Origin of the sequence: Pseudomonas boreofloridensis (genome assembly GCF_030580795.1) — a bacterium.
Classification (GTDB): Bacteria; Pseudomonadota; Gammaproteobacteria; order Pseudomonadales; family Pseudomonadaceae; genus Aquipseudomonas; species Aquipseudomonas boreofloridensis.
In genome coordinates this window covers 112,013-168,668 of the sequence record NZ_JAUQOQ010000011.1, presented here as the reverse complement: position 1 = coordinate 168,668, position 56,656 = coordinate 112,013, and the positions used below count along the sequence as shown (strand labels likewise).

The 56,656-nt window shown below is 64.0% G+C and carries 49 protein-coding genes and 3 pseudogenes (1 of these 52 only partly in view); 27 read left to right on the top strand and 25 right to left on the bottom strand.

Annotated features, from left to right (window positions below; genetic code table 11):
- Positions 1-569: 569 nt before the first annotated feature.
- Positions 570-881, bottom strand: a pseudogene (locus Q6A47_RS23020) (PAS domain-containing protein); the annotation flags it as partial.
- A 159-nt stretch (positions 882-1,040) separates the two neighbouring features.
- Positions 1,041-1,934 (bottom strand): LysR family transcriptional regulator, encoded by an 894-nt coding sequence (locus tag Q6A47_RS15210; protein WP_029615208.1) that lies wholly within the window; start codon positions 1,932-1,934, stop codon positions 1,041-1,043.
- A 224-nt stretch (positions 1,935-2,158) separates the two neighbouring features.
- Between Q6A47_RS15210 and speB the strand changes: the two genes are divergently transcribed.
- Together speB and Q6A47_RS15200 are read left to right on the top strand one after the other, a co-directional pair.
- Positions 2,159-3,109: an agmatinase gene (gene speB / locus Q6A47_RS15205; protein ID WP_029615209.1), complete on the top strand. Its 951-nt coding sequence runs from the start codon at positions 2,159-2,161 to the stop codon at positions 3,107-3,109.
- 135 nt (positions 3,110-3,244) lie between these two features.
- Positions 3,245-4,624, top strand: coding sequence for a sodium:solute symporter family protein (locus tag Q6A47_RS15200; RefSeq protein ID WP_039576230.1), 1,380 nt, complete (start codon positions 3,245-3,247; stop codon positions 4,622-4,624).
- Positions 4,625-4,705: 81 nt separating this feature from the next.
- Here Q6A47_RS15200 and Q6A47_RS15195 read toward each other — a convergent pair whose 3' ends face one another.
- A complete protein-coding gene (locus tag Q6A47_RS15195; protein WP_295484792.1) occupies positions 4,706-4,834 on the bottom strand; it encodes a PA1414 family protein in 129 nt (42 codons plus the stop codon).
- 188 nt (positions 4,835-5,022) lie between these two features.
- The gene (locus Q6A47_RS15190) at positions 5,023-5,433 is read right to left on the bottom strand and encodes a transcriptional regulator (protein WP_304484698.1); all 411 of its coding nucleotides are present in this window, start codon (positions 5,431-5,433) and stop codon (positions 5,023-5,025) included.
- A 245-nt stretch (positions 5,434-5,678) separates the two neighbouring features.
- Between Q6A47_RS15190 and Q6A47_RS15185 the strand changes: the two genes are divergently transcribed.
- A complete protein-coding gene (locus Q6A47_RS15185) occupies positions 5,679-6,239 on the top strand; it encodes an RNA 2'-phosphotransferase (RefSeq protein WP_304484697.1) in 561 nt (186 codons plus the stop codon).
- Positions 6,240-6,427: 188 nt separating this feature from the next.
- Here the strand turns inward: Q6A47_RS15185 and Q6A47_RS15180 are convergent, their stop codons facing one another.
- Positions 6,428-8,137, bottom strand: a complete 1,710-nt coding sequence (locus Q6A47_RS15180; protein ID WP_304484696.1) for a ShlB/FhaC/HecB family hemolysin secretion/activation protein — start codon at positions 8,135-8,137, stop codon at positions 6,428-6,430.
- 163 nt (positions 8,138-8,300) lie between these two features.
- On the opposite strand from Q6A47_RS15180, the gene Q6A47_RS15175 reads away from it, so the two are divergent.
- Positions 8,301-8,573 carry a hypothetical protein gene (locus tag Q6A47_RS15175; protein ID WP_029615212.1) on the top strand — a complete coding sequence of 91 codons (273 nt, stop codon included), beginning with the start codon at positions 8,301-8,303 and terminating at the stop codon, positions 8,571-8,573.
- Between the two features lie 56 nt (positions 8,574-8,629).
- On the opposite strand, the gene Q6A47_RS15170 is transcribed toward Q6A47_RS15175, so the two are convergent.
- Positions 8,630-9,952: a DEAD/DEAH box helicase gene (locus tag Q6A47_RS15170; protein ID WP_039576222.1), complete on the bottom strand. Its 1,323-nt coding sequence runs from the start codon at positions 9,950-9,952 to the stop codon at positions 8,630-8,632.
- Positions 9,953-10,093: 141 nt separating this feature from the next.
- Between Q6A47_RS15170 and Q6A47_RS15165 the strand changes: the two genes are divergently transcribed.
- Positions 10,094-11,368: a mechanosensitive ion channel family protein gene (locus Q6A47_RS15165; RefSeq protein WP_304484695.1), complete on the top strand. Its 1,275-nt coding sequence runs from the start codon at positions 10,094-10,096 to the stop codon at positions 11,366-11,368.
- A gap of 77 nt (positions 11,369-11,445) precedes the next feature.
- Here the strand turns inward: Q6A47_RS15165 and Q6A47_RS15160 are convergent, their stop codons facing one another.
- From Q6A47_RS15160 to Q6A47_RS15150, 3 genes and pseudogenes are all read right to left on the bottom strand, one after another.
- Complete coding sequence (locus tag Q6A47_RS15160; RefSeq protein ID WP_304484694.1) at positions 11,446-12,753, bottom strand: MFS transporter; 1,308 nt, start codon at positions 12,751-12,753, stop codon at positions 11,446-11,448.
- 288 nt (positions 12,754-13,041) lie between these two features.
- Positions 13,042-13,200: pseudogene (locus tag Q6A47_RS15155) on the bottom strand (IS5/IS1182 family transposase); the annotation flags it as partial.
- A 145-nt stretch (positions 13,201-13,345) separates the two neighbouring features.
- On the bottom strand, positions 13,346-14,071 hold the full coding sequence (locus tag Q6A47_RS15150) for a hypothetical protein (protein ID WP_304484693.1): 726 nt from the start codon (positions 14,069-14,071) through the stop codon (positions 13,346-13,348).
- A 461-nt stretch (positions 14,072-14,532) separates the two neighbouring features.
- On the opposite strand from Q6A47_RS15150, the gene Q6A47_RS23200 reads away from it, so the two are divergent.
- Positions 14,533-16,584, top strand: a complete 2,052-nt coding sequence (locus Q6A47_RS23200) for a hypothetical protein (RefSeq protein ID WP_440137889.1) — start codon at positions 14,533-14,535, stop codon at positions 16,582-16,584.
- Between the two features lie 108 nt (positions 16,585-16,692).
- Here Q6A47_RS23200 and Q6A47_RS15135 read toward each other — a convergent pair whose 3' ends face one another.
- Positions 16,693-17,148, bottom strand: coding sequence for a winged helix-turn-helix transcriptional regulator (locus Q6A47_RS15135; RefSeq protein ID WP_304484692.1), 456 nt, complete (start codon positions 17,146-17,148; stop codon positions 16,693-16,695).
- Positions 17,149-17,285: 137 nt separating this feature from the next.
- On the opposite strand from Q6A47_RS15135, the gene Q6A47_RS15130 reads away from it, so the two are divergent.
- Together Q6A47_RS15130 and Q6A47_RS15125 are read left to right on the top strand one after the other, a co-directional pair.
- Positions 17,286-18,566, top strand: a complete 1,281-nt coding sequence (locus Q6A47_RS15130; protein WP_304484691.1) for an MFS transporter — start codon at positions 17,286-17,288, stop codon at positions 18,564-18,566.
- Positions 18,563-19,435 (top strand): EamA family transporter, encoded by an 873-nt coding sequence (locus Q6A47_RS15125; RefSeq protein ID WP_304484690.1) that lies wholly within the window; start codon positions 18,563-18,565, stop codon positions 19,433-19,435. The genes Q6A47_RS15130 and Q6A47_RS15125 overlap by 4 nt, the downstream gene beginning before the upstream one ends.
- 79 nt (positions 19,436-19,514) lie before the next feature.
- On the opposite strand, the gene Q6A47_RS15120 is transcribed toward Q6A47_RS15125, so the two are convergent.
- The gene (locus Q6A47_RS15120) at positions 19,515-19,874 is read right to left on the bottom strand and encodes a cupin domain-containing protein (protein ID WP_029612351.1); all 360 of its coding nucleotides are present in this window, start codon (positions 19,872-19,874) and stop codon (positions 19,515-19,517) included.
- Positions 19,871-20,464, bottom strand: coding sequence for a GNAT family N-acetyltransferase (locus tag Q6A47_RS15115; protein ID WP_039576211.1), 594 nt, complete (start codon positions 20,462-20,464; stop codon positions 19,871-19,873). Before Q6A47_RS15115 ends, Q6A47_RS15120 begins: the two co-directional genes overlap by 4 nt.
- Before the next feature lie 356 nt (positions 20,465-20,820).
- Between Q6A47_RS15115 and Q6A47_RS15110 the strand changes: the two genes are divergently transcribed.
- Entirely contained in the window at positions 20,821-21,063 is a 243-nt protein-coding gene (locus tag Q6A47_RS15110; protein WP_029612354.1) for a DUF7660 family protein, read from the top strand.
- Between the two features lie 104 nt (positions 21,064-21,167).
- Positions 21,168-21,443 (top strand): hypothetical protein, encoded by a 276-nt coding sequence (locus Q6A47_RS15105; protein WP_304484689.1) that lies wholly within the window; start codon positions 21,168-21,170, stop codon positions 21,441-21,443.
- A gap of 168 nt (positions 21,444-21,611) precedes the next feature.
- On the opposite strand, the gene Q6A47_RS15100 is transcribed toward Q6A47_RS15105, so the two are convergent.
- Positions 21,612-22,526: a DMT family transporter gene (locus tag Q6A47_RS15100; RefSeq protein WP_039576199.1), complete on the bottom strand. Its 915-nt coding sequence runs from the start codon at positions 22,524-22,526 to the stop codon at positions 21,612-21,614.
- A 156-nt stretch (positions 22,527-22,682) separates the two neighbouring features.
- On the opposite strand from Q6A47_RS15100, the gene Q6A47_RS15095 reads away from it, so the two are divergent.
- Positions 22,683-23,264, top strand: coding sequence for a helix-turn-helix domain-containing protein (locus Q6A47_RS15095; RefSeq protein WP_304484688.1), 582 nt, complete (start codon positions 22,683-22,685; stop codon positions 23,262-23,264).
- Between the two features lie 106 nt (positions 23,265-23,370).
- Positions 23,371-24,384 (top strand): annotated as a pseudogene (locus tag Q6A47_RS15090) (IS1182 family transposase); the annotation flags it as partial.
- Between the two features lie 478 nt (positions 24,385-24,862).
- Here the strand turns inward: Q6A47_RS15090 and Q6A47_RS15085 are convergent.
- The 10 genes from Q6A47_RS15085 to Q6A47_RS15040 all read right to left on the bottom strand — a co-directional run bounded on the left by Q6A47_RS15085 (position 24,863) and on the right by Q6A47_RS15040 (position 33,382).
- On the bottom strand, positions 24,863-24,994 hold the full coding sequence (locus Q6A47_RS15085; RefSeq protein WP_304484687.1) for a hypothetical protein: 132 nt from the start codon (positions 24,992-24,994) through the stop codon (positions 24,863-24,865).
- Positions 24,994-25,140 carry a hypothetical protein gene (locus Q6A47_RS15080; RefSeq protein ID WP_304484686.1) on the bottom strand — a complete coding sequence of 49 codons (147 nt, stop codon included), beginning with the start codon at positions 25,138-25,140 and terminating at the stop codon, positions 24,994-24,996. The genes Q6A47_RS15085 and Q6A47_RS15080 overlap by 1 nt, the downstream gene beginning before the upstream one ends.
- 133 nt (positions 25,141-25,273) lie before the next feature.
- On the bottom strand, positions 25,274-26,230 hold the full coding sequence (locus Q6A47_RS15075) for a tetratricopeptide repeat protein (RefSeq protein WP_304484685.1): 957 nt from the start codon (positions 26,228-26,230) through the stop codon (positions 25,274-25,276).
- A gap of 151 nt (positions 26,231-26,381) precedes the next feature.
- Positions 26,382-26,831 (bottom strand): VOC family protein, encoded by a 450-nt coding sequence (locus Q6A47_RS15070; protein ID WP_304484684.1) that lies wholly within the window; start codon positions 26,829-26,831, stop codon positions 26,382-26,384.
- 16 nt (positions 26,832-26,847) lie between these two features.
- Positions 26,848-27,954, bottom strand: a complete 1,107-nt coding sequence (ribD, locus tag Q6A47_RS15065; protein WP_304484683.1) for a bifunctional diaminohydroxyphosphoribosylaminopyrimidine deaminase/5-amino-6-(5-phosphoribosylamino)uracil reductase RibD — start codon at positions 27,952-27,954, stop codon at positions 26,848-26,850.
- A 54-nt stretch (positions 27,955-28,008) separates the two neighbouring features.
- Positions 28,009-29,694: a WD40 repeat domain-containing protein gene (locus tag Q6A47_RS15060; RefSeq protein ID WP_304484682.1), complete on the bottom strand. Its 1,686-nt coding sequence runs from the start codon at positions 29,692-29,694 to the stop codon at positions 28,009-28,011.
- Positions 29,695-29,706: 12 nt separating this feature from the next.
- The gene (locus Q6A47_RS15055; RefSeq protein WP_304484681.1) at positions 29,707-30,318 is read right to left on the bottom strand and encodes a GTP cyclohydrolase II; all 612 of its coding nucleotides are present in this window, start codon (positions 30,316-30,318) and stop codon (positions 29,707-29,709) included.
- A 45-nt stretch (positions 30,319-30,363) separates the two neighbouring features.
- A complete protein-coding gene (locus Q6A47_RS15050; protein ID WP_116887785.1) occupies positions 30,364-31,368 on the bottom strand; it encodes a formylglycine-generating enzyme family protein in 1,005 nt (334 codons plus the stop codon).
- A gap of 32 nt (positions 31,369-31,400) precedes the next feature.
- Entirely contained in the window at positions 31,401-32,141 is a 741-nt protein-coding gene (locus tag Q6A47_RS15045; protein ID WP_039576187.1) for a class I SAM-dependent DNA methyltransferase, read from the bottom strand.
- Positions 32,142-32,473: 332 nt separating this feature from the next.
- On the bottom strand, positions 32,474-33,382 hold the full coding sequence (locus tag Q6A47_RS15040; protein WP_304484680.1) for a LysR family transcriptional regulator: 909 nt from the start codon (positions 33,380-33,382) through the stop codon (positions 32,474-32,476).
- Positions 33,383-33,477: 95 nt separating this feature from the next.
- On the opposite strand from Q6A47_RS15040, the gene Q6A47_RS15035 reads away from it, so the two are divergent.
- The 3 genes from Q6A47_RS15035 to Q6A47_RS15025 are packed head-to-tail and all read left to right on the top strand — an operon-like array spanning position 33,478 to position 38,165.
- Entirely contained in the window at positions 33,478-33,963 is a 486-nt protein-coding gene (locus Q6A47_RS15035; protein ID WP_029612364.1) for a DMT family transporter, read from the top strand.
- A gap of 7 nt (positions 33,964-33,970) precedes the next feature.
- On the top strand, positions 33,971-35,077 hold the full coding sequence (locus tag Q6A47_RS15030; RefSeq protein ID WP_304484679.1) for an efflux RND transporter periplasmic adaptor subunit: 1,107 nt from the start codon (positions 33,971-33,973) through the stop codon (positions 35,075-35,077).
- On the top strand, positions 35,064-38,165 hold the full coding sequence (locus Q6A47_RS15025) for an efflux RND transporter permease subunit (RefSeq protein WP_304484678.1): 3,102 nt from the start codon (positions 35,064-35,066) through the stop codon (positions 38,163-38,165). The genes Q6A47_RS15030 and Q6A47_RS15025 overlap by 14 nt, the downstream gene beginning before the upstream one ends.
- Here Q6A47_RS15025 and Q6A47_RS15020 read toward each other — a convergent pair.
- Complete coding sequence (locus tag Q6A47_RS15020) at positions 38,110-38,991, bottom strand: carboxylate/amino acid/amine transporter (RefSeq protein WP_304484677.1); 882 nt, start codon at positions 38,989-38,991, stop codon at positions 38,110-38,112. The genes Q6A47_RS15025 and Q6A47_RS15020 overlap by 56 nt on opposite strands.
- Positions 38,992-39,186: 195 nt before the next feature.
- On the opposite strand from Q6A47_RS15020, the gene Q6A47_RS15015 reads away from it, so the two are divergent.
- On the top strand, positions 39,187-41,175 hold the full coding sequence (locus tag Q6A47_RS15015) for a TonB-dependent receptor (protein ID WP_304484676.1): 1,989 nt from the start codon (positions 39,187-39,189) through the stop codon (positions 41,173-41,175).
- A 189-nt stretch (positions 41,176-41,364) separates the two neighbouring features.
- On the opposite strand, the gene Q6A47_RS15010 is transcribed toward Q6A47_RS15015, so the two are convergent.
- Positions 41,365-42,327, bottom strand: coding sequence for a helix-turn-helix domain-containing protein (locus tag Q6A47_RS15010; protein WP_052191974.1), 963 nt, complete (start codon positions 42,325-42,327; stop codon positions 41,365-41,367).
- 182 nt (positions 42,328-42,509) lie between these two features.
- Here Q6A47_RS15010 and Q6A47_RS15005 point away from each other — a divergent pair, with 182 nt between their 5' ends.
- The 11 genes from Q6A47_RS15005 to Q6A47_RS14955 form a co-directional block, all read left to right on the top strand.
- Complete coding sequence (locus Q6A47_RS15005) at positions 42,510-43,574, top strand: methyltransferase domain-containing protein (protein ID WP_080754707.1); 1,065 nt, start codon at positions 42,510-42,512, stop codon at positions 43,572-43,574.
- Between the two features lie 4 nt (positions 43,575-43,578).
- Positions 43,579-44,859 carry an MFS transporter gene (locus Q6A47_RS15000; RefSeq protein ID WP_304484675.1) on the top strand — a complete coding sequence of 427 codons (1,281 nt, stop codon included), beginning with the start codon at positions 43,579-43,581 and terminating at the stop codon, positions 44,857-44,859.
- Positions 44,856-47,225 (top strand): thiamine pyrophosphate-binding protein, encoded by a 2,370-nt coding sequence (locus Q6A47_RS14995; protein WP_304484674.1) that lies wholly within the window; start codon positions 44,856-44,858, stop codon positions 47,223-47,225. The genes Q6A47_RS15000 and Q6A47_RS14995 overlap by 4 nt, the downstream gene beginning before the upstream one ends.
- Entirely contained in the window at positions 47,225-49,744 is a 2,520-nt protein-coding gene (gene pigE / locus Q6A47_RS14990; protein WP_304484673.1) for a prodigiosin MAP biosynthesis aminotransferase PigE, read from the top strand. The genes Q6A47_RS14995 and pigE overlap by 1 nt, the downstream gene beginning before the upstream one ends.
- 183 nt (positions 49,745-49,927) lie before the next feature.
- A complete protein-coding gene (moeB, locus tag Q6A47_RS14985; protein ID WP_029613679.1) occupies positions 49,928-51,100 on the top strand; it encodes a molybdopterin-synthase adenylyltransferase MoeB in 1,173 nt (390 codons plus the stop codon).
- A 10-nt stretch (positions 51,101-51,110) separates the two neighbouring features.
- Positions 51,111-51,521 (top strand): M67 family metallopeptidase, encoded by a 411-nt coding sequence (locus tag Q6A47_RS14980; protein WP_295484858.1) that lies wholly within the window; start codon positions 51,111-51,113, stop codon positions 51,519-51,521.
- 43 nt (positions 51,522-51,564) lie between these two features.
- Positions 51,565-51,837 (top strand): MoaD/ThiS family protein, encoded by a 273-nt coding sequence (locus Q6A47_RS14975; RefSeq protein ID WP_029613680.1) that lies wholly within the window; start codon positions 51,565-51,567, stop codon positions 51,835-51,837.
- A 70-nt stretch (positions 51,838-51,907) separates the two neighbouring features.
- On the top strand, positions 51,908-53,707 hold the full coding sequence (locus tag Q6A47_RS14970) for a CoA transferase (protein ID WP_304484672.1): 1,800 nt from the start codon (positions 51,908-51,910) through the stop codon (positions 53,705-53,707).
- Positions 53,704-55,353: a class I adenylate-forming enzyme family protein gene (locus Q6A47_RS14965; protein WP_295484862.1), complete on the top strand. Its 1,650-nt coding sequence runs from the start codon at positions 53,704-53,706 to the stop codon at positions 55,351-55,353. Before Q6A47_RS14970 ends, Q6A47_RS14965 begins: the two co-directional genes overlap by 4 nt.
- A gap of 3 nt (positions 55,354-55,356) precedes the next feature.
- The gene (locus Q6A47_RS14960) at positions 55,357-56,565 is read left to right on the top strand and encodes an acyl-CoA dehydrogenase family protein (RefSeq protein ID WP_304484671.1); all 1,209 of its coding nucleotides are present in this window, start codon (positions 55,357-55,359) and stop codon (positions 56,563-56,565) included.
- Positions 56,562-56,656: the 5' end (the start) of an MFS transporter gene (locus Q6A47_RS14955; RefSeq protein ID WP_304484670.1), read on the top strand. 1,084 nt of this gene lie beyond the right edge of the window; 95 of the gene's 1,179 nt are visible here — the first part of the coding sequence; the start codon lies at positions 56,562-56,564; its stop codon lies beyond the right edge, outside the window. Before Q6A47_RS14960 ends, Q6A47_RS14955 begins: the two co-directional genes overlap by 4 nt.

The window sequence follows — 56,656 nt, the reverse complement described above, 5'->3', positions numbered from 1 at the left end:
TCCTGGATGGTCGCGGCCATCTCGGCGATGGCGGTGGCCGACTGGTCGGTTTCGCTGCGCTGACGGTCGAGCATCCGCGCCTGGGCGTCGGACAGCTCAGCCGACTGCGCAGCCCGCGACTTGACCCCGACGCCCGCGTCCACCAGGCGAGTCAGGGCCGTCTGCAGCCGTGCCTCTTCGCTGATGATGGCCAGGTCGAGCTGCCCGCGCAGACCCGGGTTGTCGCTGTAGGTCAGCGCCACCAGCGGGCTGGTGAAGGCCTTGGGGTGATCGGCGAGGGTGCGGCGGATGGCCCGGTTCTGGCGGTGCTCGATCAGCCAGCCGGCGCCGAGCAGGCTGGCCAGCAGCACGCCGAGGGCGCCCGGCAGCGGCAGCCACAGCATGCCCGCGGCGGCGATCGCTGCCGCGACCAGCAGGGGTCCACCGGTGCCGAGCCATTGGGTCAGGCGCGCCACCTTCGGCACCGCTGAACGTCCGGCATTGAGCCGCGCATAGAGCGCCTCGGCGCGGCGAATCTGTTCGCGGCTGGGCACCGAGCGCACCGACTCGTAGCCGCTGAGCCGACCGTTCTCGTAGACCGCCGTGACATAGGCGCTGACCCAGTAGTAGTCACCGTTCTTGGCCCGGTTCTTCACCACCCCCATCCAGGCTTTGCCTTGCTTGATGGTGTCCCACATGTGACCGAATACCGCCGGTGGCATGTCGGGATGGCGCACCAGATTGTGCGGCTGGCCCACCAGTTCCTCGTAGGTGAAACCGCTGATGGCCACGAAGGCCTCGTTGCAATAGGTGATCCGACTGTCCAGGTCGGTGGTGGAGATCAGCCGCTGCTCACTGGGGAAAGTTCTTTCTTGCTCGGTCACGGGCAAATTCGTGCGCATCGCGGGCGGTCCTTGCTGGTTCGGGTGTAGGGATTGAACAAAACGTTTACAGGTTTAGCAGAGCGCGTCAGTGCCGGATAACGCCATTCGACGAACAGCCACCGACGCGACGACGCGGTGATAGGAAAAGGCCGATCAGGCCCAGGGTGGCGCCGGTCATCAACCGACGTTCAACTGCGACTTGAGCAAGTCACGAAAAGTCTGGATCAGCGGTTCGCGACTGCGGCCCCGGCGAATGATCAGGGAAAACGGCGCCTGGTAGCCGAAGGTCGCGGGCGACAGCACACGCAGGTCGCCTTTGTCGGCCCAGGCCTGGGCGTAATGCTCGGGCAGGTAGCCGATGTAGGCGCCGGAGAGGATCAGGATCAACTGCGCTTCCATGCTCTCCACCGTGGCCGCGCTGTGCTTGAAGCCATGCCGGGCCAGTTCCGCCTGGCTCCAGTAGCCGCGCCCGACCATGCGCTGCTGGGTGATGACCTGGGCGGGGATGCGCCGCTCGGCGTACAGCGGATGACGGTTGCTGCAGTACAGCCAATGCTGCTCGCGGTACAGCGGTTGGTAAAGCAACCCGCTCATGCGCGAAGAAAAGGCGCCGATGGCCAGGTCCAGGCGGTTGTCCTGCACCCCCAGTTGCAGCTCGTAGGGGCTGGACACCGACAGGTGCAAGTGCACCGCCGGGTGCTCCTGGCTATAGGCACCGATCGCCTCGGCCAGCGGCAGGGCGCGGTCGCCCACGGTGGAGTCGATCACGCCGAGGTTGAGGGTGCCGCGCAGTTCGCCCTTGAGCGCGGCGGCGTACTGCTCGAAGCCGTCCAGCTCGCCAAGCAGGCGCAAGGTCTCCTGGTGGAACAGCTCGCCCTTGCTGGTCAGGCTGAAACCGCCACGGCCGCGGTGGCACAGCACCAGGCCGAGGCTGCTTTCCAACTGGCTCATGTAGGTGCTGATGGCCGACGTGGACAAGTTGAGGTCGCGCTGGGCATTGGCGAAGCCCTGGTGACGCACCACGCTCGCAAAGATGCGCAGCAGCTTCAGGTCGGGCAGCGTTGAGGCCATGACACACCGGTCCACTCGGAAAATTCCGACAGAGTCTACAGCGCCTGGAGAGTGATAGTTTAGAAATTCCTGAAGTAAGTATTTGTCGGTAGCGATTCTTCCGCGCCACTACCTCTCGCACACTCGGCCGAAATGTCCCTGGTCGCCGGCCCCGTGCCTGGCTCGAGCGCGCCGCGACACAGGTTCGAACAAACACAACAATCGACCGACTGATGAGGCCCACCGTGGACAAGATTCTCCACCAACCACTGGGCGGCAACGAAATGCCGCGTTTCGGCGGCATCGCCACCATGCTGCGTCTTCCCCACCTGCAGAGCGCCGAAGGCCTGGACGCGGCCTTCATCGGCGTGCCGCTGGACATCGGCACCTCGCTGCGCGCCGGCACCCGCTTCGGCCCTCGGCAGATCCGCGCCGAATCGGTGATGATCCGCCCCTACAACATGGCCACCGGCGCCGCCCCGTTCGACTCACTGTCGGTGGCCGACATCGGCGACGTGGCGATCAACACCTTCAACCTGCTCGACGCCGTACGCATCATCGAAGAAGCCTACGACCAGATCCTCGAACACAACATCATCCCGCTGACCCTGGGCGGCGATCACACCATCACCCTGCCGATCCTGCGCGCCCTGCACAAGAAACACGGCAAGATCGGCCTGGTGCACATCGACGCCCACGCTGACGTCAACGATCATATGTTCGGCGAGAAGATCGCCCACGGCACCACCTTCCGCCGCGCCGTCGAAGAAGGCCTGCTGGACTGCGAGCGCGTGGTGCAGATCGGCCTGCGCGCCCAGGGCTATACCGCCGACGACTTCAACTGGAGCCGCCGCCAAGGCTTTCGCGTGGTGCAGGCCGAGGAGTGCTGGCACCAATCCCTGGCACCGCTCATGGCCGAAGTGCGCGAAAAGGTCGGCGGTGGCCCGGTGTACCTGTCGTTCGACATCGACGGCATCGATCCGGCCTGGGCGCCCGGCACCGGCACCCCGGAGATCGGTGGCCTGACCACCATCCAGGCCATGGAGATCATCCGTGGCTGCCAGGGCCTGGATTTGATCGGCTGCGACCTGGTGGAGGTCTCGCCGCCCTACGACACCACCGGCAACACCTCGCTGCTGGGAGCGAACCTGCTGTTCGAAATGCTCTGCGTGCTGCCGGGCGTGGTGCACCGCTAGGCCCGAATCCATGCAACACCCGGGCAGGAGCCGTGGGACAGGGCCATAGAGGCCCGCCAACACTCGATGAGGAGCACCGGGCGCGGTCAGCGTGCCCGGATCGATCTCGCATAATAAAGATAATCGGAGACACCCATGGCCTTGGACATCATCGTTGTACTGATCTACGCCGTCGGCATGCTGGGATTGGGCTGGTACGGCATGCGGCGGGCGAAAACCCACGAAGACTACCTGGTGGCCGGACGCAACCTGGGGCCCACGCTGTACATGGGCACCATGGCCACCACCGTGCTGGGCGGCGCCTCGACCGTCGGCACCGTGCGCCTGGGCTACGTGCACGGCATTTCCGGCTTCTGGCTGTGCGCAGCCCTGGGCCTGGGCATCGTCGCCCTCAACCTGTTCCTGGCCAAACCGCTGCTGCGCCTGCGCATCTTCACCGTGACCCAGGTGCTGGAGCGCCGCTACAACCCCATGGCGCGCCAGGCCAGCGCGGTGATCATGCTGGTCTATGCATTGATGATCGCAGTGGTCTCGACGCTGGCCATGGGTACCGTGCTGCAAGTGCTGCTCGATGTGCCGTTCTGGATGGCGCTGCTGTTCGGCGGTGGCGTGGTGGTGGTGTACTCGACCATCGGCGGCATGTGGTCGCTGACCCTCACCGACATCGTCCAGTTCGTCATCAAGACCGTGGGCCTGATGTTCATCCTGCTGCCGGTGTGCGTGTTCAAGGTCGGCGGCTGGGATAGCCTGGTGGCCAAGCTGCCAGCGGCGAGTTTCCAGCTCACCACCATCGGCTGGGACACCATCGTCACCTACTTCCTGATCTACTTCTTCGGCATCCTCATCGGCCAGGACATCTGGCAGCGAGTGTTCACCGCACGTGACGCCAAGGTGTGCCAGCGCGCCGGCACCGCGGCCGGTGTGTACTGCGTGATCTACGGCCTGGCCTGCGCGCTGATCGGGATGGCCGCCCATGTGTTGCTGCCGGACCTGGCCAACCCCAACAACGCCTTCGCCGAGATGATCAAGACCACCCTGCCCGACGGCATCCGTGGCCTGCTGATGGCCGCTGCCCTGGCGGCGATGATGTCCACCGCCAGCGCCTGCCTGCTGGCCGCCTCGACCACCCTCACCGAGGACCTGCTGCCACGGCTGCGCGGCGGCAAGCAGTCGAGCCTGAACGTCAACCGGCTGTTCACCCTGCTGACCGGCCTGGCGATGCTGGCCATCGCCCTGGTGGTGGACGATGTGATCGCCGCACTGACCCTGGCCTACAACCTGCTGGTCGGCGGCATGCTGATCCCGCTGATCGGAGCGATCTTCTGGAAGCGCGCGACCACCGCCGGCGCCATCGCCAGCATGTCGCTGGGCTTCGCTACGGCACTGTTGTTCATGGTCAAGGATGGCCTGGAAGCCAACTCGCCGATCTACTACAGCCTGGCGGTCGGTCTGGTGAGCTTCATCGTGGTCAGCCTGCTGTCGCGCAAGCCGATGGCAGCGGTCAACCTGGCCTGATCCACGACTGGCGTTTTCGCCCGCAACGCAAAAGGCCGCCGCCTCCTGCTCAAGGAGGCGGCGGCCTTTTTCCTGTCGCGGTCAGCGCCGACGGGGCTGGCGCTTGCGCTGTTCTGCGTCGCTGGGAATCGGCACCGGCTGCAGCGGTGGCGGAATCAGACCCAAGGCGACGCCGAGGTCATGGAGCCAGTTGGTCATTGGTTTATTCATCATTGCCCCCTTTACGGGTCAGCCTCACGGCGAAGCGGTTCTGCGGTGCGTCAAACAGATCATAGTCGGATGTTCTGATTGTCGCCTGCGTCTAATCCTACACATAGGGCCGATTCTGCCGCAGATCAAGCGCGAAAGGCGCCAGCCGACGGTCGATTAACTGTTTCACCTTGTTGCGATGGCGATACCTACACCGCTCCGGGGGTGATTTGCGGCTTGGCCGACACCTTGTCGAAGGTGGCGGGGTCCAAGGCATCGCTCTCCTGATCGAGGCGCAGGCGCGGGCTGTCGGCGCCCGGAATGGCACTGTCGATCAGGCTGAGCAGGCCCGAGCCACGTTCGGTCAGCACGAAATTCTCGCCATTACCGCCCTCCTCTTCAGGGCGCGGGGCGATGAAGCCACGGTCGAGCAGCAGCTTTTCGTATTCGCAAGCGCGGGTCTTGAGCCGGTCCACATCGCCCACTGGCTCACCGGCACTGGCCAGCGCTGCCGCGTGCTGTTCGGCGTAGGGGCGCGGGGTGAAATGTTCACCGGCACCGTTCTGCACTTCGTGCAGCAGGCGTTCGATCAGATCCCAGTCGTAGGTGCTCGTGCTCATGGCGGTGGCCTCGTTCAATGGGCGAAGGGCTGTACAGAGGGTGGGACCGGCGGCGTGTCGCTGGCGTTCAAAACGTCTGCTGGTCAATGACCTTGTGCGCTCAAGCGGGGCATCGCTCGGTCGGTAACGGTAGGAGGCAAGGCGCTTGTCAGTCCAATGCCTTGAGCACTGATGCCTTGAGCACGGGGAGTGCAAAGGCGACAATTCCCACGCCAAAAAAGAAAAAGACAAAAAGGAAATCGAGTTTGAACAAGAAACAGCGTGACGAAATAAGCAAATTTCTGAGCTATGTACTGCGCCATGAACCTCACGCCATCGGCCTGACGTTGGACCGCGATGGCTGGGCCGAAGTCGATACCCTGCTGCAAAACGCCGCCCAACACGGGCGCAACTTCGACCTCGCTGCGCTGCGCGAGGTGGTCGATACCAACGACAAGAAGCGCTTCACCCTTTCGCAGGACGCCCGCTACATCCGCGCCGCCCAAGGCCACAGCACCGATCAGGTGGATGTTCAGCATGTCGAGAAAACGCCTCCGGCCCTGCTCTATCACGGCACCGCGAGCCGCTTCATGGCCTCCATCGAACGCCAGGGGCTGCTAGCCGGCACACGTCACCATGTGCACCTCAGCGAAGATCCGCAGACTGCCCTGGGCGTGGGCAAACGCTACGGGGAGCCCGTGTTGCTGGAGATCGATACGGCGAAGATGCGCGACGCTGGCGCGAGGTTCTATCAAGCGGACAATGGTGTGTGGCTGGTGGATCACGTACCGGTGGGCTTCTGGAGTCGGTCACAGCGGGCGTGCTGACTGGCTGCCCTGCAATCACGCCCCAAGCTTGAAACACACCCACACAGCGCGATCCTCGCCACCTTCGGCGCAGGTCGCAAAGACACAGCGCTGCTCAGGGCAGCCCCTCCATATCTCGAATCCCCGAGGCACACGCCCCCAGGCGATGGCCCTTTCACGAAGAATGGACAAGGCGTACGACTCGACCGTCAGATGAAGAAGTCGAGCCGGAAGTAGACCGGACGCTCTTTGTCGGGCACGGCGTCCGGGCGCTCCAGGCTATGGGCGAAGGTGACGCTGGCAGCCAGGTGCCGGCCCCGGGCGAACAACTCCAGCGAGTGGCTACTGGCGCGGCCGTGACGGTCGCCGTTGTAGCGGTCGTTGCGGATCACGCCCAGGTCACAGCCCAGGCCCATCCCGTACTCGGCGATCACCGGCTGCAACACCGGCCAGGTCACCGGTCGGGTCCAGCGCAGGTCGTTGCGCCAATAGCCGCCGCTGTCCCCGGACAGCGACTGATCCTTCAAGCCACGCACCGACGACAGCCCGCCGAGGCTGATGCGCTGCGGGCTGAACAGCACGTCCTCGCTGCGCTGGGCGGTGGCCAGGCTGGAGAAGGACAGGTTCTCGCCAAGCACTTGGAAGCCTTGCACGTAGCTCAGCGTGGCGGTGTACTTGCGGTAGCGCGCCACTGGCTCGCCGGGCTGGGGATGGCTGTTGCTCTGGGCGTCGAAGGCGCCGATGCCCGACTGAGTGCCAAGGTCAAGGTTGACGAAGGCGGTGCCGATACGCCGACCGTGGTTGATGCCGAACTGCGCTTCGCTGAGGCGGTTGCTGCTGGCTTGCAGGCGGCTGTCTTCGATGTAGTTGTTGGTGCGCAGGTGCGCCAGGCCGACGTTCACCGAGGTCTTGCTGGTGGCATCGCGGTGCAGCACACGGTCGGCGCGCAGTTGGTGGTTCTGGCTGTCGCCGGTCTGCTTGAACGTGAAGCCGTTGGCCTGGGCTTCGGAGCGATAATCGGACTCGCTGTAGCTGTAGCTGAAGTTCCACCACCCCCAGGGCAGGTTGTACGCCAGCGTACCGTTCTTCGACCCTTGCGTGTGGTCGCTGACCACATCGTGACCGCCGCGCAGGCTCAGTTGGTCGGCCAGGCCCAGGGGGCTGTCCCATTCGAAACCCAGGTTGACCTGCTGCTCGCCGGTGCTGCGCTGGCCTTCGTTGTTGCGCGACAGTGAGGCGCGCCAGGGCTTGTCGGGCTGGCCTTTGACCTGCACCACACTGGCGCCGACGGCGTCACCGGGCAGCAGCTCCATTTGCGCACGGGTCGAAGGCAGGCGATTGAGCTGATCGACCATCTGCTCGATCTCGCGCAGGTTGAGCACCTCGCCTTCACGGCCGGGGAAGGCCATGGCGATCTCACGCGGCGACAGACCGCTGGCCGGGTCAGCCCGCAGACCTTGCACACGCCCTTCGACCACCAGCACCTGCAGGTGACCGCTGGACAGGTCCTGCTGCGGCAGATAAGCGCGGCTGGTGACCAAGCCACGGTCCAGGTACAGGTCGGTGATGGCCTTGAGCAGGACATTGAGTTGACTGACGCCCAGGCACTGGCCGATGAAGGGCTTGGTCAGACGCTCGCGGTCGGCGGCGCTGAGGCTGTCGGCCCCCTTGATTTCGAGGGTGCGGATGGTGAAGCAGCGGGTGTCTTCGGGCAGCGGCTGGGTGCTGGGCGCCGGCGTGTTACCAGGCAGGTCGCGCAGCTCATCGAGGCGCCGCTGCTGTTCTTGCAGCAGGCGGTCCTGACGATCGCGAATGAGGTCTTGCTCCAGCGGCGTGGCGGCCAGGGCGTCGGCGCCGGAGAAACCAACAGTCAGCAGCAGGAGCGCGTGAGCGGCGCGCGTGCGAAACCATGTCGCCATGTTCCAGTCCCTGGACGGTAAAAAACGGGGGGCGAAGCATAACCTCATGGCTTTTTGACGTCAATTTGCCATCAGCTGTACTACCAAGCCCTCTGGGTCATTGACCTGAACCTTTGCCGCCGGGCGCTACTCCACCCTGTGACTGCACAAGGAGGAAACGACGATGAACGTTCTGTGCCGCATAACCCTGTTCGCCAGCCTGTCCTGCGCCCTGCCCGCCTGGGCGTGCACGCCCGACGAGGCGACGCAAAAACGAGAGGAACTGGCAGGGCTGGTGACGCAACTGACCGAGCAGAACCCGCAGAAGGCCAAGGAAATCAACGAAGAACTCCAGGGCATGGAGTTGGGCACGGCGAGCAAAGACCTGCCGGACAAATGCCAGCTGATCGACAAGCGGATTCAGGAGTTGAAGGAAGCGGAGCGCAAGGCAGGATAATCACGGGCCATACCGGTGCAGGAGCGACCTCGCGCCGCTCCTGCACCGTTGTGCAATTACTCGGCCTTCGGCGCCCGCTTTTTCAGCGGCGCCAGGCCATCAGCGCTGGTCAGCGGCGCGTTCGGACGCGGCTTGGCGCTCGGCTTGCGCTTGGCCACTGCCTTCTTGTCACCGGCCTTCTTGTCGGTCTTTTTCTTCTTCACGCCCGCCGCCTTGCCCGACGCCTTGACCTTCTTCGGCCCGCTGTAGGTGCCCTTGACCTCCTTGATCACCCGGCGCTCGAACTGCTGCTTGAGGTAGCGCTCGATGCTCGACATCAGGTTCCAGTCGTTGTGGGTGATCAGCGAGATCGCCAGACCTTCGCCACCGGCACGCCCGGTGCGGCCGACGCGGTGCACGTACTCGTCGCCGCTGCGCGGCATGTCGAAGTTGATCACCAGGTCCAGGCCATCGATGTCCAGGCCGCGCGCGGCCACGTCGGTGGCCACCAGCACCTTGGAGCTGCCCTGCTTGAAGCGCTCGATGGCCAGCTTGCGGTCCTTCTGGTCCTTCTCGCCATGCAGCACGAAGGCCTTGACGTCCTTGGCCACCAGGTGACCGTAGATGCGGTCGGCCAGGGCCCGGGTGTTGGTGAAGATGATCGCCTTGTCGAAGGTCTCGTTGGCCAGCAACCACTGCACGATCTGCTCTTTGTGCTGGTCGTGGTCGGCGGTGATGATCTGCTGGCGGGTGCCTTCGGCCAGTTGGGAGACGCTGTTGAGCATCAGGTGCTCAGGATCCTTCAGCACTTTGCCAATGATGTCGCGCAGCGCCGCGCCGCCAGTGGTGGCGGAGAACAGCAGGGTCTGCTCGCGCTGCTCGCACTCTTTGCACAGGCGCTCCATGTCGTCGGCGAAGCCCATGTCGAGCATGCGGTCAGCTTCGTCGAGGATCAGCACCTGCACGTGCGACAGGTCGAGGTTGCCGGCGTTGAGGTGCTCGAGCAGGCGGCCCGGCGTGCCGATCAGCACGTCCGGCACCTTGCGCAGCATCGCCGCTTGTTCCTTGAAGTCTTCACCGCCAGTGATCAGGCCAGACTTGATGTAGGTGAACTGCGAGAACAGTTGCACCTGCTTGAGGGTCTGCTGGGCCAGCTCGCGGGTCGGCAGCAGGATCAAGGCACGGATTTCCACGCGCGGACCGCTGAGGTCGACCAGACGGTTGAGCAGCGGCAGCACGAAGGCGGCGGTCTTGCCGCTGCCAGTCTGCGCCGTCACGCGCAGGTCGCGCCCTTGCAGGGCCAGGGGGATGGCCGCCGCCTGCACCGGGGTCGGCTCGACAAATTTCAGCTCGGCCACGGCTTTGAGCAGGCGTTCGTGCAGGGCGAATTGGGAAAACACGGGTGTACCTCAGGTAGATGCGGACAATTCGGCTGCATAGGTTAACGTTTTCCGCTGCCGACGCCGAATTTCTTTTGGCACCCTGCCCCGCTTCCGCGCTCTAATGGCGCCTCGTCAGGCAACTGCAGACCGTTTTTCGCTATGGATATCCAACGACTCTGGGTCGACGCCCTGGACCTCTGGGGCACCCTCGACCAGCACCCTTTGTTGCACGCGGCCCTGGGCCTGGGCGTGCTGCTGCTGATCTCGCTGGTGCTGGGGCGCATCGCGCGCTTTCTGGTGCTGCACGCCAGCCGCCTGCTGGCGCGGCAACCGGCGCTGCGCTGGATCGAAGACCTGCGCCATAACAAGGTGCTGCAGCGCCTGGCACAAACCACCCCGTCGCTGGTGATGCAATTCGGTCTGCGTCTGGTGCCGGAGCTGTCCGACACGGCGCAGCATTTCCTCGGCAACCTGGCCCTGGCCTTCACCCTGCTGTTCCTGAGCATGGCCCTGTCGTGCCTGCTCGACGCACTGCTGGACATCTACGCCCGCACCGAGCACGCCCGCACCCGCTCGATCAAGGGCTACGTGCAGTTGGCGAAGATGGTGCTGTGGGTGTTCAGCGCCATCGTCATCGTCGCCACCCTCATCGACCGCTCGCCGCTGCTGCTGCTCTCGGGCCTGGGTGCGATGTCGGCGGTGCTGCTGTTGGTGTACAAGGACACCCTGCTGTCGTTCGTGGCCAGCGTGCAGCTCACCAGCAACGACATGCTGCACGTCGGCGACTGGATCGAGATGCCCCAGGTGGGCGCTGATGGCGATGTGATCGATATCACCCTGCACACGGTGAAGGTGCAGAACTTCGACAAGACCATCGTCTCCATCCCCACCTGGCGCCTGATGAGCGAGTCGTTCCGCAACTACCGCGGCATGCAGCAGTCGGGCGGGCGCCGCATCAAGCGCAGCCTGTTCATCGACGCCACCGGCGTGCGCTTTCTCACCGTGCAGGAAGAACAGCGCCTGTCCGGCGTGCGCCTGCTGGGCGACTACCTCGCCACCAAGCGCAAGGAGTTGCACGACTGGAACGAGGCCCAGGGCCTAGTCGAAGAGCTGGCCGCCAACCGCCGCAAGCTCACCAACATCGGCACCTTCCGCGCCTTTGCCCTCGCCTACCTGAAGAACCACCCCGATGTACACCCGAACATGACCTGCATGGTGCGCCAGATGCAGACCAGCGCCGAAGGTGTACCCCTGGAGGTGTACTGCTTTACCCGCACCACCGCCTGGGCCGACTACGAACGGATTCAGGGGGATATCTTCGATTACCTGCTGGCGGTGTTGCCGGAGTTTGGGTTGAGCGTGTATCAGCAGCCGAGCGGGAGTGATATGCGCTCAGGGCTGGCGGCGCGGGTCGAGCGGATGAGCGAGGCCTGAAAGCACTGACCCTATTGGCGCTGAGGTCGCGTGTTCGATCAAATAGCGCGACACATAACGTGCCGCGCTGGAATCGATCAAATCTTGCGAGGAACAACCTTCAACACGATAAGTGCACCGACGAGACAAACAGGGGCAATACTGAGCATACCCAAATACTTGTTGTCGGACAGTTCGTTGATAAAGCCAATAGCAGAAGGTGCCACGATCCCACTCAGTTGCCCCAGGGAATTGATCGCCGCGATTGCAGCCGCAATAGCAAGGCCATTGAATTTAGTCTGAGGAATAGCCCAGAACACAGGAATCGCAACAAACGAACCCGCCGTTGCCAAGATCAGCGCACTCATGAATAACACAGGGTATTCGGGATAGGTACACGCCAGGAAATAACCGACACTTGCAACGGTCAAGGAAACCCATAGAGGCGTACGACGGTTACCCTTACGATCAGAATATCGTGTCACAACCAGCATTCCAACAAAGGCGAATGCATAGGGGATCCCGGTCAGCAAACCGATCGTCGTCAAGTCTTCAACGCCAGAACGGCGGATGAGATCTGGCATCCAGAAATTGATACCGTATGCTGAAACCTTGACAACAAAATAAATCAAGCCAAGTGCAAGAACCTCCCAGCTCATGAGCACTTTCAGAATAGAGCCATGCGCTGGCTTAGCCGCTGCTTTAGCATCGCCGAGTTGCTCAATAAGATAGGCTTTTTCCTCTGCAGCAAGCCAACGGGCTGAGCTGATATCTCGATCCAGCTTCCAGACGGTGACGAGGCCGAGCACTACACAAGGGAGACCCGACATCAAGAAGAGCCAATGCCAGCCAGCAAGACCCATGACGCCATTCATATGCGAAAGAATGAAACCGGCGACAGGCGCACCGAGCGCACCTGAAATCGGCCCGGAAAGGAAGAACAGCCCGTTAATGGAAGCCATCTTTCTACGCGGGAACCAGCACGCCAAGTAGAAAAGAATCGCTGGGCCGAATCCAGCCTCCATGACGCCAATCAGGAACCTGAGGAAATAAAGTACATACTCACTCGAGGCAAACATCAGCGCCGCTGTCGCCAAACCCCACGAGATCATGATGCGGCAAATCCAGCTCGGGGCCCCATATTTTTTCAAGCCTATCGTGCTAGGCACTTCGAATAACACATAGCCGACGAAGAAGATGCTTGCTGCAATACCATACGCCGCATCGCTGAGACCTAAGTCCGCCTGCATTTGAGCTTTTGCGAAACTGATATTGATACGATCAAAATAGGAGAAAAAATAACAAACCACCGTTAAAGGCAAGATCCGCCAGGCCACGCGGCGATAGAGCTTCAACTCATCGAGACGTTCCTGACCAGGTGCTGCAATTGCGCTTGAGATGCCCATCGAAGACTCCAATTTTTATTGTTTGAACTTGATATCGCTTATGAAGCCAACGTATTACCCATACGCTGCCATGCAATAAATCGAACTGCGCTTGACCGCAGTTTTTTCTAATACAGAGATGATTATTCACCAGGATGGTGGTCGCTTGAGTCTATAAACCAACCCATCCACTGTAAATTTAAGAAAACAACATAGGTTATAAGAAAAATCCGTATCCGTCATCCGACCAGTACGGCCGCACCATGGGCGGATGCTCGTAAACAGTTCCCCTTCGGTTCATGTGGTTTCCAGTGGATACGGTTTGCGGCCACCGTCAGCATTCGGGTAATGACGCTCGATCAACGCCACCAATCCGCTCCACGGAAACACCTGCTCCATCTCGGCCAGGAAACGCTCGCGACGGGTTTACTTGCGCTTACCGGCGTACTCGAAATCGGAAAAGCTCATCCCATGACTTATGGGATGGAGGGCTTGTAGGGGCAGTTGGACGGAAGGCTATTTCAGCACAGGTCAGATGGCCTGTGCTGACTTGATCAGAGAATCCCTAAGTGCGCTCGAAAAATAGATAAAACCGAAACAGGCTTATTGTATGTCAGTTGCCCACACTAACCTTCAGCCTGTTAATTGCCTCAGCGCACCCATAGCCAGCAGCTTTATTAAGATAAGCAAGCTGTTCCTGCCTATGATGCAGTGCGGACATTTGCCTAGCAAGCGCCATATAAATATTGGCACGAAAGCCCTTTTCGTCGAGCGGTACTATTGATTTTTCCTGCGAACGATTCCCTCGATCGCAACTGGGCATCATGGTTGGCTGTGGATAATACCTCACATATCTATCCTCATTATTCGGCAGAGCATTAATGAGCGCTCGAAAGTCACGCAATGTAACATCACTCGTACAGCTGTATATCATCTGCAAAGCGGCGGGAGTGAAGCCCTTACTCAAGCTGGATTTAAGAAGACCACAGGTATACTCAGTGTTTTCCTCACGATTTCCAAAAGTATAGATTGCCAATGCCAAACGATACTGTGCAGCAGGATGACCTTGCTCAGCTGAACGGGTAAGCAGAGGTAGGGCCTCTTCCACAAGCTCCTTGAGCTCGTCCATGTAGCGCCTTTTTTTATCTGCAGGAAAATAGTCATTGGCAGATAACTGATCTCGCTCATCGAAAATATCATTGTTGATCTCATCGATTCTTGCCAGATAAGGAAGGGACTTTAAATAGAGCCCATCACTCTCCCCAGAAATAATCAGTTCGCCCGCACCCGCGGACGATGCCAAAAAAATTGAACATGCAGCAAAGATTGGATTTACCACAGCGAAAGTCCTATTTCGTGCTCAACATTAGTCACCCAGCTCATTTAGTAACCGACGAAATCCGAACCTACTTAAATGATTCCCACTCTCGTCGGAGCCTACCGGTCGCAGAATCGAAAGATTGCGTACAGTTCAGGGGACCACCAAGCATTGGATGATACTACGCGAGACCTGCTGCCTGATCAGGTAGCCTGCAATCGGCGATGCGTTTTCTTCAACCTGCATACTACATGCCCCATTGATGCAGTATCGTAGATTGACTTCGGCCGCTCATGTTCCGGCCACGCGCTGGAACAGGAATCGCTGGCGAAACTGACGGCTGCAATAATGGGAAACGACAGCACGCCGCTCGGCTTCGAGTCCGTTTTCAACGCTTTATCAGGTAACTTGCTCAACGAAAGATCGATAGCCGGACAGGCAACGTCGCTCGCCCTACACCTACCTCTATCAAGGATGAAACGATGGGCCTCGACGCGTTCACGCCCCTGCTGAATTACCTGCTGGCGCTTTTCCCAATCCTCGGTGTGTTTGCCGTCTGGTACCGGATCACACCGGCTTCACAACTGGGTTTGCGTGTCGCCGTTGTAGTGATCGCCTTCATCTTCACCCGCGACATGATGACGCCGCATGCACTCTGGAGCATTGGCAGTAAGCCGGCCCTGCAGTTTCATGCCAACCCGTGGGTGCTTGCGCTGCTTGGCGTGGCCTCAATACTGCTGATTGCCTGTCTCGCCAGGCTGGCGCCTGCGCTCTGGCGGCTGGTGACAGGCTTCAAGGGCAACCGCGCTTGCGGTGCGGCCGTTGGGGTGGCCGCAGGCTGTGCAATAGGTTTGCCGTTGAGGATTTACCAAGGCATCGAAGCGCCTCCAATCCTTTGGCTGCTAGGTTTCATGCTGTTCGCTTTTGCTGGGAATGCGCTCGAGGAAGTGCTCTTTCGAGGTGTACTGCAGGGCCTTTTTGGAGACGCAGACATCAGCGCAACGCGCCGCACTTTGCAGTGCAGTCGCCTTCAGCGCATGCCATGTCTATCTGGCTTTCATGCTCACTCAAGCGGGATGGCCAATTATCCTTTTCACCTTGGTAGAAGGACTGGTTTGCGCACAAGTCCGACTGTGGTGGGGAACAGTTCCTGCCGTACTCGCACACGGGACGGCCATCGCATTACTCGGCGTGCCGATGGGGTAAGAGGCTGCGAGATGGAAAGAGGTCGGCCCTATGTTGAAGGGCGAAGAACATCCCGTGTGTGCCGATGCCGGGGATACCGGGGAAGAGAAACGGCCGAGTTAGATGCGAGGCGAATAGACGCCTCTTTATTGAAGTACGCACAGCGCTACCTATCAAAATTGCCAGTTTCGCCTACCCGCTTCTCATCGTACGTTGACGCCTCTGATGGACGGCGCAACCCATGGAGGACCTCAATGAACAAACCTATTAGCTCGATCCTACTCGCCGGTCTGATGATGCACTTACCGAGTCTATACGCCGCTCCGATCGACGCGTCAGTCGCGTCGGTAAAGACCGGAATTGCGCCCTGTTATAAGAAGGACAAGGGCGTTAACTGTGAGGTGTCTGCTGTCGCGCGGGTCGGTGACCAACTGATCTTTGCCAATGACAAACAGATGCCCAAGTCTGGAGACCCTGCCATTTTCACAATACCGATCGACAGCAAGAACACGCTGACGGGGGCGCCTGTCTACCTGAGCGGCAAAGTGATCAATGAGGCCGATAAATACGAAGGGCTGTCCACCACGCTTGACGGCAAGTACGTAGTCGCTATCACCGCCTTCAACAAGGAAGGCACTGCGGAAAACCCGGCGGCTGATGTACTCAATACTCTGCTCTATTGGCCCGTAGGATCGCCACAGGATGCAAAGATCATCAATGGCTCGACGCGGGGGCAGGTCGCCAGCTCGCGGGCGTTACGCGAACGTATCAGCAAAGCCATTCAAGCGCCGTACTACCAGATTGAAGCACTGACGACGGCGCCGGGTGAGCGGCTCCTGGCAGGCATCCGCAAATACGGTGAGAACAGCAAGAGCGCAGATTTCTCGTTTTTGCTGCTGTCGATTCCCTTCAAGATCAATGAACAGGGCGCTGTTCTCGGGACCGAGTTCGAGGTCATCTGGAAGCTCACGCCCGATGAACTCACGAAGAAGCTGGGCGCTTCCTATGGCCCCCGTCCGGAGCTGGGGCTCTCAGGAATTGAATTCGATCGTTACAACAAGGATCGCTTCTACGCCATCACGAGTTTTGAAACGGACAATGCACTCGGGGGATATCTTTGGGTCTTGCCGTTTGACGGTAAGACACTCGGTGAGCCACAACCTGTGCGTATGAAGGACGGTACTCCACTAGCCTTCGACAACAAGCCGGAGGGCGTTGAGGTGCTTGACGAGCATCATGTACTGGTTGTGCATGATGATGATCGTGTTCGGGTTAAAGACCCTGAAACGGGCGTTCAGCGCCAAGCACACGAGTTTGTTTACAACGTCGTGAGTTTCAGCGCTCCATAATTGCGGTTAATGGGCTGCGAGCCCTCCATGTCTTACATGGGACCCGAGCGCCTTGTATCAAGGCGCATCGGGGAACTACCGGACTGGTTGCAGACGTGAAGACGCAGCTCATGCGTCACTGACCACCCTCACCCGATGACAATCCCCCGGCCCAAGCACCTCTCCGCTCACCGAGCGCACCGCCATCGTCATCACCGGCTCGCCCGATGCGTTATCCAGCAACACCGACCGTGTCTCATGCGGCTCGAACGCGAACCGCTCGCCCCACTGCCGCAGGGCGACCACAATCGGAAAGATCTCGCGTCCTTTCTCCGTCAGCACGTACTCCTTGTAGGCACTGCCGTCCGAAGCCGGACGGATGTCGAAAACCCCCACTTCCACCAATGCCTTGAGCCGCGATGTCAGGATGTTCTTGGCAACGCCCAGGCTTTTCTGGAATTCGCTGAACCGACGCACGTCGTCGAACGCATCACGAACGATCATCAGCGACCAGCGATCTCCAATCGCCTCGAGCGACCGGGCGACAGGGCATTCCCGAGGATCGGGCGAAGATATCTCAGCCATTTCTCACCTTCTGAAATAGGGAATTCTCAGATCACGTGACTTCGTCCCACAAAAATCTGGTTGCAATTTGAAACAGGAATAAACCATGATTCCAAATGGTTTCAGTTTGCAACCAGAATAGCCGGATGGAATGCGTTATGACAGCCGAATTCAAGCTCCCAAAGGATCGACCACCGCAACCTCACCCATCGCGGCGGCCATCACCCGCCGACCAGTGTCATGACGAGCACCTCTCTGGCCTGCACCCTTCCCTCACGCTGCTGCTATCGGTGACCTGCGGTTTGGCCGTCGCCAACGTCTACTTCGCCCAACCCCTGCTCGCCTCGATGGCTCGAAGCCTGGACGTCGCACCTGGGCTGATCGGTAGCGTGGTCACGATGACGCAAGTCGGCTATGCGCTGGGGCTGCTGCTGCTCGTTCCTTTGGGCGATCGGGTTGATCGCAAGCGGCTCGTACTCACCCAGACAGCACTCTGCGCCCTCGCGCTCGCGGCGGTCGGCGCGTCGCAGACCTGGTTGATGCTGCTGGGCGCCATGGTGGTCGTCGGCCTGATGGCGGTGGTCGCTCAAGTGCTGATGGCCTATACCGCCGTGCTGGCGACGCCGTCAGAACGCGGACAGGCGGTCGGCACTGTCACCAGCGGCATCGTGCTGGGGATTCTCCTGGCGCGCTTTACCTCAGGGCTGATCGCTGACCTGGCCGACTGGCGCGCGGTTTACGGCCTCTCCTCGGGGTTGATGCTGATACTCACCCTGGTGCTGGCCAAGTGCTTGCCCGACGCCCCGCCGCAGCGACGCGGGAGCACCTATGGTGCGCTCCTCCGCTCCGTGTTCACGCTGCTACTGACCGAACCGGTATTGCAGATTCGGGGATTGCTGGCGCTGCTCGTCTTCGCCGCGTTCTCTGTTCTGTGGACGGCGATGGTGCTACCGCTGAGCGCCCCGCCGCTGTCTTTATCCCACACGTCCATCGGCCTGTTCGGCTTGGCAGGCGTTGCTGGCGCATTGGCCGCCAGGCGGGCCGGCATCTGGGCAGACCGGGGCCTGGGCCAACGGGTCAGCGCTATCGCCTTGGTCTTGCTGACGCTTTCCTGGCTGCCCATCGGCTTCGCCCAACATTCGCTGATCGCCCTGGTGTGCGGTGTGGTGGTGCTCGACTTCGCCGTCCAGGCCGTCCACGTCACCAACCAGAGCCTGATTTTCGCCGCACGACCGGATGCCCAGAGCCGCATGGTCGGCGCCTACATGCTGTTCTACGCCATCGGCAGCGCACTCGGCGCGGCCGCCGCGACCCAGGTCTACGTGCACTGGGGATGGCCTGCCGTATGCCTGCTGGGCGCCACGATCAGCGCTGCCGCGTTGATCCTGTGGTGTTTGACCGTCCGCAGCTCAACCGCCCGCCCAGGAAGCTTGCAATGAAATGCCGACACCTGCTGCTCGCCATCTCCATCACCGCCATCTGGGGTCTGAATTTCTCGGTGATCAAGCTGGGACTTGCCAGCGTCGATCCCTTCATCCTGGCCGGCCTTCGCTTCACCCTCTGTGCGCTTCCCGCCATCCTGTTCATCCCCAAGCCCGATGTGCCCTGGCGCTACCTGGTGGGGTATGGACTCGCGTTCGGCGTTGGCTTGTGGGGGATGGTCAATCTAGGCATCCAGTCGGGACTGTCGGCGGGCATCGCGTCGCTGGTACTGCAGTTCAGCGCGTTTTTCACCCTTGTGCTGGGCGCCAAGGTCTTCAACGAACAGGTGTCGCGCTACCAAGTGGCCGGAATGATCATCGCCCTGTGCGGGTTGCTCAGCATCGTCTCCATCGTCGACGGCAGCGTGACGATGACAGGCCTGGCGCTGGTGCTGCTAGGCGCATTGGCGTGGAGCGTGGCGAATGTCATCAACAAGAAAGCGCAGACCACCCAAGTGTTTGCGTTTCTGGTGTGGTCCAGCGCGTTCTCTCCCCTTGCGCTGTTCGCGCTCGACTATGCCGTGAACGGCACCCGCGGGTATCGCGCCCTACTCACCCACCTGGACTCGAGCGCCGTGCTATCCATTCTGTTTCAGGTCTACCCCAATACCCTGTTCGGCTACTGGGTGTGGAATTCTCTGATGAAGCGCTACCCAGTCTCGACCATCGCACCGTTATCACTGCTGGTACCGGTGTTCGGTATGGTGGGTTCGGTGATGGTCTTTGGTGAGGCGCTTTCATTCAGCAAGATCGTTGCGGTGGTGCTGATCGTGTCGGGGCTGGCGGTTGGGCTTTATGGGAAGCGGATCGTGGATGGGCTGAGGTAGAAGGCTGTTGCGGCACGCCAAATAACGCTCGAGCGCCACACACAGGATAGGCGTGGCGCTCGATAAAGCGGCCGCGTGCCTAGTTCGCGGGCAGGAGAATCACGAAGTTCTTTTTCATGTCTTCCAGCACGGTCCACTTACCCTTGGCGCCCGGCTCGATGATGAACGTGTCGCCAGCAGCCAGTGTGACGGGGGCGCCACCCTCGAGTTCGATGACGCAGCGTCCACTCAGGACATGGCAGAACTCCCAGACTTTATAGTCGATGCGCCACGCACCGGTGCTGGCTTCCCACTCCCCGGAAATGCGACCTTGCTGTTCGTCGTGATAGTACTTGGACGTCAGTGTATGAGGATCGCCTTCCACGACTTCTTCAAAAAAAGGAAGGTCGCGCACCGGCTGGATATCGAGTTCGCGGAACACGGTCAGGGTCTTGTTCATGGTTTGTTCTCGATCAGGTTGTGGTTGGGGCGATACATCAAATAGGCCTCACCGGTTACGCCCAGCATCGGGTGCGGCACGATCTGGCAGGTTTTAACGATCTGAAAACCGTGGCGCTCGTAGAAGCGGCGTGCGCCGTGGTTTTCTGCATAGTCGATCAGGCACAGCCCCTTCAGGCCAGTGTCCTCGGCACGCTGTTGGGCGTGGCGAAGAAACTCAACGCCCAACCCCTGGCTGCGCCAGGCTTCATCCAAGGCCAGGCTGGATATGTACAACGTGTCGGGTATTTCCATGTCGGCATAGGGCGCCAGAACCGGGTCTGTTTCGACAGGCCTGTCAGGGACTTCATGCAGGGCATAGCTATGCATCATGCCGATGACGCGCCCTTCGGAAGTGGCCATCAAGCAGTTTTTATAGGAGAAGTCGCCTTGCTCCCTGGCATAGCGCGATGCACCCACACTCAGCAGTGTTTCTCCAGGCGCGGCGAGCTTGCTCCAGATGTAGTCGGCCATGCCCTCCGATGTCAGTTGAAAGAAACGCGCGATATCGGGTGCGTCCGAGGCTTGAGCGGGTCTGAATTCGATGGGCATGTGCAGTGCTCGCAGGGATCGGATGGGAGTTTTCGGGAGTTACGCCTGTGATGGAGTGGCAGGATAGGTGGGCTCAACGGCTTGCATCATGCTCGGGGCGAACACTGTCGGTATGGCGTGCGACGTTGGTCGGTGATCGGAGGTACGTGATCGGCTGATGGCTCAGGTTTTGGGAGGTGCGGAAGGTGGTGAGGATAAAAGCCTGCGGACGGAACTTCGATGGCGGCATAGCCGGAATATGACTGACGCCTCCGTATGAAGATGAGTATTAAGAGCGGCGGGTACCGACCCCAAGCGGTCATTCAGCGTCTGAAAGACAATGCCTATCTACGTATACCTTAGCGAGGGAGAAACTCTTGGACCTTCATGAACAGTTGGCCGAGGTCATGGACGCGACGACCTTCTTGGCTTTCGTCCACGCCCTAGCGGCTGATAAGCGCGCAAACAACGATTGGGAGAATATCAGCGTTGAAGCCTTCCTGGATGCCGCAATATCTTGGGCAGAAGACAGTGAATTTGGTATTCGCCAAGGGCTTCCACCTTCCAACCTGTGGGCGCAGTTCGCGACATTTCTTTACTGCGGAAAAATTTACGAGTAACTGAAGAGCAATTAGGCTTCTGTTGTGGGTTTGCGAGTGGCCTGGCGCCAGAACGCCTTGAAAGCTCTCAGGTAGGCTTCAAAGCTTTGATTAAAGGAGCCAGTATGCGTATCACCCAAGATTTACGTGCAAACGAAATCCTCAGGCTTGAGCATCTCTTGGAGGGTTTTAACTATTCGGTCTGGATCAACACTTATGGGCCCTTTGACCTGGATAGAACGCTTGAAGAGCAACTCGCTTTTTCCACCGGTAACGAAGTGATCATCGGCGGGCAGTCCTGCGTGACCGCAAGCGGGGCTCGCATTGAGAGGTGGTCGCGACCACCAGGGCGTCAATGCGACGACCACCCGCCGAAGCGATGGCTCGTGCACCCGCCTTGATGGCCAGTTCACGCACGCCAATGCCTGCACTGACCATGCGCCGCTCACGAATGCCGGTACGCGATTCGATCCACTCGGGGGTGGTATCCAGCCCCTTGGAGATCTCCTGATTGTCAATTGCCTGGGGCGGTAGGCAACCTCCCAGTCCACACAGGATCACAGCCACGATCAACTCCCTTGTTTAGATGATGAATTGCTCAGGCCGGCGCCATGCCGCGCCATTGTCCAGCCGAAATTCATCCCCGCCGCGGCCAGCAGTATGGCGGCGGCGCCAGCCATCTGCAGGATCCCCAGGGGGTGACCGAAGGCAATCCAGTCGACCAGGATTGCGACGATCGGATAGATGTAGGACAGCGCCCCCACCAACCCCGTGGGAATCTTCTGGATAGCGCTGTAAAGCAGCGTCGACATGACGCCGGTATGGACAACCCCGATGATCACCAGGTATGTCCATGTGTCGACCGCAATGTCCACCGTGCTCACATCCACGAAAGGCGCAAGCAACACGACGCCGACCACCATCTGGATCAGCACGATCAGGTGCGCGGGCAGTGCCTTGAGGCGCTTTGTGATCGCCGCCGCAACGGCATAGAAGAACGCCGAGGCTAGTGCCAGGCATATACCCACTAGGTAATCTGAACCCACCGCCTGACCGCCGTGCTTGGCCACGACGATCAGCACCAGGCCGGCAAAGGCCAGCAGCAGCCATCCCACCTTTGCCGCGTTTAGCCGCTCGGCGAAGAACACCACACCCAGGCCGACCAGCATGAATGGCTGGACGTGATAAATCACCGTCGCGATTGCAACCGATGAATAACTGTAGGCACTGAACAACAGCACCCAGTTGAGCATCAGCGCCGCGCCCCCCAGGCACACTAGGGCGAACTGCCTCAGATCCAGCCGCGAGCGCCGAAAGATACCCAGCGTCAGGCACGCGACCAGCATTGCCAGGGCGCCGAACAGGCAGCGCCAGAACACTACAGCCTGCGGCGTTTGCCCGGACATAACGACAAACCAGCCCACCGTGCCGGAGATCATCATGGCCAATATCATCTCTACTGCCCCGCGGGCATGTGGCTTCATCTGTACGGCTTCCTTGCAGCGGGTGATGGCGTAAGCTGCGCCATCTTTATGCTGGCCCAAAGGCCAAAAAAATGATCGATATAATGAACTTTCTGCCGACATACTGAACAACACATGCCCGGCCGTCAATCCGTTTAAGGATGATTTAAAGAACAGATGAATGACATAACGAACGAACCAGTCGGTAATTCACTAAGCCGTATCGACCTGCTGGCATTGGCAATCAAGCGCGAGCGTCAGCTGGCAGGCCTCTCGGTGACGGAGCTGGCCAAGCGGGCCAGTGTCGCGAAGTCGACGCTTTCGCAGTTGGAATCCGGCATTGGTAACCCCAGCATTGAGACCTTGTGGTCGTTGGCCATGGCCATGGGTTTGCAGGTGACGCGTTTTTTCGAACAGCCCCAGCAGCATCTTCGGGTAATCCGCGCCAACGAAGGGATGACCGCCTATGCCGAAGCGTCCAACTACGCGGCCACCTTGCTCGCCGACTGCCCTGCTGGCGTACAGCGCGATATCTACCGCCTGAAGGTCCAGCCCGGGGAAGCGCGCCTGTCGCAACCGCACCCGCCGGGCACGGTGGAACACGTGGTGTTGTGCAGCGGCAGCGCCAATGTCGGCCCTGCCAACGAGCCCGTGCTGCTGCATGCCGGTGACTACATCAGCTATTCGGCCAACCTGCCGCATGTGTTCGAGGCGTTCGAGGCGGACACCACGGCTATCATGGTGATCGAACACCCCTGAGCGGACGCGGGCGCGCAGTGCAGTCCCGCTCCCGCCTATCCGGTCTATCGATGATCAACGCAGTTGCGCTATTGGCTGTCAAAGAAAAATGCGCCTATACGCTTGTATCGACGGCAGCAAATTCAAAGCCGTAAATAACCGCGACCGCAACTTCACCCAGGGCAAGATCAAGGCGCGCATACAGCAGATCGAGCAGAGCATTGACCGCTATCTTGCGGCGATGGATTCGGCGGATCGAGCAGCGCCCGAGGTCGCCGAGGCCAAGGTTGAACGGCTGAGCGAAAAAATAGAGAAGCTGAAACAGCAAATGACGAAGCTCAAGGACATTGAAGCGCAGCTTCACGCCAGCCCAGATCAGCAAATCTCTCTTACCGATCCTGATGCACGCTCAATGGCCACGAGTGGCCGAGGTAGTGGCACGGTTGGCTATAACGTACAAACAGCAGTCGATGACAAACACCATCTGATCATTGCCCATGAAGTCACCAATGTTGGCAATGACCGAACGCAACTGAGCAATATGGCGAATCAGGCGCGCGAAGAGATCGGCGCTGAGTCGCTGACAGTCGTCGCCGACCGAGGCTATTACAAAGGTCCGGAGATCCTTGCTTGCGAACAGGTCGGGATCACCACTTTTGTACCGAAGCCGCTGACATCAAGCAGCAAAGCGGAAGGCCGATTCGGCAAGCAGGACTTCATCTACATTGCTGCATCGGATGAATACCGATGCCCTGCGGATCAGCTACTGACTCGCCGGCATTCTTCGGTGGAAGACGGCATGTTGCTGCACTGCTACTGGTTCTCGGGCTGCCAAAGTTGCGCCATGCAGAAGCAGTGTACGACGGGTAAGGAACGCCGGTTAAAGCGCTGGGAGCATGAAACGGTAGTCGAAGCGGTGCAGAACCGATTAGAGCATGATCCCGGCAAAATGAAGGTTCGCCGGCAGACGGTGGAGCATCCTTTCGGAACGCTCAAATACTGGATGGGAAGCACCCACTTCCTGACCAAAACCCTACCGAGGGTAAGCACCGAGATGAGCCTTCACGTGCTGGCTTACAACCTCAAACGAATGATGAGCATCTTTGGCATCGCTGGACTGATTGAAGTGATCAGGACATGAGTCCAAGCGTTTCTTTACGTCCGTATACGGCTATCTGGGCCGCTGCCGAGACCCAGATAGTACAAGCCGCACCTGATACCCGACTGAAGTAAATCTGCACCTACATCTGCTGAATTAACAGGCTGCCCCAGCTTCTTTAGCTACTCGACGTACTTACTTGCGTTTTCACACAGCCTGGGTCGAAAGCAGCCGGACGCGAATAAACGCTTCCGCTCCTCAGAGAGTGAGGGTGCCTCTCATGGCACAGATTACGACCGGGATAGCAGTCAATGTCGGGTCAAACACATCTTGCATTCCCACAGGAACCGTCCCACTATCGATAACAATTCCCATTAGCAAAGTATCGCCCGCACGTGACGCCCTCTTCGCCCAGACTGCAATCTCCCGCAGCCAAATCCCCGCAGATACTTCGAACATCTACCACCAGAACCACCAAATGCATCACGTCGTCTGCAGCATCCGGGGACAAACAAAAAAGTTAAGGGCTAGTAACGATCGACCAGAAGGTCGCAAAGTCGTCTACGTCGCTCTGGCTTTTCGGCCCGCCCAGGTCCTGGTCGTCCATCACCGCGCCGATGGCGATGCGCTCGATGCGCGAGAAGCGCTGCATCAGCGACAGCGCACCAGCACGCCTGCGATGTTCGTGACCTCTATCAGGCCGGCGGCGCGGGCGCAGCCGCCCACATGCACGGCCAACTTCGACGCCAGCTCGGTGAACTGAGTGGCGATGCTGATGTACGGGATACGGTGGCGCATCGCGTACTCCGCCGGATGTGTCGACAGATCGGTGTGTCAGCACGGCAATCTTGCTGATCTGCTGATCGGGCGGCAGGCTCAGGTCACCCTATATGGCAACAGCACCCCAGCGCGTCTCAATAGTCGTTGAGGCTCAGGCCAGCAACCGGTCGATCAACGCCTGCTCGTAATCTTTGAGAGGCTGATCCTCGTAGAGCTTGTCGGAGGCCGCGATCAGCGCCTGGCCCTCGACCTCACGCCCACTGTCGCCATAAACATGCCCAAGATTCTCCAGCGACTGCAGGTTGCCGTGCACAGAGAAGGAGATCAGGTACCAGCGCTCGGCCTCCTCGAGCTCGCCCAGGCGGTGATAGGCCACAGCCAGGTTGTGCTGGGCGTAGACGTGGTCGGATTGTAGGGCCTGCAACAACGCCTGCTTGGCCTGCTGATAGTCTTCGAGCTGCAAGTAAAGAAGGCCAAGATTGTTGTAGCCATCGACATTGCCCAACTCGGCCGCGCGCCGGTAGGCCTGCTCAGCCTGCGGATAGCGCTCGGCATGCAGATGGACGTCGCCAAGCAGGTTCAGCGCCTCAGGATGATCGTGGCGCACGGCGTTGTTGAGGTGCTCGACGGCGGCATCGTGATCGCCATCCTGGTGGGCCATGCTGCCAAGGTAGAAGTGGCTGCGGGGACAATCGTACTCGGCGGCTTGCTGGAAGTATTGGCGAGCGGTGTCGTGATCACCTTCCTGGAAGGCCATGCTGCCCAGGTTGTAGTGGCTGCCCGGATAATTGTGCTCGGCAGCCCTCTGGAAGTGTCGGCGGGCGACGTCGTGATCACCGTCCTGGTAGGCCATGATGCCGAGGTTGTAGTGGCTGCCGGGATAATCACGATCGGCGGCCATCTGGAAGTGTCGATGGGCATCGGCGCGATCGTCACGTGCCAGGCTCACCGCGCCAACGCCATTCATCCAGCGTGCGTCGGCGGGACACGCCTTGGCAAGGATCTGGAAGCACCCCTGCGCGGTGTCCAGATCCTGCTCGCGAAACGCCGCCCAGGCCTGCTCATGGAGCGCAGTCGCTTGCTCGTCACTGAGCGTTTTTTTACTCATGAACCACATGGTATTTCCTGCCTTGCGAGGGCCGACCATTCTAAAGGCGTGTATGGAAGCCAACAAGGCAATGGCTCTGCTGGGCAGGTTCGAGCCTTACTAGCCACACCCAGGTAGCAGCGGCATGACGCACTGGCGCGTGCCCTGAGCATCAGCGGTGTGGCTGCGCAGCGGACGCAGCAGCATCGCGGGTGGATGAAAAGAGCGCCAGCCACGCCACCCGCGACACCACCACCCGATACCCATCCCCATCGGCAAAGGTCGCCCCATTCTCCCGCCAATACGGATTGAACGGCGCCACGCGCTCGAACCCACTCCCGGTCAATCGCAGGCAAAACGCTTCGAACGCCTCCAGCCCGTCGACGTAGATCACCAGCAGATCTTCCACCGTGTGCCGGGGCTCGACCTTCTGCCGCCGACAATGGGTGAACTCCAGGTGCCAATGCCGCGCGGGATCGCCCAGCATCACGCCATCGAACCCGGCGTGATCCTCGAACCCGCCCAGCACTTCGAGCCCCAGCCCGTCGCGGTACATCGCGACCGCGCGCTGCAGATCGGACACCGGGCGGGCGATGCGTAGATGGCTGATGGATACCGACATGACTGCCTCCTGATCGCTACGGCGCGAAGCACTCCGACTCGGAGCGCAGCGAACGCCAGTTGATTTTCACATCCTCCCCCAACGCCTCGGCGGTCACCAGGCGCAACCCTGCCGGTGCCGTTAGCGAGCTGGCGAAATCGCCCACCAGCAATGGCCGCGCCCCATTGCCGAGCAGCTTCGGCGCCACGTACAGCACCAGGTCGTCCACCAGGCCCTCCTGGATCAACGCACCGGCCAGCGTGGCGCCCGCCTCCACCAGCACGCTGTGCACGCCGCGGTCGTTCAGGGCGGTGAGGCAATCGAGCAGGTCCAGCCGCCCACCTTGGCTGGCGACCTGGATACCTTCAGCGCCCCGGGGCGCCTGGCCACCGGTCACACCATGAAGAATAAACGTGGGCACGGCGCCATCGACCAGCTGGGCCGTATGCGGCGTGCGCAGGGCACTGTCCAGCACCACGCGCCACGGCGGCACGAAGGCTTGCGGGTCATCGAGCCGTACCGTGAGGGCGGGGTCGTCCGCCAGCACCGTGCCGATGCCGGTCAGGATCGCGCAGTGCTCGCGCCGCAGCCGATGCACATCGGCGCGGCCGGCCGCGCCGGTGATCCACTGCGATTGGCCATCGGCCAGGGCGGTTCGGCCATCCAGGCTCATGCCCAGCTTGAGCGTCACCCATGGCCTGCCGCGCCGTGCACTGCTGATGAAGCCTTTGTTCAGGGCCTGCGCTTGGCTGCGCAGCACACCGACGTGCACGTCGATGCCCGCCTCGCGCAGGCCGGCGATGCCTCGGCCCGCGACCTTGTGGAACGGGTCTTCGCACGCAACCACCACCCGCGCCACGCCTGCGCCGATGAGCGCCTGGTAGCACGGCGGGGTGCGGCCATGGTGGGCGCAGGGTTCCAGGGTCACGTAGGCCGTCGCGCCCTGTGCCTTGGCGCCGGCATGGCGCAGGGCATGGACTTCGGCATGCGCCTGACCGGCGCGCACATGCCAGCCCTCGCCCACCACCCCGTCGTCCTTGACGATGACGCAGCCGACCATGGGGTTGGGACGGGTGGTGAAGCTACCGCGCCGCGCCAGGTCCAGCGCCTGCTGCATGTAACGGTGATCCGCGTGTTCGGTCATGAAGCCCCCAGACGGAAAAACCCGCGCCGCCGTGCAGGCCGGCGCGGGTGCGCATCAAGCGCTGACGGAGATGGGGTACAACTGCCCATCGTAGGAACTGGCCAGGAACAGGCCGTCCTGCGGGGAGTAGGTGATGCAGGAAATGCCGCTGGTGGTGGGCTTGACCCGGTGCGTCCAGCGTCGCTGCTGAAGGTCGAACAGCGCCACGGTGCCGCCATAGCTGCCGGTGGCGATCACCTGCTGGTCGGCCGAAGCGGCGATGCACTTGACCGAGTGCACATGCGGCGTCTCGTACACCTGCGAGGCGTCACCGGACCAGATACGCAGCTTGAGGTCGCGACCGATGCTGGCGAAGCCGCCTTGCACCGTGGCGCAGCCATTGGAAATGCGCTCGTGCGCCTGTTCCACATGCCGGGCCAGGGAGAAGTCGTCTACCCGGTGGAAGGCGGCAGCGGCCGTGGCGCATACGCTGAACAGGTATTCCTCGTCGGCGGAAATGCCTTTGATGGCGTTGTCATGCATCGACACTTCGCAGACGAACTCGGCCTGCCCCTGGACATCGCGTTTGAAGATCAGCGCCTCGCCGGTGTAGGTGCCCACCGCCGCGTGGGCCACGCCGTGCCGGGTGAACGCCGTGGCGCAATTGAGCGGCGAGCGATGCTGGTGGATCAACCGGCCAGTCACTGCGTCATAGACCTGCCCCATTTGCCCGCCAGTGAGCATTTCCTCGCCGAAGGGCAGCAGGAAATTGCACAGGCTGCCGATCAGGGTGCTGGGCTGACCATCGATCAGCAGCTTGCCGGCATCGCCGATGGCATAGGTGTGGCCGTTGTGAATGGAGACCGCGTTGAGGCTGATGGCGTGGTCGATGCCCTCCAGGTCCCAGGTGTCGGTCGTGTGATCCCAGACCGCATAGGTGGAGCCGAAGGTGACGAAGGCGATGCGCTCATCGCCCAGGAACGCGCAACTGCGCGGCCAGATGATGCTCGGCAGGGAACTGTGCGCCAGGCGCGTCAGGGTGCCAGCCTGGTAGCGCCACAGCACCACCGAGCGGTCGTAGCTCAGGCTGATCAGCCAACCCTTGCGCTGGTCCCACACCACCCGTTTCACCCCAGCGGCATGGGCCTGCAGGCGGGTGGTGCCGCTGGCGTCGATGACAGTCAGGCGGCCTTCGTCGTCGCCGGCGAAGATGGTGCCGTCGCTGGCCAGGGCGATGGTGTCGGTTTCCACGCCACCCAGGTCGATGCGCTCCACTTGCTCGCCGGTCTGCACGTTCCAGCGGCGAATGGTGCCGTCGTCGCTGCTGGATACCAGTTGCTGGCCGTCGGCACTCCAACTGATGGAAATCACGTCGGCGCTGTGGCCTTCGAGGGTGCGCAGGCAGGCACCGGTTTCAGCCTCGAACAGGCGAATGGTGTGATCCCGCGAGCAGGTGGCGATGCGGTCGCCGGCCGGGTTGAAGGCGGCCATCTCGACGTCGTCGCGGTGACCGACCAGCGCCGCCTTCAGGCGCATCGACGGCACTTCCCAGACGCGCGCGGTGTAGTCGCTGCTGGCGGTGACCAGGCGCGTACCGCTGGCGTTGAAGGCACATTGATTGGCCAGGTGATCGTGAAACACCCGGTGCAAGGCTTGTTTACGCGGCGCATCCCAGAGGATGACCTGATTGTCGTAACCGGCAGTGGCAACGTATTGCTCGGCAAAACTGGCGATGCCGCTGATGGGGGCAAAATGTTTCATCGCAACTTTTCCTTAAGCTGAACGATCCAGACCCAAATTGATGTCGTGGTTCTTCTTGGCGATTTTCGCGGCCAGGTAATGGCGGTTGTGCTCGGTCAGGAACACGCCGGTGGAAATCACCTCGTCCACCTGGATGCCGTGCATTCTGAGGGTGGAGACCTTGTCGGGGTTGTTGGTCATCAGCCGGCAACGGGTGATGCCCAGGCCGCGCAGCATGCCGGCGGCGATGGCGAAGTCGCGGCCGTCCTCGGGCAGGTCGAGGCGGCGATTGGCCTCGAAGGTGTCCAGTCCGGTGTCCTGCAGGCGGTACGCATCGAGCTTGGCGTACAAGCCGATGCCGCGTCCTTCCTGGCGCAGGTACAGCAGCACGCCGCCTTCGTCGGCCATGCGCTCGAGCGCTTCGTTCAATTGCGCGCCGCAGTCGCAGCGGTGCGAACCGAAAATATCGCCGGTCAGGCACTCGGAGTGAATCCGCACCAGCGGCGCTTGCTGGGTGACGTCACCGACCACGATGGCGATGTGTTCTTCGCTGGGCGAAAACCCTTCGAAGGACACGAAACTACCGACCTTGCCCCCCTGGAGGATGGGGATGTCCACGGTATTTTTAACTTTATAGATTGGCATACGAGCAACCCTCTTCTGATCACACTGCATGACGGGTCCTTGTCACTACACGCTTTCAGCGAGACGAAAACCCATGACGTAGATATCCCTTGGAAACTTTCCATGGCGCCGGGTGGTGCGGGCCAGATCGCGAAACCGCGAGTAGCTGCCGCCGCGGGCGACTCGATGGGTGCCGACGGCCGTCACCAGGTCGTCTTCGATGGCCGCACCGCCGGGATAGGCGTGGTAGTCATCGGCGACGAACTCTTCGACGTTGCCTGCCATGTCCAGGCAGCCAAATGGCGAAGCGCCATTGGCGAACAGACCCACCGGGGTGGTGGTGAACACGCCGAGTTCAGCGGTGTTGGCGTGATCGGGCAGGAAGTCTTCGCCCCAGGGGTACTGAAGGCCCTGCGGCCCTGCTGCGGCGTACTCCCATTGCGCTTCGCTGGGCAGATGGAACGCGCGCCCGGTCTTGGCCGACAGCCACTCGATGTAGCACTGCGCGTCTTCGACGCTGATGCCGGACACCGGATGGTTGGCGCGTTCGAGCGGGTAGCGCCCGAGGAACCAGTCGGTCGGGATACGCGGCGCTTGGGAATCGAGCAGAAACGCTTTGTATTCCAGGTTGGTGACCGGGTAACGACCGATCTTGTAGGCGGGCAAGTCGACCGCGTGCCGAGGGGTTTCCTTGGCGATCCAGTCCGGGTCCAGGTTCAGGTCGGCCAACGACTGCATCACCGCCGGCAACCGTTCGCAGGCCAGGCCGATCTGCGCCGTGGCTTCAGGCACCAGCACCATGTTCGGGGCCAGCGGATTGAGGCGCGGATCGCCCACACTGGCGAGGATCTGTCCGGCCGTGTAGCGATAGGCGAGCGCGCAGTCCTGGCTTTCCAGCGAATCGACCCAGTGCGCCACCCCACCGGCAACCAGTGCGCCGAAACTGTCCGCCGACAGGTTCAGCGTGCGGTTGGGGGTGAAGGACGCTGGCAGGCCAAGCAATTCGCGATCCGACAACTGTGGGTTGGCTCGACGCAACGTCTCGGGAGAATGAAAACTCATGAGTCCCATGGAGCTACTCCGTTTCTTGTTATGGGCGCGCGTTACAGCGTGCACACCAGCCCGGTCTGCAAACAGTTGTCTTTGAACACGTCCCAGAAGCCGGGCGTGTACTTTTGCTCGTCCGCCTTGAGCAACAGCGGCTTCTGCCACCGCAAGGAACTGAACCCGGCGTTCTTCGCCGCGCGTTCATAGTCGGCACGTCCCCAGCGATAAAAGGTGAATGGACTCGGCGGCTGGGTAACGAACTCGGCCTGGTGGCGATAACCGGGTCCCCAGGGTTCTTCGGTGCGGACATTCACGCCGTAGGACGTGAAGTTGCCCAGGCCCAGTTCGAAGTCGGGCTCCACGGTATAAGCCACTAAAGTGCCACCGGTCGAAAGATTGGCGGCGACGCACTTGAACATGTTCTCCAAGTCGTCGAGGGACGAGGCGTAGTTGAACAGCCACGCCGCCACCACCATGTCGAAGTTGCCGAGCTTTTCCATCTTCGAGGCATCGCGAACATGGAATTCGAGGTCGTCGCCAGTGCGCGCGGACTCTTCCCTGGCGAGGTCGATCATCTTTTGCGAGATGTCCACCCCGACCACCTTGCGCGCCCCGCGCTGGCGCAGTTGACGGCCGAAATAGCCGAAGCCGCAGGCCACGTCGAGGATCGACTTGCCGTGCACGTCCCCGACCATATGAAGAATCGTGCGAACTTCCACCTCGCGCTGGGCGGCGGTATCGGTAAAGCTCTCGAACAGCCCGCCAATCACATTGTATTCGGCGCTTTCCAATGTCATTTCACTCTCCTTAGTGGTTGGAAAACAGTGTTCTATGCACCCTGTTAGTTCCAGCACCTGTGCAAGACAATAAAAACCATAAGTGCCGCGAATAGGGTTATCCGCAGGCGGCACGAATGCCAATTCTTTGTTCGCATCCAGACTATTCGCGCGACGAATAACGCACTTGGAAAGTTCCTATTCCTTTAGGATTATGAATAAAAAAAGGCGCACTTCGAACGAAGGCGCCAGGCGCATTGACGTGGGCAAAAAGCTGACTGTAGAGCGAGCCTGTCGGGTTGGGTTAGTTGTAAAGATAAAAACCGCTGACGCTGAATTGATTCACGCCGTATTCATTGCTCATTCGCCACGCGCATGATCATCTGGCGCAACCACGTATGCGCCGTGTCGGATTCGCGGCGCGGGTGCCAGATCATCTTGAAGTCGAACTGGGGAATGTCGAACGGGGGTTCGAACAGGCGCAGCCGACCGTCGCGCTCGACACTGTCCAGGCTTCGCCGCGCCACGGTCAGAATCAGGTCGGTGCCGGCGATCAGGTCGCTGGCCACGCTCCAGTGCGGCAACGCCACGCTGATCTGGCGTTGCACGCCCAACTTGTTCAGGGCGCGGTCGACCTCGTTGTCGTTGCCGGCGCGCATGGCCACCAGCACATGGGGCCGTTTCAGCCAACCGTCGAGGTCGGCGATGCCCTTCTCGGGGATGCTGGAGGAGTCCGCCACGCAGACGAAGCTTTCGGAAAACAAGGTGTGCTGGCGCAATTCGTCCGACTGTTTGCCAGGGAATACCCCCAGCGCCAGATCCACTTCGCTCTCTCGCACATCGGCCAGCATCGACTCCCGACTGGCCTGACTGACCAGCAATTCCACGCCCGGCGCCATGGCCCTGAACGCCCGGGTCAGCCCCGGCAACAGTACACGCGAGCCGTAATCGGACATGGCCAGGCGGAACACGCGCTTGGCTTTGGTGGGGTCGAATTGCGGCGGCTCGAACAGCGTGCCGATCTGTCCCAGCGCGTCGTTCAGCGGATGCAGCAGTTCGGTCGCCCTGGCCGTCAACTCCAGGTGACCGCCGCGGCGGATCAGCAACGGGTCATCGAACAATCGGCGCAAGTGCGCCAAGGCATGGCTCACGGCAGGTTGGCTTTTATGCAAACGGGAGGCAGCGCGGGTGATGTGCTTTTCGACCAACAGTGCCTGCAAGGTCACCAGAAGATTGAGGTCGATACTTCGAAGATTATTCATCCGTTGAATACCATCCGTTGGTTATACGAATTTCCATTCCCTCTATTCATATTTCAAAATCAAGTCCAAAACAACCACTGATGAAGCGATAGCCAATGACCACTCCTCTTTCGATGTCTACCGCGATGCTTGTCGGCGCAGCCATAGCCGCAGGCGCAGTCGTGCCGTTCCAGGCCGCAGCCAATGCCGCATTGGGACGCGCCGTCGGTCATCCCTTATGGGCCACGGTGGTGTCGCTGATCATCAGTTTGATAGCCATTGCGCCGGTACTGCTGGCGCTGCGTGCACCCGCACCTCAACTCGGTGCCGCCACCAGCCTGCCGTTGTGGGCCTGGGTGGGGGGGATTGCCGGGGTGATCTACATCACCGCCGCGTTGTTGTTATCGCCGCGCATGGGCACGACCAGTTTCATGGCCTGCGTCATTGGCGGCCAATTGCTCACCTCGCTCATCATCGACCATTTCGGCTTGATGGGGATGCCGACCAAACAGGTCACGCTGTACCGAATACTGGGTGTGGCAATGATTTTCATCGGGGTGTTGTTGATTCAATTGTCCAGCGAAAGTGTGATCAAGGAATGATCTGCCCATGCGCAAGAAACTTGCTCTATTCGTCAGCCTAGCGCTGGTCATCGTCATCGCGGTGTACGCCATGCCAAACACCACGACGGCGCAGCAGGCCAGCGGCGAAGCGCCGGCGCCCACCAACGTGCAAACCGTCCAGGCAAAGACCCAGTCGCTACCCCGTTATTTCGACAGCATCGGCAGCCTGGAAGCGGGCGAACAAGTGCTGGTCAGCGCGGAAGTGGGCGGCAAAGTCGAGGCGCTGAGTTTCGATTCCGGCCAGAGGGTTCAGAAAGGCCAGCGGCTGGTGACCCTCAACAGCGCGCCGGAGCGGGCCGAAGCCGATCATCAGCGGGCACTGGCGGCCAGGGCGCAAAAGCGTCTGCAACGCATCCGCCAACTGATCCCGGCAGGTGCAGTGGCCAAGGAAGACCTGGACAACGCCCAGGCGGACCTGGACGCCGCCAAGGCCATGCTGGCCAAAGTCGAGGCGGTGATCGCGCAGAAGACCATCACCGCGCCCTTCGCCGGCCAGCTCGGTATTCGCAAAGTGCATGTGGGCCAGTACGTGAACCCGGGAGACACCCTCGCCAGCCTGATTGACCTCAGCGAACTGCGGGTGAATTTCTCCCTCGATGAACACGCCAGCGCCCAGGTCCATCAGGGCCAGGCGGTGCTGCTGAGTTTCAGCGCCCTGCCCGATCAGACCTACTCCGCGCGCATCACCACCCTCGATCCGTTGCTCGACAGCACACGCATGACCCGCGTGCAGGCGATCCTGACCGAGGCGCCCCCCGCGCTCAGGCCCGGCATGTCGGCGGATGTGCGCGTGGTGCGCGCCTCGGCCGCGCCCGCCCTGGTGGTGCCGACCACCGCCATCGTCAGCAGCGCCTACGGCGACGTGGTGTACCGCATTACCCGCCACGAGCAGCGCGCCCAGGTGCATCGGGTCGCCGTGAAGACCGGTGCCCGCAGCGAGGGTTGGCGGGTGATCGCCGAAGGCCTCGAGCCCGGTGACGAAGTGGTGGAGGTCGGGCAGAACCGCCTGAGCGACGGGCAGGACGTCCAACCCGTGCCCAGCCCTGCCCCGGTTCAAGCAGCCCGGCAAGGAGCGGCCCATGCACTTCACTGATCTGTTTCTGCGCCGGCCGATCCTCGCCCTGGTGGTCAATGCCTTCCTGGTCCTCGCCGGCCTGCTGGCGCTCAACAACCTGCCGGTGCGTCAGTACCCGCTGCTCGACAGCGCCACGGTGACGGTGACCACCGAATACCCCGGCGCCTCCGCCGAGCTGATGCAAGGTTTCGTCACCCAGCCGATCGCCCAGGCCAGCGCCACCATCGAGGGCGCCGACTACATCAGTTCCTCCACCAAGCAGGGCCTGAGCACGGTGCAGGTGCGGCTCAAGCTCGGCGCGGACACTACCAAAGCGCTGTCCGACGTGATCGCCAAGGTCAGCCAGGTCAAGTACAAGCTGCCGGAGAAAGCCTATGACCCGGTCATCGAACAGTCGGCTGGCGACTCCACGGCGGTCGCCTACGTAGGCTTCTCCACCACAACACTGTCGCTGGCGCAGTTGACCGACTACCTGTCCCGGGAAGTGATTCCCAGCCTGTCCGGCATCGACGGCGTGGCCAAGATCCAGACCTTCGGCGGCCAGCAGTTGGCGATGCGCCTGTGGCTGGATCCGTCGCGCCTGGCCGCGCGCAACATCACCGCCGCAGAGGTGGCCCAGGCCCTGCGCGCGGAAAACGTGCAGACCGCCCCCGGCAACCTCAAGGATGACCTGACGGTCACCAACATCCAGGTCGACACCGACCTCAAGAGCATCGCGCAATTCCAGGACATGACCCTGCGCAGCGCCGGCAACGAACTGATCAAGGTCAAGGACATCGGCACCGTCGAGTTGGCCGCCGCCAGTCGCGAAACCAGCGCGCTGATGGACGGCAAACCGGCCGTGCACCTGGGCCTGTTCGCCGCGCCCGCCGGCAACCCGCTGACCATCGTCGAGCAGATCAACAACCTGCTGCCGGCGATCAAGAAAACCCTGCCGCCCGGCGTCGAGGCGGACATCGCCTTCGAGACCGCGCTGTTCATCAAGGCCTCGATCGACGAGGTCACCCGCACCCTGGTGGAAGCCTCGCTGATCGTCGCGGTGGTGATCTTCCTGTGCCTGGGCTCGCTGCGCACGGTGATCATCCCGCTGGTCACCATTCCGCTGTCGCTGCTGGGCGCGGCGGCGCTGATGTTCGCCTTCGGCTTCAGCCTCAACCTGCTGACATTGCTGGCCATGGTCCTGGCCATCGGCCTGGTGGTGGACGACGCCATCGTGGTGGTGGAGAACGTGCACCGGCACATCGACGACGGAGCCTCGCCCTGGCAGGCGGCGCTGCTCGGCGCCCGGGAAATCGCCGTGCCGGTGATCACCATGACCCTGACCCTGGCGGCGGTGTATTCGCCCATCGCCTTCATCGGTGGGCTCACCGGCGCGCTGTTCAAAGAGTTCGCGCTGAGCCTGGCGGGCGCGGTGATCATCTCCGGCGTGGTGGCGTTGACCCTGTCACCGGTGCTGGCCGCGACGCTGATGAAAGCCCATTCGCCCAGCCGCAGCGCCGCCTTTTCCGACGCCCTGTTCAGCAAAGCGCAGCAGTACTATGCGCGGGTGCTGGTGCAGGTGCAGCGCCTGCGCTGGGCCGTGGTTCTAAGCAGTGTGCTGATTCTGCTGGCATTGCCGCTGCTGTACCTGCACGCGCAGCACGAACTGGCGCCGTCCGAAGACCAGGCGTCGATCCTCACGGTGATCAAGGCGCCGCAGTACGCCAACCTGGCGTACAGCGAGCGCTACGCCGCCGAACTGGACGACGCATTCAAGGACATCCCCGAGGTGATCAGCCGCTGGATCATCAACGGCACCGACGGTCCGGCCAACGGCTTCGCCGGTGTCAACCTGAGCCGGTGGGATGAGCGCTCACGCACGGCGGCCACGATCCAGGGCGATCTGCAAGCGCGTGTCGGCGACATCCAGGGCACCAGCCTCTTCGCCTTTCAACTGCCCCCCCTGCCCGGCTCCACCGGCGGCCTGCCGGTGCAGATGATCCTGCGCGCCAGCGCCGATTTCGAGGATGTGTACAACGCCATGGACAGCCTCAAGCGCAAGGCCCGGGACAGTGGCCTGTTCGCCACCCTGGACAGCGACATCGAGTTCGACAGCCCCAACGTCGATCTGCATGTCGACCGCGACCGGGCCAATGCCCTGGGCATCTCCATGCAGGCCATCGGCGATTCACTGGAAACCTTCCTGGCCGAGGGCTACACCACCCGCTTCGCGTTGCAGGGCCGCTCCTACGACGTGATTGCCCAGAGCACCCAGGGCGCCCGCTCGACGATCGAGGCGCTGGGCCAACAGTACGTGCGCAGCCGCAGTGGCGAGCTGGTGCCGCTGTCGGCCGTGGTGCGCGCCGAGACCACCACCAAACCGAACACCCTCAAGCAGTTCAACCAGCAGAATGCGATCACCCTGCAAGCCGTCCCGGCGGCCGGCGTGAGCCTGGGCGACTGCATCGCCTTCCTGCAACGCGAAGCGGCGAGCCTGCCGGACGGCTACAGCATCGACTGGTCCGGTGAAAGCCGCCAGTACGTGCAGGAAGGCAGCTCGCTGGCGCTGGCCTTCGTCATGGCGATCATCGTGATCTACCTGCTGCTGGCCGCGCAGTTCGAGAGCATGCTCGACCCGCTGATCATCCTGGTGACCGTGCCGCTGTCCTTGCTCGGCGCGCTGATCCCGCTGGCGATGGGCTTCGCCACGGTCAACATCTACACGCAGATCGGGCTGGTGACCTTGATCGGACTGATCAGCAAACACGGCATCCTGATGATCGAATTCGCCAACGAACTGCAGGTGCGCGAGCGTCTGGACCGCATCAGCGCCATCGAAACCGCGGCGAAGATCCGCCTGCGGCCGATCATCATGACCACCGCCGCCATGGTCTTCGGTTCGCTGCCGCTGCTGCTGGCCAGCGGCGCCGGTGCCAACAGCCGGCATTCGCTGGGCATGGTGATGGTCTGGGGCATGCTCATCGGCACGCTGTTCACCCTGTTCGTGCTGCCGGCGCTCTATGCCTTGCTGCCAGCGCGCCGGGTGAAGGCTCAGCCCGCGCTCGCCGCGCCTAGCCCTTGCCCTTGCCCGCCAGCGACGGGGCACGGCGCTCGCCCAGGCGACTGAGCCACACCGACGCCAGGATCACCGCGCCGCCGATGAACAAGCGCCCCAGCGGTTCGTGCTGGTTCCAGATCAGCAGGTTCAGCAACAGCCCCACCGGCACGTGCAGATTGTTCATCACCGCCAGGGTACCGCCGGAGACCAGGCAGGCGCCCTTGTTCCACCAGTACAGCCCCAGCGCCGTGGGGCACAGGCCGAGGAACAGCAGGACCAGCCATTGCACGTCGGTGCTCGGCAGGCGCTGGGTATTGCCGTACGCCAGGAACGCCGGCAGCACCACCATCAGCGCACCCAGGTAAAAATAGCCGAAGCGCCGGTAGTGCGGCAGATCGCTCGGGTGCCGGGCGATCAGGTGGCGGTACAGCACCTGGCCAGCGGCATAGGTGAAGTTGGCCAGTTGCAGCAATAGAAAGCCGCCGAAGAACTCGCCGCTGATGCGGTCGAAGCGGATCACCGCCGCACCGGCCACGGCCACCAGCGCCGCGAGCAGTGCCCAGGCGTTGAAGCGGCGGTTCAAGGCGTCTTCGATCAAGGTCACGTGCAGCGGCGTGAGAATGGTGAACAGCAGCACCTCCGGCACGCTCAGCACGCGGAAACTCAGGTACAGGCAGACGTAGGTGATGCCGTATTGCAGTGCGCCGATCAGCAGCATCGAACGCAGGAAACGCGGCTCGACCTGGCGCCAGCGGGTCAGTGGCAGGAACACCAGACCGGCCAGCAGCACGCGCGCCAGCACGGCGAAGTAGCTGTCGACATGCCCGGCCAGGTACTCGCCGATCAGGCTGAAGGAAAACGCCTGGATCAGCGCGACGATAATCAGGTAGCCCATGGTTGCCTCTCGTGAATCAAGGCGGCGACCTTAGCCGTTAGTGTCGGTGTGGGCAACCGTCGCGCAGGGCCGCAGCGCATAGGAATCTAGCGCTTGCGCATAGGCGTCCCGATGCAAATGATTCTCGATAGCAAGCTACAATGCCGTCCGTCGCGCGCCCGTTCGGGGTGCGTCTTGCAGGCACGGGGAGCAGAGATGACGAGGGGATGGCTGGGGGGCGTGTTCGGCGGGCTGGTGGCCGCAGGCGGAGCGATGCCGGCAAGCGCGCTCGAACGGGTGATGCTGGAAGACACCGTGGTGGTCAGCGACAAACTGGAGCAGTCGCGCGAGCGCCTGCCGGCCAGCCTCTCGGTGATCGACGCCACGACGCTGCAGAGCACGCCGGTGCAGTCGCTCGAACAACTGGTGCGGCGCACACCCGGCTTCACCTTCCAGCCGTTCGGCCAGTCCGGCACCCAGTTGCCGGTGGTGCGCGGCCTCACCTCGAACGCCACGGCCTTTTCCAACTCGCTGCTGATGCTGGTGGACGGCGTACCGGTGTTGCGCGGGCAAGGCTTCGACAACGACCTGGTCGGCGTCGAACGCGTGGAGATCCTGCGCGGACCGCAGTCGGCGCTGTACGGACGCAACGCCGAAGCCGGGGTGCTCAGCGTATTCACCCGCCAGCCGGACGCCGCCGACTACGCGCGGCTGGACACCACCCTGGGCAGCCGCGACAAGCGCACCGTCAGCGCCGACCTGAGCACGGCGTTGATCGAGGGCACGCTGTATGGCGGCGTGGCCGGCCAGTGGACGCGCCAGGACGGCTACCTGGACGACGATTTCGCCGGCGGCAAGGCCGACGACCGCGAGCGCCAGAGCGGGCGTCTGACCCTGCGCTGGACGCCAGATGAATTCACCGACGCGACCCTGCGCTACAGCGCCCTGAAATACCGTGACGAGGCCTCGCAGTGGGGCAGCCGCCAGGGTCGCGACCGGGCGGTGAATGCCGGGCTGGCTGGACGCAACCACTCCAGCGGCGACACCTGGTCGCTGGACCTGCGCCGCGCCCTGTCCGACACGGTCGGGCTGCGTTCGATCACCGCGCGCAGCGTGTTCGACGACCGCCTGCGCCAAGACACCGACTTCCAGCCCCGCGACCTCATGCACCTGGCCCGCGACTACCACTTCGAGACCCTCAGCCAGGAACTGCGCCTGAGCGGCGAGCAGGGCCAAAGCCGCTGGCTGCTGGGGCTGTATGCCGACCGCGAGGATCACAGCCTGGACTACGAGCAGAAACTGCCAATGGCGCTGACCCGCACCCAGGCCGACCTGGGCGGCAACACCGCCGCCGTCTTCGGACAGTGGCTGCAGCCGCTGTCCGAGGCGTGGTCGCTGACCTTGGGTGGGCGCTACGAGTACGCCCGCGCCTGGATCGATCCGGCCAGCAACCGCAACCAGTCGGACAGCTGGCAACACTTCACGCCCAAGGTCGCGCTGCAATACGCCCTGAGCGAGGACGCCCAGGTGTACCTGAGCTACACCCAGGGCATGCGCGCCGGCGGCTTCAACGCCTTCGCCAGCAACGCCGGCAACCCCGCCTACGACCCGGAGCGGGTGAACAGCTACGAAATCGGCGTCAAAGGCCTGAGCGTCGATCAGCGCCTGCGCTACTCGGCAGCGCTGTACCACATGCAGGTGCGCGACATGCAGGTGCAGCAGTTGGTGCAACAGGGGCTGGTGTACATCACCAACGCGGCGTCGGCCACCTCCACCGGACTGGACCTGGACCTGGAATACCTGCTTGGCGAGCGCTGGACGCTGACCGCCGCGCTGGGCCTGAACCGCACGCGCTTCGAGCGTTTCAGCGAGGGGCTCAACGACTACAAGGACCATCGCAACCCCTTCGCCCCGGACCTCACCGGCCACCTGGGCCTGCGCTACGACGCCGATGGCGGCTGGTTCGTGCAAGGTGGCCTGAGCGCCGTGGGCAAGATCTATCTGGATGCAGCCAACCGCTACCAGCGTCCCGGTTACGGGCTGGTGGATGTGAGCGGTGGGTATCGGTTTGGCCAGTACACAGTCAGCGCCTATGTCGACAACCTGATGGACAAGCGCTATGACGCGCAGGGCCTGCTCAACGGCGCGGTGACCGTCTACAGCCCGCCGCGCGAAGTGGGCGTGAGGCTCAGCTTCGAGTTGTAGAGCCCGGGACTCCCCCCGCACCGCGCCCACAAAAGCCTGAGCTGCGACCCAAAAGTGGACGGGTGTCCAACATTTGGGGCGCAGCTCAAATCTCGGTGGGAGCGGCCTTGTGTCGCGATTGGACCGCACAGCGGTCCCGGCCAGGGCGGCGGCAAAGCTGAATAGCTCGAACCGCTGCCCGCCGATCCCTCAGCGCTTCTTGCCGAAAATCGACTTTGGCGAGCGCCCGAAATAGCGGGTGAACGCCACGGTGAAATTGTTCGGGTACTTGTACCCCACCTGCCACGCCGCCTGCGCCACCTGCTGCCCGGCTTCCAGCAGGGTCATGGCCTTGCGCATGCGCAGCTCTAGCAGCATACGCGCCGGGGTGGTATCGAACAGGTAGCGGAAGCCTTCCTTGAGCTTGTGCTCGTTCATGCCAACCGCCGTGGCCAGGTAATCCACGGTCAGCGGTTTGTCCAGTTGCTCGCACAGCAGGTTGCGTGCGCGCTCGATGCGCTGGATGTCACAGGTGCTCATCGCCGACGTGCTGCTCTGCTGCGGTGCCAGTAGGTTGAACTGCTCGGCCAGCAGGCTGAGGGTGTGGATGTGCAGGTCCAGGCGATGGGCCGGGTCCAGCCCGCCCGGTTGCAGGTAGCGCACCAGTGCGGCGGCATGGGCCTGGGCGGCCTGGGAGCTGCGGCGAAAATCCAGGCGATGCAGGCGACCGCTGCCCAGCACCTCGGTCGCCCGCGCCTCGCCGACGTACTTGCACAACGTGGCATGGTCGATCACCACGCGCAGCTGCGAAGCGGTCTCGTTGGCCTGGTAGCGCCGCTCGCCCGGCGTGGCCCGAAAGGCGGTGATGGTGGTGTGCCCGGCCTCGAAGGCCAGGGTGCTGCCGTCCTGGCCGATGAAGCCGGATTTTCCCTGCAAGCCCACGGTGACCACCATCACATGGCCGTCGTGCGGACCACAGGTCTCTTCCACCAGCGTGCGCGTGGGGTGGTAGTGCAGTCGGCCCAGGGACAGCCCCTGCTCCAGTTGCAGCAGGTCGGTGTGGCACTGCCCGTAGGTCTCGTCCAGTTGCAGGCGCAGACGCCCATCGCTGCTCACCGAACGGTGGCGGGGTTGATCCAGGCCCAGGCGGGAAACGGCATTGGTCGTGTTCATCAAGACATCCCTGAGGGTCGGCGGCCATCGCGCCGCATAGAAACGGCTCCGGCTCGCATACTTTACGTGAATGATTCTCATTTAATATATACCACCCTTTCCGCCGATTCGGCCATGCCCCGTTTCGTTTCAGACCCGTGACCTGCCCAAAGGCGCGGGTCAGCCCACGACAGGACGTTAACGTGACCCGACACGCCCCCCGCCCGCACCCGGCGCCCCTGGACCTCACCACCGCCCATCCGCTGCAGCCCAGTTGGGACCTGCAACTGGGTGGCCTGGGCGCCGATGCCCTGCACCTGGCCCTGGAGCACGGCCTGTTCGACCATCTGCAACAGTTCAAGCCCGCCACCCAGTTGGCACAGCACCTGGACTGGCACGCCGACAGCACCGGCTACTTCCTCGAACTGCTGTGGAGCCAGGGCCTGCTTGAGCGCGATACCCAGCACCCAGCGCACTACCGCAACCGCCCGCTGGCCGACCGTCACCTGCGCAGCGACGGCGCCAGCTACTGCGGCGATGCGCTGATGTTCCGCCATCGCGTGCTGCGCGAGACCGGCGCGCAACTCGACGACTACCTGCGCAATGGCCTGCCCCGGCGCACGCCGACCAGCGTCCAGCTCGACCAGGCCTGGGCCAATGCCGCCCGCCTGCAGATCGCCCAGGAGCAGCGCGCGGTCACCTGCGACAGCGCCTGCGCGTTGCTGGCCAGCCTGCCGGAATACCCGCGCCTGCGCCGCTTGCTCGACCTCGGCGGCGGCCCCGGCCTGGTGGCCATCGCCCTGGCCAGGCAGTTGCCGGCGCTCAGCGGCACCGTGTTCGAGTACCCGCAAACGGCCGCGGTGGCCGCACACAACATCGACGCAGCGGGCCTCAGCGCTCGCCTGCATGCGCAGGGCGGCGACCTCGACAGCGACGACATCGGCTGCGGCTACGACCTGATCTGGTGTTCCTCGGTGCTGCACTTCGTCCGCGACCTGCCGGCCACCTTACAGCGCCTGCACGCCGCCCTGGTCCCCGGCGGGCTGCTGGTGTGCTGCCAGGCCGAAGTGCCCCAGGCCCGCGCGGCCGCCGCGCAGGTGCTGCCGTACTACCTGCACATGCGCCTGCAGGGCCGCCACGTGCTGGCCGAAGGCGAACTGGCGGGCCAGCTCCGGGACAACGGTTGGTGCGGCGTGGAGCAGATCGACGGGGTGCGCTACCCGGTGACACCGGTCACCGCCGTGATCGCCCGCAAGGCCAAGGAGTGATGCCATGACCCGCGCCCGCCTCACTGCGCTGCAACTGCTGTTCGGCTGGCTCAACCTGGCCCTGGCGGTGCCGAGCATCTACCTGATGTTCGGCCTGCCACTGGTGATGCGCCAATATGGCTGGAGCGGCACCGAGATCGGGCTGTTCCAACTGGCCGGGCTGCCGGCGGTGTTCAAGTTCCTGCTGGCGGTGCCGGTACAGCGCGTGCGCCTGGGCCGTGCCCCCCTGCAACGCTGGCTGCTGGTGCTGAGCGTGGCGCTGATCGGGCTGTACGCGCTGATCGCCCGCGACAACCTCATCGACCAGCGCCTGGCACTGTTCGCCATGACGTTCGCCATCAGCCTCATCGCCACCTGGATGGACATCCCGCTCAATGCCCTGGCCGTGCACTGGCTGCCGCGCCGCGAGCAGGTGCGCGCCGGCAGCATTCGTGCCGCCGCGCTGTTCGTCGGTGCCATCGTCGGCGGCGGCGCAATGCTGCTGGTGCAGGCGCGCCTGGGCTGGCAGGCGCCGTTCGCGATCATGGGCACGGCGCTGGGGCTCGGCGTGCTGGTGCTGCTATGGGTCGGACGACGCTTGCCCAGCGCGCCCGCGCAGCCCTCGGCGGCGCCCGGGGTGATGGCCGACTGGGCGAGTTTCTTCAGCCAACCGGCCGCGCGCCAGTGGACCTGGCTGCTGCTCAGCGCATTTCCGTTCATCGGCGCGGCCTGGCTGTACCTCAAGCCACTGCTGCTCGACCAAGGCCTGGCCCTGGAACAGGTGGCCTGGGTGGTCGGCATCGCCGGTGGCGCCCTCGGTGCGCTGGCCAGCCTGCTCGGCGGTCGGCTGATCGGCGTGCTGGGCACCGCGCGGGCCATCGTCCTGTACCTGTCGAGCGCCCTGCTCGCCCTGCTGGTGCTGGGCCTGGCGGTATGGCTGCGGCTGGGTACGGCGTGGCTGATCGCCGGCGCACTGCTGCTGGCCGTGGGCATGGGCGCTGTGTCGGCCTTGATGTTCGGCCTGACCCTGTTCTTCAGCCGCCAGCAGCGCAGCGCCAGCGACTACGGCCTGCAATCGAGCCTGTTCGTCATCACCCGCCTGGCAGCGCCGGTGCTCGCCGGCCTGCTGCTCGACCGCCTGGGCTACGGCGGCCTGCTCGCCAGCCTGTGCGGCGGATTGCTGCTGGCCCTGCTGCTGGCCTGGCGGGTGCGCCACAGCATCGCCCGCAGCACCGACGCGTTGCTGCACACCCCCGATGACGCCGCCCCCGGTGTCACCGCCATCGCTCTGGAGGGCAAACCATGAAGCCACACCGCTACGGCATCTGCCTGATCAGCCGCGACCCCGCGCTGCGGGCCGATGTCAGCGCCGTGCTCGACCGGCTCAACCACTGGTTGGGCCACGAGACCCCGTTGGCCAGCCAGCATTGGCCGGACGCGCACCTGGACAGCCTGTACCGCCAGGTGGCTGGCCAGGCCGAGGCGTACCTGCGCCAGCAGGCCGGCGAAGGCGCCCTGGCGCTGGAACTGCTGGCCTTCGACGACCTCGCCCAGGCCCACGCCGCGCTGCCCTCGGCCTGCCCATGCGACCACGTGCTGCTCGACACCCGCCATCTGTCCCAGCAACCCGCACATGACCCACTGCACGCGCTGCTCGACGCCCAACCCCAAGCCCGGCGCTCGCCCAGCAGCGCCGTGCTGTTGTGCGACCCGCAGCACCTGCAGCATTGGCTCGAACGGCTGGGTGGCAACCGCCTGCTGCGCGTGCCCCACCCCGACCCGGCCCTGCGCCGCGCCGACCTGCTGCGCCTGTTCGTCGACCACCTGGAGCACGCCTACTGCAACCGCCTGCTGGCCCGCACCACGCTGCAGACCAGCGAGCCGGTGGCGCTGGCCCGCGACATCCAGCAGCGCATGACCCAACGCTGGGGCCAGGCCTGGGACTGCCATTTCTTCACCGGCTCCATGGTCGCCGGCTTTCTCGACTCGCTCGGCGAGCTGCTGCGGCCCACAGCCTGCGGTTTCCACAGCGCCTGCAACGAGCACGCCCTGGCGGTCAGCGCCCTGGCCGGCTGGCAGTTGTACCAGCGCGCCTATGTGATCGTGATGACCTCGGGGATGCTCGACGAGATGCGCGGCACCCTGGCCAATCTCAAGCGCGCCGGTGCGCCGGGCCTGGTGATCTGCGCCGACTCGCCCGAATCGGTGTGGTTCGCCTTCCAGGGCAGCCTGGACGCGGACAACGACGGCCACCAGGTGATCGCCGCCCGTGGCCTGTGGCAGCGCTTCATACGCCGTCCCGACGAAGCCCCGGCCTGTGTCGAACAGGCCTTCGCGGCCCTGGCGCAGCGCCCGGCGCCGACCTTCCTGTTCGCCACCCAAGCGGTGCTGGAGTCGCGCGCGGCGGTGGATCAGCCCGCGCCACCCGCGCCCACCGAACCCGCCGCCCATGGCCTGAGCGCGCAGCAGCAGGCCAGCCTCGAACAACTGCTGGAGGTGCTCAACCACGCCCCTTCGCGCGTGCTCTGGCAATGTGGCCGGCTCGACGCCCGCGAGCGCCAGCGCGTGGTCGAGCTGGCCCGGCGCAGCGGCATCGCCCTGGCCGACAGCCTCGTCGCCCCCGGCAGCGTGTGCGCCTACCAGGACCAGGAACCGGTGGCCAACTACCTCGGTCCGCTGTCGATGTACGGCTTCAGCCGCCGTGTGCATGCCTTTCTCGAACAGCCCGAGGACACGCCGGACAAGCCCTGGCTGGTGTTCGTCAAAAGCAAGATCGACCAGTCGGCCACGCCCTACTCCGAAGGCCGTCTGCAACGCCTGTTCCACATCGTGCAGATCAACCGCCAAGCCGAGCACATCGCGCCGTTCTGCGAGTTGCCGGTCACCCTCGCCCTGGACACCGTGCTCGACTACCTCGAACCGCGCCTGGCCGTCCCGCCGACGCTGCTCAAGGCGCGCCGCGAACGCTTGCAGCGCCTGCAACGCACCCGCGAAGTGCTGCCCAGCGATCAGATCGAAACCCTGCCGATGACGCCCAACTTCTTCTTTCACCGCCTCGGCCAACTGCTCGGCGAGATGATCGAGCGCGACGGCTACCGTTATACCGGCGTTTTCGACGTCGGCCGCTGCAGCCTCTCGGCGCTGCGCAACCTGCCGCGCACCGACGCCGGTTTTTCCGGCTGGTACGGCCGGGCACTGATGGGCGATGCGCTGGTGTCGCTGCCGTACATCGCCCGCAACGACGGCCGCCATGTGCTGGCCTTCATCGGCGACGGCGCCCGCGCGCTGGTGCCGGACATCGAGCAGCGCCTGGCCATGAGCCTGGCCAGCGCCGCCGATGGCGCCCAGCGCAACGTCACGGTGATGTACCTGGCCAACGGTGTGCTGTCGATGATCCAGACCTACCTGGACAAGCGCTACGCCTGCCACGGCGCCAGCCAAGTCAACGTGCCCCTGGCCGACGGACCGCTGTGGCAGGAGCGCGCCTTCGGCCCGATCAGCATCTGCCGCGCACGCCTGCTGCACTTCTGCCCCGACACCCTGCGCCAGGCGCTGAGCGCGCCGGGACGCCTCAACTTCTTCGACGTCTGGCTCGGCCACAACTCCGAGGGCGATGGCTTGAGCCTGGTCTCGGAAACGGCCTGGAGCCGCCTGAACATGGAAAACTGCTGATGAAATTCGGATTCATTGCCCACCCCACCTCCACCGGCCTGCTGCATCAGGTCAAGCTGGTCGACCTGCTCGACCGCACCCTGGAAGAACAGGCCTGGGGCTACCAGCGCGAACGCTGGCAGCGCCGCAACCTGGTGCCGTTCATCGACTTCGGCCGCATCGTCAGCGCCTGTGGCGCCGAGTGCTCGGGGATGCTGCAGTTCATGCCGCTGACCGCCGAGCAGATGCTGCGCCAGCCACGGGCCATCGCCGAGCGCGTGCTCCAGGGCGTGGCCGCGCTCAAGGCCGAAGGCGCCGAACTGGTGGGCCTGGGCGGCTTCACCGCGATCGTCGGCAACCGTGGCGTGGCCACCCTGGAGCAGGCTGACGTGGCCGTGACCACCGGCAACTCGCTGACCGCCTTCGCCGCCTATGCCAACCTGATGGACAGCCTCAGGTTGCTGGGCATCGCCGCCCAGGACGCCGAAGTGGCCGTGCTCGGCTATCCCGGCTCCATCGCCCTGGCCGTGGCGCGCTTGCTGGTCGAACAGGGCTGCCGCTTGCGCCTGGTGCACCGGGGCAATGCCCAGCAAGCCCAGGCGAATCTCGAATACCTGCCCAGCCAGTACCACGCCCAGGTCAGCCTGCACGACAACCTCGAAGACTGTTACGCCCAGGTGCGCTTCTACGTCGCCGCCACCTCCAGCGGCGGCCTGATCGACCCGCGTCGCTTGCTGCCGGGCTCGGTGGTGCTGGACGCCGCGTTGCCCAAGGACGTGATGGCCGTGGACCACCAGCGCCGCGACATCCTGCTGGTGGACGCCGGCCTGGTCTCGGCCAGCCCCGCCGTGCACCTGGGCCTGCGCAGCCTGGGCCTGGAGCCCAAGCGCAGCCTCAATGGCTGCCTGGCCGAAACCATGATCCTGGCCCTGGAAGGCCGCGCCGAACCGTTCTCCCTGGGCCGCGAGCTGCCGGTGGACAAGGTGCTGGAGATCGGCCGCATCGCCGAGCGTCATGGTTTCAGCCCCTCGCCGATGACCTGCGAAGGCGAGGTGCTCGGCAGCGAGGCGTTCGACCGCCTGCACCGCCACCACCACCCGCGTCGCACCTTGCAAGCCCGCGATGCGCACGAGGAACCGCTGGCCCTGCGCCGCGAAGTGCTGAACAGCTTCGCCGATCACATCAACCCGGTGCTGCGCGAGTTCTACCAGTTCAACCATATCGAGCGGGTGTTCAGCCATGGCGAGGGCTGCTGGCTCACCGACCTGGACGGGCGGCGCTTCCTGGATTTCGTCGCTGGCTACGGCTGCCTCAACACCGGGCACAACCACCCGGTCATCAGCCAGGCCCTGCAAGGCTACCTGCAGGCGCAGTTCCCCACCTTCATCCAGTACCTGTCGGCGCCGCTGCATGCCAGCCTGTTGGCCAAGCGCCTCGCGGCCCTGGCGCCGGGCGAGCTGAACCGGGTGTTCTTCAGCAACTCCGGCACCGAAGCGGTGGAGGCCGCGCTCAAGCTGGCGCTGGCGGCCAGCGACAAACGTTGCGTGCTGTACTGCGACAACGGCTACCACGGCAAGACCCTCGGCGCGCTGTCAGTGACCGGCCGGGCCAAGCACCGTACGCCGTTCGAGCCGCTGCTGCCGCGCTGTGAAAGCCTGCCATTCGGCGACCTCCAGGCGCTGCGCACACGCCTGGAACGCGGCGATGTGGCCGCCTTCATCGTCGAGCCGATCCAGGGTGAAGGCGGCGTGATCCTGCCCCCGCCGGGCTACCTGGCCGGGGTCCGCGCGCTGTGCGACGAATTCGACTGCCTGTGGATCCTCGACGAGATCCAGACCGGCCTGGGCCGTACCGGCAAGCTGTTCGCCTGCCAGTGGGACGACACCGCGCCGGACATCCTGGTGCTGTCCAAGTCGCTGTCCGGCGGGCTGGTGCCGATTGGCGCCACGCTGTCGCGCGAGGCGGTGTGGCAGCGGGCCTACGGCGACATCGACCGCTTCGCCCTGCATACCTCGACCTTCGGCGGCGGCAACTTCGCGGCCGCCGCCGCCCTGGCCGCGCTGGACGTACTGGAGCAAGACGACCTGACCGCCAATGCCGCCGAGATCGGCGCGCACCTGCAGGCCGGCCTGCAGCACCTGGTCGAGCGCTACCCGTTCCTGGTGGCGGTGCGTGGCCGCGGGCTGATGCTGGCCATCGAGTTCCAGCAGGATCTGCAGGGCGGCGTGCAGGCGTTGGTCAAGGAACTGGCCGGGCGCATCCCCGGCCAGGCCATGGCCACCTACCGCATGCTCTCCGGCGCTGCCCGCGCGCATCTCGAAGCGGCCGCCGAGGCGGTGGAGCAGAGCCTGGAGGACATGTTCGTGCTGCGCTTCATGACCAAGCTGTCCCAGGAGCACGGCGTGCTCACCTTCGTCACCGCCAACAACAACCGGGTGATGCGCATCCAGCCCCCGCTGGTGCTCAGCCGCGAGGAGGCCGACCACTTCCTCGCCGCGTTCGCCGCCGTGTGCGAGGACTTGGCCACGTTCCAGTCGTAAGACCTTGGGTGAGGCATTCGGGGCTGCGCAGCAGCCCCCAACCCTACCCAGCAGCACCGCCCACCGAACCCCATAGTTTTCCCGCGCTTTGCCATACGAATCGGCCCCACCAACGGATTGAATCGACGGTCGCCGCAATTGAAAATGGTTCCAGTTCGTATCTACTGAATGGAAGAAAGCGATATGACCCTACCGCCTCTGGTCGAGCCCGCTGCCGAGCTCAGCCGCGAAGAAGTGAACCGCTACAGCCGCCACCTGCTGATTCCCGACATCGGCGTCATTGGCCAGCGTCGTCTGAAGAACGCCAAGGTGCTGGTCATCGGTGCCGGCGGCCTGGGCTCGCCGACCCTGCTCTACCTCGCCGCGGCCGGCATCGGCACATTGGGCGTGATCGACTTCGACCGGGTCGATGTGTCCAACCTGCAACGCCAAGTGATCCACACCGTCGACAACCTGGGCGAGCTCAAGGTGGAAAGCGCACGCCAGGCCATCGCCCGCCTCAACCCACTGGTGAAGGTGCGCACCCACACCGAGCGCCTGGAAGCGGACATGGCCGTCGAGCTGTTCAGCGGCTACGACCTGATCCTCGACGGCACCGACAACTTCGCCACCCGCTACTTGGTCAACGACGCCTGCATCCTGGCCGACAAGCCCTATGTCTGGGGCTCGATCTTCCGCTTCGAAGGCCAGGCCTCGGTGTTCTGGGAAAACGCACCCGACGGTCGCGGCCTCAACTACCGCGACCTGTACCCCGAGCCGCCACCGCCGGAGCTGGCCCCCTCGTGCGCCGAAGGCGGCGTGCTCGGCGTGCTCTGCGCGGCCATCGCCTCGATCATGGCCACCGAGGCGATCAAGCTGCTGACCGGCATCGGCGAGCCGCTGCTGGGCCGCCTGATGGTCTACGACGCGCTGCAGATGAGCTATCGCCAACTGCCCCTGCGGCGCCTGCCGCAACGCCAGGCGGTCACCGCCCTGGGCGACTACCAGGCGCTGTGCGGCCTGAACCGGCCGGCGGCCAGCGACGCACCGCGGGTGCCGGCGATCAGCGCGGTGCAGCTCAAGTCGCTGCAGGACGCCGGGCGCGCGCCGGTGATCATCGATGTCCGCGAGCCGACCGAATGGGACATCGTGCGCATCGACGGCGCCGTGCTCATGCCCAAGTCCGAGCAGGTGGCGGCGCAGATCGTCGAGCGCTACGGCCACGACACCGACCTGGTGATCACCTGCAAGTCAGGCATGCGCTCGCGCGCGGTGGCCGGCGACCTGCAACGCCTGGGCCACGGCAAGGTGCGCGACCTGGAAGGCGGCGTGCTGGCCTGGGTGCGTGACGTCGAACCGGCCCTGCCGAGCTATTGAGGACAGCCACATGGTTCTGCGCATCAGCGCCCAGGCGCTGGCCGAGGTTCAGCGCCTGGCCCGCGCCGCGCATCCGATCGAAGCCTGCGGCCTGATCGCCGCCGCCAGTGGCCAGGCCTTGGCCCAGCGCGTGGTGCCGCTGCGCAACCAGGCGGCCAGCCCGACCTGGTTCAGCTTCGATCCGCGCGAGCAACTGCAGGTCTGGCGCGAGCTGGACCAGCGCGACGAGGACTGCCGGGTGATCTACCACTCGCACACCGCCAGCGAAGCCTGGCCCAGCCGCGAGGACATCGCCCATGCCAGCGACGGCCAGGTGCATTACCTGATCGTCTCGACCTGGGCCGAGGCCCGGCATGCGGCGCGTAGCTTTCGCATCATCGACGGGCGGGTGTTCGAGGAACCGCTGTCCGTCCAGCCATGAACCGGCCGCCACGGCGGCCCCACACGCAAAGAAGGAGATTCGCATGTCGGTTTCAGTGATGGTTCCCACCCTGCTGCGCCCGCTCACCGAAGGGCAGAAACAGGTTCAGGCCGAGGGCGACACGGTGCGCCACATCATCGAGCACCTGGACAGCCGCTTCCCCGGCCTCAAGGCGCGGTTGGTCAACGACGACCAGGTGCACCGCTTCGTCAACATCTACGTCAACGATGACGACATCCGCTTCGCCGACGGGCTGGCCACGGCGACCCGGCCGGGCGATCAGCTGACCGTACTGCCGGCCGTCGCTGGCGGCTGAAGCCCCTCCAGCCCTTCGCGGGTACGCCCGCGAAGCCTGCTCGCCCGTCCCCTGTCCGCGAGATCCGCCCATGCCCCGTATCCTCGATGACGCCAGCCTGCGCTGGCGCAGCGGCCCCTCCCTGCCTGCCTGGCAGGGCCTGAGCCGCGCCCTGCAGCAGCACGGCGAGTGCCTTGGCCTGCGTTCGCTCGACGGCTTGGCCGAAGGGCCGGCACTGCACCTGCTGCACCCCGACCTGCAACCGCTGCACACGCACTTGGCGATGCCCACTGCACTGCCCTTGGAACTGACCAGCGAATTCACCCTGCAGGCCGCCTGCGGCCTGATGTCGGTGCATGGTCGCGCCAGTGGCCGAGCGCAGGCACTGGGGGTGAACTACCTGGCCAGCCTGAACGCAGCGCTGGCTTGGCAGGCCACGCTGGCCGCCGCCGTCGGCCAGCTGCGCGGCGGTCGTTTCCACAGCGTCACCCTGGACCCTGCGCGCGGCGCGCTGTTGAGCATCGGCCAGTACCTGGCGGGCGCCACCGCGCCGGAGGACGCCGAGCGCTTGCTGCCCGGCCAGGACGATGCCTTCGCCCGGCCGCCGTTCGTGTCGCTGGAGGGCGCGGCCTTCGAACTGGAAACCCTCGACAGCCAACCGTGGCGGCACTTCTGGCGCGCGCTCGGTATCAGCGACAGCCTTGCAGGCAAAGCCTGGCAGCACTTTCTGCTGCGCTATGCCAGGGCCGTGGCAGCGATGCCCGCCGAGTGCCTGGACGCACTGGCCGCCCTGCCGTTGGCGCGGATCCAGGCCCAGGCGCAGGCCAGCGGTGTGGCGCTGGTGCCCCTGCGCAGCCCGGCGCAACGCCAGGCCGACGCCGACTACCGTGCCAGCCTGTCCAGCCCCTGGCGCCTGACCCCTGGGCCGCAAGCGCTGGTACGGTCCACCACCGTGCCCGGCGCGTTGCCGTTGCAAGGCATTCGTGTGCTGGAGTCGTGCCGGCGCATCCAGGGTCCACTGGCCGGCCACCTGCTGGCGCTGCTCGGCGCCGAGGTCATTCGCCTGGAGCCGCCGGGCGGGGATCCGCTACGCAATATGCCGCCGTGCGCCGACGGCTGCTCGGTGCGCTTCGATGCGCTCAATCACTTGAAGTCGGTGCGCGAGGTGGACATCAAGTCCGCCGCCGGCCGCGCCGAAATCGACGCGCTGTGCGCCGAGGCCGACGTGTTCCTGCACAACTGGGCGCCGGGCAAGGCCGCCGAGCTGGGCCTGGACGCCGCCGACCTGCACGCGCGGCACCCGTCGCTGGTGCACGCCTATGCCGGTGGCTGGGGCGACGCCGCCGTGCAGGCGCCGGGCACCGACTTCACCGTACAGGCCTGGTCTGGCGTGGCCGAGCGCATCGCCCGCGCCAGTGGCACGCGCGGCGGCACCTTGTTCACCGCACTCGATGTGCTGGGCGGGGTGATCAGCGCCCAAGGCGTCTGTGCCGCCCTGCTCGACCGCTGCCTGCACGCACGCGGCAGCCAGGTGCAGAGCACCCTGCTCGGCGCCGCCGACCTGCTGCTGGCCAGCGACAGCGCCAACCCACCCAGCCTGCTGCAAGGCGTGTTCGAGACCGGCCACGGCCTGCTGGCGGTGGACTGCCAGAACCGCGCCCAGCGACGCGCCCTCGACCAGTTGCTCGGCGCCCCCTGCGAGGCCAAGGACCTGCCACGGCGCCTGGCCAGCGCCGATGCCGAACACTGGCAACGACGCTGCCAACAGGCCGGGATTCCCGCCAGCCGCGTGCATCAAGACCTGGCCGCACTGGCCAACGACCCTTGCCTGGCCGACTGCTTCGGCCAGCGCACCTACCGATCCGTTCAATCACCGTGGAGTTTCACATGAACACCGCCGGCATCATTGACCTGGTACCCCAGAACGCCCGTCGTCGTTGGCGCGAAGACGGCAGCTACCCGAACCGCGATGTGTTCGACCTGTTCCGCGAGCGCGCCGGCGAGACGCCGGACAAACCCGCGGTGCTGTCGCCGGAGGGCCACGTCAGCTACGCCGAACTGCTCGGCGCGGCCCTGCGCCTGGCCGGCAGTCTGCGCCAGTCGGGAATCGTCGCGGGCGATGTGGTGGCCTATCAGTTGAGCAACAGTTGGCGCTGCTGCGCCATCGACCTGGCGGTGGCCGCGCTGGGCGCCATCGTCGCGCCCTTCCCGCCGGGGCGCGGCAAGCTGGACATCCAGGCCCTGGTGCGCCGCTGCGATGCGCGGGCGGTGATCGTGCCGGCGCAGTACGCCGACATCGACCTGTGCGAGGTGATCGAGTCGCTGCGCCCGACCCTGTTGTCGCTGCGCTTTCTGATCGTCGACGGCGCGCCACGCGCAGGTTGGTCGACCCTCGACGCGTTGTTCGAGCACACGCCCATCGACAGCACCAGCCTGCCTCGGGTGTGCCCGGATTCGCCGGTGCGCCTGCTGGTGTCCTCGGGCACCGAGTCGGAGCCGAAACTGGTGGCCTACTCGCACAACGCGCTGATCGGCGGACGCGGCCGCTTCCTGCAACGCATCAGCGACGACGGCGCCGAGTTCCGTGGCCTGTACCTGGTGCCGCTGGGCTCTTCGTTCGGCTCCACGGCCACCTTCGGCGTGCTCAGCTGGTTGGGCGGCTCGCTGGTGGTGCTGCCGCGCTTCGAGGTGGGCGAGGCGATCAAGGCCATCGAACGCCTGCGCCCGAGCTTCATCCTCGGCGTGCCGACCATGCTCCAGCGCATCGCCGCCGACCCGGCCCTGGCCGAGATCGACAGGTCCAGCCTGCGCGGGCTGATATGCGGCGGTTCGGTGATCGACGAGGCCACCGTGCTGCGCTGCACCGAGGCCTTCGGCTGCGGCTTCATCAGCCTCTACGGCTCGGCCGACGGGGTGAACTGCCACAACACCCTGGACGACCCGCTGGAGGTGGTGCTGGGCAGCGTCGGCAAACCCAATCCGGCGGTGTGCGAGATCCGCATCGTCGATGACCTGGGCCGCGAGGTGCCGCCTGGCAGCGTCGGCGAAATCACCGCGCGCGGGCCACTGAGCCCCATGCAGTACGTCAACGCGCCGGAGCTGGACGAGCGCTACCGCGACGCCGAGGGCTGGGTGCGCACGGGCGACCTGGGCTTCATCGATCCGGCGGGCTACCTGAAACTGGCCGGGCGCAAGAAAGACATCATCATTCGCGGCGGCGCCAACATCAGCCCGGTGCAGATCGAAGGGCTGACCATGGCGCACCCGGACGTGGTCAGCGTGGCCTGCGTGCCGGTGCCCGACCCGGACCTAGGCCAGCGCGTGTGCCTGTGCGTGACCCTGCGCGAAGGCGCGCAGCGCTTCGCCTTGCAGGACATCACCGGGTTCCTGCGCGAACAGGGCCTGGAGGTGAACAAGCTGCCGGAGTACCTGCGCTTCTACCGCCACCTGCCGCTGACGCCGGCCGGCAAGGTCGACAAACGCGCCCTGGCCGCCGACGCTGCCGGCCTGGCCGAGCCCGTGCGGCAGGTGGGCTGAGCCATGACCTGCGAGAATGTCTCCCACCTGGCGCAGCGGGTGCGCCACTTCGTCGAGCGGCAGGTGCTGCCGCGCGAGGCCGAGCTGGGCCGCTGCGATGCGGCGGCGGCGCGGTTGACGGCCCAGTTGCAGGCTCAGGCCAAGGCCGAGGGCGTGTTCGGCAATTTCTATCCCGTGGCCGACGGCGGCCGGGTCGCCAGCCTGGTGGACTACCTGACCGTGGCCGCCGAGGAAGGACGCAGCGAATTCGCCCCGGCGCTGCTGGGCTGCGACGCCACGCTGGACTGCCACATGCTCGCCCGCCACGCCAACCCGAGCCTGCGCGAGCGCTTCTACCTGCCGCTGGTGCGCGGCGAACAAGTGCCGTGCTATGCGATGTCCGAGCCGGACAGCATCGGCTCGATCCCGGCCACGCTGAACAGCCGGGCGCACTGGCAAGGCGACCACTGGCAACTGACGGCGCGCAAGTGGTTCATCTGCCGCGCCGAGCGCGCCGACTTCGCCACTGTGATCGCCCGCACCGACGACGGTCCGTTGCAGTCGGCGCTGTCGATGCTGGTGGTGCCCTGCGACAGTCCAGGGTTTCGCTTCGTCCGGCCGCTGGCACTGCTCGGTCGCCAGCAGGGTCAGGGCGAGGTGCACCTGGAAGCGGTGCGGGTGCAGCCCGATCAGGTGCTGGGCGCACCGGGCCAGGGCCTGGCGCTGATGCAGCAGCGCCTGGGGTTGGGCCGCCTGCTGCGCGCAGCGCACTGGCTGGGCCTGGCCCAGCGCTGCTTCGACGCGCTGTGCGCACGGGTACACTCGCCGCGCGGCGCCCAGGCACGGCTGGCCGACAAGCAACTGGTGCGCGCCCGGGTGTACCGCAGCTTTCGTGAAATCGCCAGCGCACGCGGCCTGCTGCAGGATGCGGCGGCCAAGTTCGACCGTGGCCAGGCCAACGCCATCGAGGTCAACCTGGCCAAGCTGGCGGCCAGCGAAGCGCTGTCGCTGGCGGTGGACTCGGCGATCCAGGTGATGGGCGCCGAGGGCCTGAGCGAGCTGTCGCCGCTGTCGGGCATCTATCGCGGCGCGCGCACCACGCACATCCTCGACGGCACCGACGATGCACTGATCAGCACCCTGGGCCGCGATCTGCTGGAGGCCACGCAACCCGGTGTGGCCTTCGATGCCTTGGCGCCCTCCGTGCACCTGCACGGCAAGGGGGCGCCATGAACCGGCACGTGCCGCTGGCGGCCCTGCTCACCTGCGCCATGGGCCTGCCGATGATGGTGTTCTATGCCCTCGGCGTGCTCGGCCCGCAACT

Bases quoted from the DNA above. Each gene is read 5' to 3' on its own strand.
- Q6A47_RS15210 (WP_029615208.1), bottom strand. From the start codon at position 1,934: ATGGCCTCAACGCTGCCCGACCTGAAGCTGCTGCGCATCTTTGCGAGC.
- Q6A47_RS15200 (WP_039576230.1), top strand. From the start codon at position 3,245: ATGGCCTTGGACATCATCGTTGTACTGATCTACGCCGTCGGCATGCTG.
- Q6A47_RS15195 (WP_295484792.1), bottom strand. From the start codon at position 4,834: ATGAATAAACCAATGACCAACTGGCTCCATGACCTCGGCGTCGCCTTG.
- Q6A47_RS15190 (WP_304484698.1), bottom strand. From the start codon at position 5,433: ATGAGCACGAGCACCTACGACTGGGATCTGATCGAACGCCTGCTGCAC.
- Q6A47_RS15180 (WP_304484696.1), bottom strand. From the start codon at position 8,137: ATGGCGACATGGTTTCGCACGCGCGCCGCTCACGCGCTCCTGCTGCTG.
- Q6A47_RS15175 (WP_029615212.1), top strand. From the start codon at position 8,301: ATGAACGTTCTGTGCCGCATAACCCTGTTCGCCAGCCTGTCCTGCGCC.
- Q6A47_RS15165 (WP_304484695.1), top strand. From the start codon at position 10,094: ATGGATATCCAACGACTCTGGGTCGACGCCCTGGACCTCTGGGGCACC.
- Q6A47_RS15160 (WP_304484694.1), bottom strand. From the start codon at position 12,753: ATGGGCATCTCAAGCGCAATTGCAGCACCTGGTCAGGAACGTCTCGAT.
- Q6A47_RS23200 (WP_440137889.1), top strand. From the start codon at position 14,533: ATGGGCCTCGACGCGTTCACGCCCCTGCTGAATTACCTGCTGGCGCTT.
- Q6A47_RS15135 (WP_304484692.1), bottom strand. From the start codon at position 17,148: ATGGCTGAGATATCTTCGCCCGATCCTCGGGAATGCCCTGTCGCCCGG.
- Q6A47_RS15130 (WP_304484691.1), top strand. From the start codon at position 17,286: ATGACAGCCGAATTCAAGCTCCCAAAGGATCGACCACCGCAACCTCAC.
- Q6A47_RS15125 (WP_304484690.1), top strand. From the start codon at position 18,563: ATGAAATGCCGACACCTGCTGCTCGCCATCTCCATCACCGCCATCTGG.
- Q6A47_RS15120 (WP_029612351.1), bottom strand. From the start codon at position 19,874: ATGAACAAGACCCTGACCGTGTTCCGCGAACTCGATATCCAGCCGGTG.
- Q6A47_RS15115 (WP_039576211.1), bottom strand. From the start codon at position 20,464: ATGCCCATCGAATTCAGACCCGCTCAAGCCTCGGACGCACCCGATATC.
- Q6A47_RS15105 (WP_304484689.1), top strand. From the start codon at position 21,168: ATGCGTATCACCCAAGATTTACGTGCAAACGAAATCCTCAGGCTTGAG.
- Q6A47_RS15100 (WP_039576199.1), bottom strand. From the start codon at position 22,526: ATGAAGCCACATGCCCGCGGGGCAGTAGAGATGATATTGGCCATGATG.
- Q6A47_RS15095 (WP_304484688.1), top strand. From the start codon at position 22,683: ATGAATGACATAACGAACGAACCAGTCGGTAATTCACTAAGCCGTATC.
- Q6A47_RS15085 (WP_304484687.1), bottom strand. From the start codon at position 24,994: ATGCAGCGCTTCTCGCGCATCGAGCGCATCGCCATCGGCGCGGTGATG.
- Q6A47_RS15080 (WP_304484686.1), bottom strand. From the start codon at position 25,140: ATGCGCCACCGTATCCCGTACATCAGCATCGCCACTCAGTTCACCGAG.
- Q6A47_RS15075 (WP_304484685.1), bottom strand. From the start codon at position 26,230: ATGAGTAAAAAAACGCTCAGTGACGAGCAAGCGACTGCGCTCCATGAG.
- Q6A47_RS15070 (WP_304484684.1), bottom strand. From the start codon at position 26,831: ATGTCGGTATCCATCAGCCATCTACGCATCGCCCGCCCGGTGTCCGAT.
- ribD (WP_304484683.1), bottom strand. From the start codon at position 27,954: ATGACCGAACACGCGGATCACCGTTACATGCAGCAGGCGCTGGACCTG.
- Q6A47_RS15060 (WP_304484682.1), bottom strand. From the start codon at position 29,694: ATGAAACATTTTGCCCCCATCAGCGGCATCGCCAGTTTTGCCGAGCAA.
- Q6A47_RS15055 (WP_304484681.1), bottom strand. From the start codon at position 30,318: ATGCCAATCTATAAAGTTAAAAATACCGTGGACATCCCCATCCTCCAG.
- Q6A47_RS15050 (WP_116887785.1), bottom strand. From the start codon at position 31,368: ATGGGACTCATGAGTTTTCATTCTCCCGAGACGTTGCGTCGAGCCAAC.
- Q6A47_RS15045 (WP_039576187.1), bottom strand. From the start codon at position 32,141: ATGACATTGGAAAGCGCCGAATACAATGTGATTGGCGGGCTGTTCGAG.
- Q6A47_RS15040 (WP_304484680.1), bottom strand. From the start codon at position 33,382: ATGAATAATCTTCGAAGTATCGACCTCAATCTTCTGGTGACCTTGCAG.
- Q6A47_RS15035 (WP_029612364.1), top strand. From the start codon at position 33,478: ATGACCACTCCTCTTTCGATGTCTACCGCGATGCTTGTCGGCGCAGCC.
- Q6A47_RS15030 (WP_304484679.1), top strand. From the start codon at position 33,971: ATGCGCAAGAAACTTGCTCTATTCGTCAGCCTAGCGCTGGTCATCGTC.
- Q6A47_RS15025 (WP_304484678.1), top strand. From the start codon at position 35,064: ATGCACTTCACTGATCTGTTTCTGCGCCGGCCGATCCTCGCCCTGGTG.
- Q6A47_RS15020 (WP_304484677.1), bottom strand. From the start codon at position 38,991: ATGGGCTACCTGATTATCGTCGCGCTGATCCAGGCGTTTTCCTTCAGC.
- Q6A47_RS15015 (WP_304484676.1), top strand. From the start codon at position 39,187: ATGACGAGGGGATGGCTGGGGGGCGTGTTCGGCGGGCTGGTGGCCGCA.
- Q6A47_RS15010 (WP_052191974.1), bottom strand. From the start codon at position 42,327: ATGAACACGACCAATGCCGTTTCCCGCCTGGGCCTGGATCAACCCCGC.
- Q6A47_RS15000 (WP_304484675.1), top strand. From the start codon at position 43,579: ATGACCCGCGCCCGCCTCACTGCGCTGCAACTGCTGTTCGGCTGGCTC.
- Q6A47_RS14995 (WP_304484674.1), top strand. From the start codon at position 44,856: ATGAAGCCACACCGCTACGGCATCTGCCTGATCAGCCGCGACCCCGCG.
- pigE (WP_304484673.1), top strand. From the start codon at position 47,225: ATGAAATTCGGATTCATTGCCCACCCCACCTCCACCGGCCTGCTGCAT.
- moeB (WP_029613679.1), top strand. From the start codon at position 49,928: ATGACCCTACCGCCTCTGGTCGAGCCCGCTGCCGAGCTCAGCCGCGAA.
- Q6A47_RS14980 (WP_295484858.1), top strand. From the start codon at position 51,111: ATGGTTCTGCGCATCAGCGCCCAGGCGCTGGCCGAGGTTCAGCGCCTG.
- Q6A47_RS14975 (WP_029613680.1), top strand. From the start codon at position 51,565: ATGTCGGTTTCAGTGATGGTTCCCACCCTGCTGCGCCCGCTCACCGAA.
- Q6A47_RS14970 (WP_304484672.1), top strand. From the start codon at position 51,908: ATGCCCCGTATCCTCGATGACGCCAGCCTGCGCTGGCGCAGCGGCCCC.
- Q6A47_RS14965 (WP_295484862.1), top strand. From the start codon at position 53,704: ATGAACACCGCCGGCATCATTGACCTGGTACCCCAGAACGCCCGTCGT.
- Q6A47_RS14960 (WP_304484671.1), top strand. From the start codon at position 55,357: ATGACCTGCGAGAATGTCTCCCACCTGGCGCAGCGGGTGCGCCACTTC.